We start from the raw sequence: 55,621 nt of genomic DNA on the forward strand, positions 1-55,621 counted from the left end.
TAATAATCAGCCGGTGCTAGACTGCCGAACGGGCCGGAGAACCTTAGCGTTCTTCTCCTCAAAAGCAAGTAAATCCACCTACAAGGCGCGGAGTAGGCCTGCGGTGCGTTGCGAGGCTGTGACAGCCGACCTTATCTGTTCTTCAAAGGAATAGCATGAACGCAATCAAAGAAGCCCGCCGGATCATCACGTCCGATCCGAACAGCGAAGAATCTCGAGCGTTGGCTCGCTTGGTCCTGGCTCTGGAGTCCGAGACCGATTTTCCTCTCGCTAGTCTCTATGCGCTGGACCTTGGGACGTTCTCCCTCTCGATGGAAATCCTGAAGGAATGGCGGCTTGACCGCTACTACGCGCAAAAAGGAAAGTTGCTGGACGTGTCGTATCAGGTCAACGTTCTGGCCTCGCACTGAATTTTGCTCACTGCGGAGCGCGCCATGATCCCGTCAAGCCAATTCCGTGTCGTCGTCGAGGAAGTCAGCCCCGGTGCATTTGCCTGGGCCGTGGTCGAGCATAAAGGCGCGGGCTCTGCCAACAGCCCGATCGCTCAATCCCAGAAGTCCTTTTCAGAATTTGAACTTGCCTTGGAAGAAGGGTTTGCGGCCCTGGAGGCGCTTCCGTCAAGTCCACGCGCCCCCTAAATCCATTGTCGGACAAGCACGGTGCGTGCTGGTGAGCAGCTACTCAACGGCTATCCCATTTGTTCGGCGCAGCCCTCAGGCCCGAGCGCAATCGCATGTGCTAAATCTCGGACGTCCGACGCACAGCAGCCCGATCTGGTCATGAAGCGGTAAGTTGACGAACCAGATCAGGGACCGAAGGACAAGAACGTCGTCAAGATGGCCAAGCACAGGAATGAAGTCGGGGATCAAGTCGATCGGGCTGAGTGCGTAGCCCAGGACAAACATGCCGAGCGCCTTGGCATACCAAGGTGTTGCCGGGTGTTTGCTGGCGAACCACAGCGTCACGCCGTCGCACTTGATTCGTGCAGCCCATTTTCTTAGTTGTGTTGCAAAGGCATGCATGCTTCGCTGTGATCTTCAGCGCCTATGAATAGCCTGAGATCGAAAGTTTGGCCTCGAGCCGAGAAGAAAGACTTCTTAGTCAAGATGGGATGGCTGACCGCCTACGTAACATGCGTCCGTGTGGAGCCCGACAAGCCCACCGTAAGCGGCGGCATCGCGCGGTCGGCTCAGGAAGCCAGTGGCATGAGTTCCCCGGGCTGGTGAGCGGCGAGGGTGATCGCGAATGGTACGTAGGCCTTCGACGACTCGGCTTGCGGAGCAGTCTCTCGGACGTCGGGCGGCTTCGTTCAACCAGCAGGGGGGTGCATTGCTGAGCAGACGCGATCACGGCCTTCCGTCTTGGCTTGGTAGAGAGCCTTGTCGGCCGCTTCGATAAGCTCTTTCGGCTGTCCGCTCATAGGCGACGGCCCCAGTGCCTCGACGCCGGCACTGAGGGTCACGAATCCGGCTGCAGTCCCCGCATGTGCGATCTTCAGATCGCGAACCGCATTGCGAATTCGTTCAGCCAGGGCGACCGCTCCCTGCACGTCGGTGTTTGGCAGCAGCACCGCCAACTCCTCGCCTCCATAGCGAGCCGCGAGATCCCCCGGACGTCTGGAAGCGACGGCCGCAATCGTTCGCCCAATGGCTTGCAGGCACTCATCGCCAGCTGCATGACCATAGATGTCGTTGTACTGCTTGAAGCAATCCACGTCGATCATGATGAGAGCCAGAGTGCTCGCCTCCCGGATTGCGCGGCTGAATTCGGTGTCCAACGTCACGTCGAACTTCCGGCGATTTGCGAGCCCGGTCAGTCCGTCCTCCATCGCAAGCGTACTTAGGGTTTTGTTCAACGTCTCTAGCGCATCTCGCGTCCGCCGCAACTCGGCCTCTGTCTGAATCTGCAGCTTGAATTGCTTGACCAGACGCCAACCGATGGCGCTGACAATCAGAACCAGAAAAACAACGCCCGCCGAGTGCCACAGCGTCTCGCGCCACCAGTCGGCGAGGATTTCCTCCTTGGACAAGGACGCAGCGACGAACAGCGGGTAGTTCGGCAAGCGTTGGAAGCTGTTCAGCCGCAAGACGCCGTCCTGGGCAGACCTGATATAGGCTGTTCCGACCGGTCCTTGCGCAAGGTAGGCGCGAAAGAGGTCGCTGCCGCGCATATCCCGTCCGACCACGCTTGGGCTGTAAGGCCGGCGGGTGATCATGGTCCCGTCTTCCAATATCAACCCCAAGGCGCCGGCCTGTCCAATGTCGAGGCTGTCGTAGAACTTGACGAAGAAATCGACCTTGATCGTTGCAAGCGCGACGCCCGCAAAGCTGCCGTCAGGATGATTGATGCGCCGCGAAATGGGAACGAGCAATCTGCCACTGGTTCGACTCTTCACCGGGACGCCGACATGGGGGCGGCGGTCTGTATTGTTGCGATGGAAGAGAAAGTACTCTCTGTCTGCGTTGCTCAGGTTCTGGGGCCAGGTCTGGCGTGAGTTCGCAACCCAGTTCCCGTCCTCGTCGTAGATGTGCAGCCCGTCCAGTTGCGGCAGCTCTGCGACGCGCATCGCGAGGAATTCACGAAGTCGAGCAACCTGGGCGGGGCCCGCTCCCTCGGATTCGATCCGTTCGACGATGTCGACCAGAGTGGTGTCGGCCAGCTTGATCTGATCGTCCGCCTGCTGCGACATGGCGCGCGCAAGATTGGCAGTCGCTACGCTCATTTGCCGAAGGTGGAGCGCACGAGACTGCCAACTGTTCCAAGCATCAATTGCGACCAAGCCGAAGCACACGACGGCCACGAAAGCCATGGTCCGGAATGTGATGGACGGTTGACGAAACGCTGCGCGATTTCGGAGTGAGGATGTCAAGCGGCGACTTTGACACATCTAGACCAGGCCAGAACGATCACGTGTCGCAGAATCTCTCACACTCGCGACCTGGGCATCGTCAGGGTTTCCCGGACACATTTCTCGATCGATCGCGCAAACATTTGGGTTTCAGGCCTCTGGCGGGAATGCCGTCGAAAGGAAAGCTGCCGTGAAGTTGATGACCGTTGAGATGACACACGAAAGCGGGACGGACTTCGCGAGCTGGTCGACCAGCGGCGAGATTCCACCGGCCGAGGCTTTCGACCGTCTGATCCGCGTCTTGGCAAAAACCAGGAAGACGATGGAGCCGGCGTTTCCGGAGACGCTACCCGTGCTGATTAAGGACCCGCCGCAGGTCAATGGGGCCGGTTGGCAATGGTCGATACAGGCTGACGGCAGCTTGGTTCTGAACATCCGCCATCCCGGACTTGGCTGGCTCAGCTTCCGAATGCCTGACGTGGATCTCTTTCACGAGAACCTGGCGAACGTGATCGACCAACGGAACGCACTGCGCGAAGAGCTTGGTCCGCCAGCCGGCTGAGTCGTAAATTACCAGGAAACTACGTCATCGACATGCTCTGTGCAGTCTGTTTAATTCCGTCCGAGGGCGACCTACTTCTCCGTAGAGTCTTGACCCGCGTGCTCTTTGGCGCGCGCTTGTCAGTGCAAAGAGATGACTGCAACTAAGCTAGGACGGTCGCAATGGAGATGTGGATCAAACGAGCATGGAAATCCGCACCGGCTCGGGCCGGTCGTTATGCTGCCCTCCGAAGACTGCCATCGGCCGTCTTGGGCTCCACGCCGTTGAACGTGCTTCACCTAAAGTGGGCTCTGCACGGTCGCTCGCCGATAGCTGTCAGCTTGCGACGCAGACCTTGTCAACGCCGGTCGCGGTTCTAAGTGCTACTGGTTCGGACCGTCTCACACCTGCCCGCTCAGCAGCCTGACCAGAGTCGCCATGTCAACTGGCTTGCTCAGCAGATGGTTGAATGGTCCGTCCTGCCTCAGCGCTTCCAGCTTCAAAACGTTGCCGGACAGAGCAATGAGAAGGGGGGGCACTTCCGGCCACATCAGACGCAACTCTCTCGCAGCGCCCGCGCCACCCAGCCCGACCATCTCCAAATCGAAGATCGCGACGTTTGGCCGCCTTTCGTTTCCCAACTTGACTGCGTCCTCACCGTTATAGGCCACTCTGATCGCCGCTTCCGGAAAGTACATACCGAGCAACTCCGATAACATTTCAGCAGCGTAGGGTTCATCGTCAAGAATCAAAACTTCGAAAATTTGTGTCATTTCTTGTTGTGATCCAACCAAAATAGTGCCAAAAGAGCGTCCTCCAACCACATCGAGTCCAGAACGTAGCATGCAAATCGCCCAATTCTTGGAGACCGCGAAAGACGCCATCTTGGCGGAATCCATTGCTTACGCCAAAACCATCCTGAGACTCAAGGATGAGGACGAAGCGACCATTCGAGATCATTTGCCCTCGGTATTGGAGGCGATCTCGCAAGATTTGCGCACTGCTCAAAGTAGGACGGAATCGATCAACAAGTCTCACGGTCTTTCGGCGGTGGACGGTGGGCCAGACACAGCTGCCGAAACTCACGGCGTCCTGCGCGCCCGCAGCGGCCTGACCATCGAGCAGGTTTTCGCTGAGTACAGGTCGCTCCGGTCTTGCGTGCTGCGTCTTTGGGCGGACAACGCGCCTCACGGTCCAGACGCGGTACGCGACGTGGGCCGCTTCAATGAAGCCATCGATCAGGCGCTGGCTGAGTCAGTACGCACGTACGCGGGGGAAGTCGAACACTGGCAGCAAATCTTCCTTGGAGTCCTTGGACATGACTTACGCGGCCCTCTGAATGCCATTGCGTTGTCCGCCGAGCTGATCGCGGCGAAAGCGCCTGCCGAGCTTGGCCTCCCCACTGCGACGCTGTCAAAGAGCACCAGGCGAATGGCATCGTTGATGGACTCGCTCCTGCAATACAACATGGCGGGCTTGAAGGGTGGGATGCCAATTGAGCGGACGCCGACCGACCTCAAAATGTCTTGCGACGAAGAGTTGGAGATCCTTCGCGCCGCGCTGCCTGGCGCACAGATCAAACTAGTAACGCAGGGAAATACACGAGGGGAGTTCGACGCCTCTCGAGTGCGGGAAGCGGTGGGCAACTTGGTCACGAATGCGGTGACACACGGGGTTCCCGGTGAGCCAGTGATTGTCACGATCGAAGGCGACGATGCGACTGCCCGGCTGAGCGTGGAAAATGCGACGGCGCAAGACCTCACGTCTAACGAAATTGAGCAGCTGTTCGAACCCCTGCGGCGGGGCGCCGCAAAGAGTCCGGGATCGGACCGCTCGAATCTTGGCCTTGGCCTGTTCATCGTCAGGCAGATTGCCAAGGTTCACGGGGGGGATGTGCATGGCGAGTGCGTGTCCAAACGCGTGAAGTTCACCATGACGCTGCCCAAGGTGGCGCCTGCAACTTCGCACGAATAAGCAACGAGTTCGCTGCGAAAGAGACTCTCGCGATGGCCGGTGCATTACGGCTAAGGGCCGAGGCTGTGTAAAAACTCTGCTGGCCGCTGCACATGCTAAAGTATTCACCGGAGAGTGAGGAATATGCCCTGCGCAAACATCGGCTTGTCCTCTGCAAGACGAGGTCAAGGCAGAATGCCTGCTTCCGGCGCCCCACGCCGCTCTCACTTGGTTCGGGTCGCGCCCGAACATTCTTCATGAAAATCCAGCAGCGCAACAACATCCAGGTTCAAGGCTCAGGACCCGGGACGATGATCTTTGCGCATGGCTTCGGCTGCGACCAGAACATGTGGCGCTTCATGGCGCCGCGTTTCGCCGAACGCTACCGTGTCGTCACCTTCGACCTCGTCGGATCGGGCAAGTCCGACCTGAACGCTTACGACGTCGCAAAGTACGCCAGCCTTCAGGGTTACGCCGACGACCTGCTGGAGATTGCACAGGACACGGCCACCGGCCCGACGCTATTCGTGGGTCACTCGGTGAGCGCCATGATCGGCATGTTGGCCGACCTGAAGGCGCCAGGCACCTTCGCGGCCCACATGATGATCGGCCCGTCGCCGTGCTATATCAACGATGGTGATTACGTCGGCGGCTTCACGCGCGAGGACATCGATTCGCTGCTGGACACGCTGGAGAGCAACTACCTCGGCTGGGCCAGCAGCATGGCGCCCGCCATCATGGGCGTGCCGAAGCGGCCCGAGCTCGGCCAGGAACTCACCGCCAGCTTCTGCCGCACCGATCCGGAGATCGCCAAGCAGTTTGCTAAGGCCACCTTCCTGTCAGACAACCGCCAGGACGTCAAAAAACTCCAGACCCCCACGCTAGTGATCCAGTCTTCGGAAGACCTGATCGCGCCTGTGGCCGTCGGACAGTATATGCACCGAACCTTGCCGCGCAGCACGCTGCGTATCGTCGACAACGTCGGCCACTGCCCCCACCTGAGCGCGCCGAGCTCAAGCTGCGAAGCCATCGAAGAGTTTCTCGGCTCGCTCGGCCAGCCCTGAGGGTCCGATGACCCCATCCCTGCCGGATGTCAGTGACCTCTTTGACGAGGCACCTTGCGGCTTGCTGGCCACCGCGCTCGACGGAACTATCGTGAAGGTCAACGCCACATTCTGCGGTTGGGTCGGCATGGCGCGCGAGGACCTCGTCGGGAAACAGCGGCTCCAGGACCTCTTCACTATGGGTGGGCGCATTTTCCACCAGACCCACTGGGCGCCGACGCTGCAGATGCAGGGCTCGCTGGCCGAAGTGAAGTTTGACGTGCGTCATCGCGCCGGGCAGTCGATACCGATGATTCTGAATGCCCGACGCCGCAGGCGCGCCGAGGGCGAGTTCGACGAAATAGCCGCCTTCGTGGCGGAAGACCGCCACCGGTACGAGCGCGAGCTCATGGCCGCCCGAAAGAAGGCTGTTGCCTCATTGGAAACAGAGCGTGAAGCACAACTCCAGCTCAGGGACCGGGCGCTGTTCGCCGAGCAGATGGTCGGCATCGTGAGTCATGACCTGCGCAACCCGTTGGCGGCAATCCGCATGGGGATCCAATTGCTCGAGCGCACCGAGGGCGAGCGCCGTGGCCGCGTGCTGGGCCACGTGCGAAATTCCGTTGAGCGCGCGCAGCGCCTGATCGAAGAGCTGCTCGACTTCACGCAAGCGCGGGTCGGCTCAGGCTTGCACGTGAACTTACAGCCCATGGATCTGCATCAGGTCGCCGAGCGCACGCTGGGCGAACTGTCGCTCGCGTTCCCGGACCAGCAAATCACGCATCTAGCGCAGGGACCGGGAGAGTGTTTCGCCGACGCAGACAGAATGGCGCAGTTAATCGGCAATCTAGTTAGCAACGCAGCGACGTACGGCCGGCGCGGCACGCCCGTCGCTGTGCGCTCAACTATCGACGGGCCGACGGCATCAGTGTCGATACACAACGAAGGCGAGCCAATCGCTCCTGGCATGCTCGCTGATGTGTTCGAGCCCATGGTGCGCGGTGTTACCGGCAGCAACAAGGTGCGCAGCGTCGGGCTGGGCCTGTACATCGTGCGGGAAATTGCGAGGGCCCATGGCGGCGACATGCACGTTGCGTCGTCATCGCCCGAGGGCACCACCTTCACGCTGCGCTTCCCGGCGCACCGAGCTTAAAAAAACGTGAGCGGCTTGGGAGCATAGCCTCCCCTTAGTCCGAGCGCACAAACAACTGCGTCTTGCCGCTACGGAACACTGATGCCCGGCACCGCTCAAGGCCGGCCGCGTTGCAGCTAAGCGCGAGTCTGCGCGAAGACAATCAGCGCACTGAGACGTGCGACAGAGCACGGCTTAAAACGAACGGTCACGCAGTTCCAAGTTAGATGAGAAAAGTTCAGACTTAGCTGGGAACCGACAACGGCTGTAGCTTGCGCTAATTCTCTTCGCACACCGGGCCCAGGTCGCAGTCCGCCAGTTCTAACTGCAGGTTGCCCTGGGCCTATCTCTAGGCTCGGTCGACTGCCGATGGATACGGGGGTACGCAACCGCCTAGCGCAAGAAAGCTTGCCACGCTTAGCATCGGCTCGATGTTTACCTGTTTGAGGTCGCGCGGCACTAGGTCATAGCGGCAAGGCGTGCCCAATATCTTCCGAAATTGTCCGTAACGGGGACGCCGCAGTAGGTTAACACCTGCTCACGGGCGGGGTGGGAAGCAAGGCGTGCATCCACCAAGGCGTTGGGCGTGAGGAACGGCTGACCCGACTCGCGCACGTAGCAGCTGTATGTGGCCGTGCCCGCGCACCTCGGTTGCCGTCAGGACTTCAGAGTTCTCGCGGTCGAAATGAACTACCGCGTTTGCCTTGCCATTCTCGAAACGCAAGATACCGATGAAGCGGTAGTCGGTGCGCCTAAGCAGCGCCAACGCGTCTCGAACGCCCTCGCCTCGGACTGTGACGGCGAAATCGGCAAACCCGCGAATGTGTTCTGAATTCATGGCTTGGCATCTATTTAAGCTACATAGGTGCATGACCAGCACCAGATTTTCACATGCAGCTTGACTGGCTTCGAGCAGCCGATGCGCGAGGCACAATTATGAGGGCCGCCTCACTCCTTCCCGCTACGGCAGGCCACCCACCTCCACCAGGACGACCCAGTCATCCTCAGTGAGGCGATCACGCGCCAGGCCATCCAAACCCCGAGATTGGCAATCGCATCATCCAGCCCTCAGAGGCTGTGCTGGATTTTGAGCAGCTCCGCTCTCTGCTGGAAGATCTGGATCGTGGGGTGAATCATCATCGGGACTGCGTGCTCAGCCGACGACGGACGCAAGACGCCAGCTTTAGGCGATACGTAGGAGAGACGCGGGCAGCCGGAACAGCATTTTGAGGATGGTCAACGGCCCGCCGTCTGCCCAATCTGCGATTGAACTGGCGCGGTGCAGGCCTCCAATTCAAAGCATGCTCAAGACCTCGAAACAAACGATCCACTTTGACAAGCCCGCAGATGCGAGGGCTTGGGCGCGGCACTTGGCATGCTCAGAAGCAGAGCTGCGAATTGCCACGCGAGCGGCCGGCACTTCGGCGATCCGTGTAAACGCCTACCTTGACGCGTTGAACGGTCGGAAGGATGTATCCGACGGAACTGGAGTGGGATTGCTATGAAAGATTCTGAATCCATTCGGACCGGCCTCGAAGGACAGCAGGTCACACTTGACTCTCCCAGCGCTCTTAAACGATGGGGCGATCGATTCGGATGCAGCGAGGCGGAGCTGCTTGCGGCAGTCGCGGCCGTCGGGACCTCAGCAAACGCAGTGCTTGAGTACCTGTCGAACCGAGCGAGCTAAGTTCATGAGGGCCTTATGCGAAGCGGCGCCTGGAACATCACGCCGTGTGGTCCGTCCTGCCTCTGACCGCGATAGCACCAATTGCCACAGGAAATAAGGCGGCGATACTTGAGGCATGAAGAATCTGTCTACAGCTTCGGGGAGGCTGTTTTCCGCCTCGATCGAAGGCGGCCAGCCGACCATGAAAGACACCATGGTTGCCGGGCACGTCTATCTCAGTTCGCTTGAAGAACGATTCGATACCGCGCAGCAGCTTATCGCTTGCTTTCGTGCTTGGGAACAGAGTAAAGCAGCGCGACCTGGAGACATGTCGGAAGACCAGATCGAGCGCGCTAGGCAGTGGCAGAACGCCCACGACCATGCTGACGGAATCGCGCGGAGGTGGCTGAGCAACCCGCGCGGTCAGTCGTTCGCGCTCAAAGTCGCTGCGTAGAAGGCAAGGATTTTGACGCTGGCCCGCCTAGAGAGCGCGGGCCACGAACTCAGTTCTACTTCGGGAAATGCTTCGAGTGCAGACTTACCACCTGTTTTCGCCATGCGACCACTCGCGCTTCAAAATCATCGACTCGTGTTTGAAGTTGCACGCCGGGACGTCGTCTTCGACCATCGCCACAAGCGGGGCATCGAGAAGCGGATAGGGTGGGACGTCTATGCCTGCCGCGCGCAGTTCTTCGATGAGTCCAATGACTTGTTGCATCTCGCGAGCATACGGGAGCGAGGCTAGCTCTACGGCACGCTTAGCGCGTCGGCCTGATGCTCGCAGATGCTGCCGGCGGTGCCGCGTTCATCAGCAATGCGCGCCAGTCTCCCGCTCGGGAGTCAGCCCGTCGAACAGGTCGGCGAAGTGCGAACGCTCACCACGGCTATATGTTTGCCAATGCGCGAGCTACACGCATCGAGATGCTCGTGCATGACGGCTTCGGCGTGTAGTGCGCCGCGCGACGGCTAAATGCTGGGCGCTTCGCCTGGCCACGCGAGATTGACACAGCCAAGCCGATCGGGTTGACTTCCATTGATGCTGCCATTTAAGTTAGATGGACAGCATGGTCTCCAGCTTGTCTCAAGTCCTCAAGGTGGCACGGCCGACCGCTTACATTGTGCCGCCAAGAGGGCATCTTCGCGTGGGCCGGTATGCCGATGGCGCGCTTCACCCTGGCCCAATGGGTGACTGCGGCGTATGAGGTCATTGTGTTGGTTTCCATGCCCGTTTGATCCACATTTCCATCGCGGCCGACCCAACGTAGTTGCCGTCATCCCTTTGCCCAGACAAACGCGCGCCGAAGAGCACGCGGGTCAAGAGTCCATGGAAAAGCGCGTCGCCCTCGGACGGAAATCAACAGAGTGCACAGAGGATGTCAATGACGAGGTTGATGCTGATCTACGACTCAACCGGCTGGTGGACCAAGGCGCTTCGCGCAGTGCGTTCCGTTGGTCGATCACGTTCGCCAAGTTGCTGTGGAAGATCTCCACGTCATACATTCGGAAGCCGAGCCAGCCAAATCCAGGATGGCGGGTATTCAGAACCAAGCTGCCGTCAGCTCTCCACCAGCATCAACCTGCGCGTCGACGGAGCAAAGTTGCCCCGCATGTAGTCGATGCGCCCCGACGGCGCGGCACGGACGCGGGGGAATCTCCCAATCTCCGGTCAGCGACGTCCAGACCGACCGAGCATTCCTCGGCGCAGACGATGCGCGCTACCTTGTGATGGCTTCGCTGCCCCGGCTTCAGATCATGCGACGCTCAGGCCTGTTTTGCCGACCATCCTTCGCGGCACGATCGAAGTGAAGTTGGCTGCTGCGTCGGCGGCCGGCGGAAGACGTAGACGTTGAGAGCCTCGACGGCGCGTCGTCGACACGCCCCCTTCGACCTTCAGACCGCCATGCGCAGGGACGCAGTGGCCGTTGGTTGGATCAAGGTCTTATCATGAGTTTTCATTCATGAGATTCTGTTTGAATCTTTCAAAAGAGCGACACCATGAGAGATCTGCCTCCGACCGCTACTCTGCGAGCCTTTGAGGTTGCGACGCGGCACTCCACATTCACCTCGGCTTCGGAAGAATTGCACGTCACCCAAAGTGCCGTCAGTCACCAGTTAAGAAATCTTGAAGAGATTTGGGGGCTGCAGCTGTTTCAGCGAGGAAAGTCGTTGAGACTGACGCCGGAGGGCGCGGCGCTTGCGCCGATCGTGCGTGAATTCTTCACGAACCTGAACACGACACTCTCTGATCTGAGAGGCGGAAAAGGCAGGGTCCGGCTCCGGATCAGCACGACCTACTCATTCGCGCTGAAATGGCTGCTCCCTCGATTGCCGAGCCTGTCGCGCCAGCACCCGGAAATCCTGTTGACGTTGGAAACCACCGACAAGGCCATCCACTTTTCAAGCGCGGAATCGGACGTTGCAATCCGTCTGGGCAATGGCAACTACGCGGCCCTGTACTCGGAACTCCTGTTCAGGGAACAGGTTTTTCCGGTCGCCAGCCCCGAGTTCCTCCAGCGCTTCGGTTCACCGGGCGCGCCGGCAGAATTGTTGCGCTACCCATTGCTGACACGCGATGGCGCAGATCTGGTGCCGAAGTGGGAACTGTGGTTCCAGCAATTCGACGTAGGTCTTTCCACGCTCAGGGAGAGTGTCAGGTTTGCGGACACCAACATGACCATCGAAGCGGCATTGTTGGGGCAGGGCATCGCGCTGGCCCGAAGCGGGCATGTCGAATCCGAAATCAACGACGGCCGTCTGGTCAGGCTGTTTGACTTGCCGTTCCCGTCCCCGGTGGCGTATTACTTTGTCTGCCCCAAGGGCATCGAGTCGCAGTCTCATGTCATCTGTTTTCGCAACTGGCTGCTTGCGGAGTCGAACCGGGCACAGCTGGCCTATCGGTGAGTCATGAGGATTTGCTCATTGCGCAATGAGGATGTTTCGCCTTGATCGAGGCGCTGCGCCGCTAGCATGAAGCATGCCCGCTTCCATGGTCCTGCTGGTGCTTCTTGCCGCGTTGTTGCATGCAGGCTGGAATGCGCTGCTGCGCAGCGGGGCCGACAGACTGTGGTCGATGACGATCATGTGCCTGGCGGTGGCATTGGCCAGCGCCACAGTGGCCTTGTTCCTGGCGCCTCCGGCCAGATCCAGCTGGGTCTTTGCGGCCCTTTCGGCGGGGCTGCACGTCGGCTACAACCTGTTTCTCGTCCGCAGCTATCGCGTCGGTGATCTCGGGCAAACCTACCCGATTGCACGCGGCACTTCTCCCCTGCTGATCACGATGGCAGCCTCCTTTTTCGCGGGAGAGCGGGTGGGAACAGGCGCGCTGCTCGGGGTTGCCCTGGTATCCGGCGGGATCGTGTGCATGGCTTTCGAGGGACGCAGGCTTGCCGTTCCGAGCCTGCCGTACGCCCTGGGAACCGGCTGTTTCATTGCCGCCTACAGCGTGGTAGACGGGATTGGTGTTCGCCTGTCCGGGGCACCGATGGCCTACACGGCGTGGATGTGTGCCTTGTGGGGCATCCTGATGCCCTTGATGTTCTGCGTATTGCGCGGCGCAGGCAGCCTGTTCACGATGCGCCCCGGATTCATCGCGGCGCTCATTGGCGGGCTGGTTTCGCTGGTGGCCTACGGGCTCGTCGTCTATGCCATGTCCAGGGCGCCCATGGGAGCGGTATCTGCATGGCGTGAGACCAGCGTGGTGTTTGCGACCCTGATCGGCTATTACTTCCTCGGCGAGCGACTGACGGCCCGCAAGCTGCTGGCCTGTTCGGTCATCGCCATCGGCACGATCGCCATTGGCTGACGATGGCACGAGCATCGGTAGCCAGTGACAACCATCGAGGCTCTTTATGACGACAATTGCTGAAAACCACCGTCCGTCCATCGCCCTTTTAGGTCCTGGAGCGATTGGCACCACTGTGGCAGCGGCCCTTCATGAGGTCGGGCGCACGCCCGTCATTTGCGGTCGTTCGGCGCTTGAGCGCCTGGAACTGCGTTTCGATGGCGGCCACATCGTTGTTCCCGGACCCGTGCGGACCGATCCGGCCGAGGTCCGGGGCCCGTTCGACCTGGTGTTTGTCGCGGTGAAGGCAACGCAGATCGAGGCCGCGGCGCCGTGGCTTTCAGTGTTGTGCGGCGCGGAGACCGTGGTCTGCGTATTGCAAAACGGCGTCGAGCAGAAAGCGCTTTTCGCACCGTACCTGGCCGGCGGGTCCGTCCTGCCGTCGGTGGTGTGGTTCCCGGCTCAACGCGAACCGGATGCCTCGGTGTGGCTGCGCCGCAAGGCGCGCCTCACCTTGCCCGACGTGCCCGCGTCCAGGGTCGTGCTGGCCGCTTTGAGCGATACGCGCTGTTCTGTTGACGTGTCGGCCGACTTCAAGTCCGTGGCGTGGCGAAAGCTGATGCAGAACGCGGTTGCCGGGCTGCAGGTTCTTTCAAGCCGTCGTGCTGGCATGTTCTCGCGGAACGACGTCGCCGGTCTCTCGTTGGCCTATCTGCGCGAATGCCTCGAAGTGGCCCGTGCGGAAGGCGCGGCCCTGGGCGACCAGGTGCCGCAAGAGATCGTCGACCAACTTCAGGCTTCCCCGAGCGACATGGGGACTTCCATTCTTGCGGACCGCCAAGCGGGCCGAACCCTTGAATGGGACATTCGCAACGGGGTGGTGCAGCGACGGGGACGAGTTCACGGCATCCCAACGCCGATCAGCGATCTGGTGGTGCCACTTCTGGCGGCAGCCAGCGATGGGCCGGGCTGATATGTGCGAAGCAAGGCCGTAGCGTCTGAAGATGTGAAACGCAGTCAGGTCCTAAGCCCCTGCCCGTCCTTTCGGGCATGACCGCGCAGGGGCCGGCGCCCGGCCTTTCGGTCAACCACAGCATCGACAACCCCCGTCACGCTAGCCTTTTCGGTGATCCGGCCAAAGGCACCGAAGGCCAGACCGTTCGCTACTTGCTGCCCTACGGCTACTGGCTCCTGGGCTTCACCGCCTCCAACAGCCAGTACCACCAGAGCGTGGCCGGCCTGAACCAGGACTACGTGTACGCGGGCAAGTCCAACAGCGCCGAAGTCAAGCTCTCGCGCATGGTCTTCGTCTGGTCGCGCCGGCTGCCATGCAGGAACGCGACGAGCTCGGCTCCCCGGATTGGGGCAATCAAGCTCTCGCCCGTGGCACAGAAAGTACTGTCTCTCATAGGTCGACCACTAACCCAGGATTGAAGTCTCTGTTCTCGAACTCCGCGTGCCAATTCAGGTAGCCGCGCGGATTGCACACCACCCGGCAAGCGCCGACCCGATAGTCGAAGCTGTCGTGCGTGTGCCCATGCACCCAAAGAGAGGGGACCTCGAAGAACTCGGGCGTCATCTCGTTGACGAATCCGCCCGAGGTCAGTCCTCGGCGAACCGTGGTGCCAATGACTTGCGGTGCGGCGCATGATGGGTGACAACCACCGTGGGTCCATAGAACGGCTCGGCAAGTTTTCTGCGAAGCCAGGAGCGGTGCCGCCGGTGAATCTGCAAGGTGTCCATCGGCACCAGACGCCGCGTGCCTTGGGAATTGGAGGTCGACGGATCGTCGATGCGGATGGCCGAGTAGTCGGCCAGGAAGCGCGAACACTCTGTCATCGAGCGATAGCGATCTGACAGAAGGCGCACCGGCTGCCCCGCAAACCCCGGGTTGTCGATTCGCAAGCGGAAGTCCGTCCATAGAGTGCAGCCTAGAAAACGCACGCCAGCGATCACGATTTCATCGCAGTCGAGGAAGTGAATGCCGTGCTCACTGGCCTGGCGTCGCATCTCGACCTGCTCCTGGTCCAGCACGGACTCGTAGAATTCATGGTTGCCTACGATCAGGACCATCGGCTTGTCACTGAAGCGAGCGGGATCGCGTAGCCAGCTTGCTGCAGCGCGGCCGGGCGCCATGATGTCGCCCGCAAGCACGGCCACGTCGTAGTCTAGATTTTTCGCGACCTCGAAGGTCTCGAACTCCGCGTGAAGGTCGGAGAGGATGAGCAGCTTCACGAATCACTACCTCCGGTCAGAGGTTGCACATCGATAACCAGACTAGGATCGAACGTCTTGTTCTCGATCCTGCCGCTCCAGTTCACGTAGCCGCGCGGATTGCTCACGACCCGGCAAGAGCGGACTCGATAGTCGAACTGCTGATGTGTGTGGCCATGCACCCAGAGTACGGGCACATCAAAGAAAGTATCCGGAAGCTCGTTGACGAAGGCGCCTGAGGCCCAATCATCGGCGTAGCGCTGTGCCAGTGAGCCACGATGAGGCGCATGGTGCGTCACAACCACCGTGGGACCGGCGAACGGTTCCAAAAGCCTCGCCTGCAGCCACGCGCGCTGCGCTTGATGAATCCGAAGCGTGTCGGCCGCTTGAAGCTTTCTTCCCTGCTTGTCGCGCCAGGTATCGGGTTCGGCCGACTCGTCGACCGTGCGGATCAGCGCGTAGTCGTTCAGCAGGTTGGTCGCCATCTTCATGGCACGCTGGACATCGCTGACCGGACCTTCAGGGGTCTCGATGGCGAGCTCGAAGTCGGTCCACAACGTTGCACCGAGGAAGCGTACGCCGTCGATCACCAACTCGTCACCGTCGAGTAGATGGACATCGGTTCTTTCGGCTTCGCGGCGCGCTTCGGCCAGTGTCTTGTCCAAGCGGCCATCGTAGTACTCGTGATTCCCCAACAGGTACACCACAGGCTTGCCACGAAAGCGATCCGCGGCCCACTGAACGGCGCGCTTGGCTGGCGAATGGATATCGCCGGCGAGGATGACGACATCGAAGTCGAGATCAGGCACCGGCTCGAAGGGGGCGAACTCGAGGTGGAGGTCGGAAAGAACCAGCACTTTCATTGGGACACCCCTTCGAAGCGCGCGCGCAGCTCGGCGCTGGCTTTGTCGTCGAAGCCGGTGAACGAGCCGCACACCATTAGGTGGTCCTTGCAGTAATCGAATTGCCAATAAGCATCGTCGAGCGCCACCCAGGGCTCGTCAACCGCATCATGGATTTGGAGCCAGGCGAGGATCTCCCCTTCGCGCTTCCCGTACGGCGGCGGAAGGCCAAAGCCCGAATGAGGCGTGGCTCCGAGGATGCGGGCCCGAATGTCGCTGGAGAACGGCTTCAGCAAGGTCTTGTAGAGAAGCTGCTCGCGCCAGGACGAACTGATCACGATCTTCACGTACGGGAATTCGCGCAGCAACGCCTCCAAGCGCGGCAGGAAGCAGAAGTCGGTACCGCCGTTGAGAACGTGATCTTTCCCCTCCGGATGGAGCACGCCGTCGAAATCGAGGAACAGGATCACTCCAGGCCTCCAAATCCTGTCCCATCCAGCGGCCGCGCGAGGTGCGAGCCCATGTCGACGCCGAAGGCGCAGAACGGCGCCGGGACGGTCCTCATACGACACCGCCGTGTTGAATTTCGTTGAGCATCGATCGCACCTTGTCCGACCCGCCCCCGGCTGCGAACGCTGCGGGCGTCTGACTATCAAGCCATTCGTGTGGCTTGTCCAACCAGGCTTGGGCTTCTGCGCCGAACACCTGGGCAGCAAGATCAAGCAAGTTTTGCGGGGGACTTCCCAACCCAGTCTCACCCTGCGGATACAGCGGCCACGCCAGGTGCGAGCCCTTGTCGACTCCGAAGGCGCGGAACGATGCCGCGGCGGTCGTTAGTCCATCGGCGAAATAATCGATGTTCTGATGGTGGTGGCCATGGACAACCAGCTGAACGCTGAGCGCCTCGGCGAGCTCGTCAATCACCTGCCAGCCGTGCGGGTGAGACGCCGGCGCCTCGTGCGTCACCAGGATGTCGGCGGGCCCACTCCGCAGCAACTGCTGGAAGTCGTCCGGGAAGATGGTGGAGCGGTGCCGGCGGGCAATGCCGTCTCTCCACCGTTCCTCGCGCTTCATGGTGCGGCGCATGGCGTCGCTCGACTGGAACGCCGCCTGTTCAATCGGTCGCCGCGGATCCCAGATCTTGCTGCGGAAGATACCGCCCAGGCCCGCGACTCTGTACCCGGCGATCCCGACGATGCGCCCGTGCAGGTTGCGGTCGGCGAGCTCCGATCCCCACAGGTTGTCGTAGTCGGCATCCGAATCCGTGTCGTGGTTCCCGTGGATGAACCAGACCTCGGTGAGAGCCAGGATCGGCTGCAGCTCGATGTGCAGAGGCTGGCGCGCCTGGATGTCCCCCAGCAGCACGATCGCCTCAGGTCGGAAGCGCTCGACCGCGGCGATCACGGGGGCGAAGTCGCCGTGCGGATCGCCGAAGATCAGGATCTGGGGGCTAGCACTTGCAGGCGGGAAAGGAAAGAGTTGCTTTGGGCTGACCATTCTGGGCTCCTGGATGGAGCCGAATTTGTCAGCTCCTGGACTGGGGAACGAGGATGAGGCGAAGCGATATCGCCGCTGCTATCCGGTTCGAGGTTCGGGTCTGGGGCCGGGAACAGATGGTCACGTGCACGGCCGCGCCCGCGTCGAGTGCGACGCGATGAGTGATTGCGGCTGAGAAGTTCAACATGGCGTTTGAAGTGGGTCTTGACGGAACGTTTTCGTCAGACTCATCTTAGCGGTGACCGCTGCATCCAGGCAACCAACGTCGTCAGAACGCAGCGGCTGAACGAAGGCAGACCCGGTGCGGGAGTAATGCCGCCTGGACTGGGTGCATCCAAGGCAAAAGGATCGCCGGCGTTCCGTTCCATTGGCCACTTCGGCCTTGGAAATCACATTGGCCGGGATGGTCGGGCGATCGAAGTCACTCGTCTCAAAGAGGAGTTGCACGTGCAGGTGCGGGCTCGGCAGCCCTTGAAACTGCTCGATCTCACTTGAGATGCCACATCCAGAAGTCGTCGAAATCGATGGCAACCGAAACGATGCCTGCTTCTTCGGCAGCTCTTCGGTTGCCTGCAATTTGCAGAATTGCGCTGCAATTTGTCGCTCAGGTCCACATTGAGAGGGGGGATCGACATCCGTGACAAATTCTGGCCTAATCGAAACATGCATACGACAGCGGCGAAAATGCATCGCTAAACTGCAAAATGAATCCAGAGCCCGTGATCATCCGCGGACAAACCGGTTACTCCGGTGGTCAGCGCGTCTTTCTTGGCTTCGCGCCTGCTAGCGTCCTGTGCGGCATCAGCTACGCGGACGTCTTGGACGAACAGACCGGCGCCGGTTACCAGAGACGCATTGCGCGAGAGCACAGCCTAGCTTTCAAGCGCTACATCCAGACCGAAGGCGCGACCACCATCCCGTTGACATTCAACCTGCGCCAGACGCGTGCATCCGCATGGGAGCTGGTCGAGGCGCCGGACGGGTCTGCGACATTGACTGTCGACGCGTCCGCGGGCCGCGTTCTCACACAGGTTGACGGCCAGCACCGGCTCGGCTTTCTTCAGGACAGCCCTGTCGTTTTCTCGTTCATGTCCTTCATCGGTCTGTCCGAGGGGCAGGAGATGGAAGTCTTTCGCACGATCAATGGCAAGGCCAAGGGGTTGAGCAGTAGCCTACTAGATTACACGGGCGCAAAAGCGCTTGGCTCTGACCTCGCCGAAGTCGACCCCGCGCTCTTCGTGGCTCTGGGGCTGAACCGGGAGGGCGAGTCCCCCTGGTGCGGTCGCCTTGATCTGGGCGGTGGCAATACGGTTGGCCCTAAGCGGATTGCCTCACTGCGCACCATGCACCAAGCCGCCCAGCGAATGCTCAAGGCAGCGCAGGTTGGAGACAAGGTGGATGCCTCTGCGTGGCTGGAGCGCAGCATTGCCTTCTGGCAGGCAGTCGTCCTTGTTCTTTCGGAGCAATGGGCCGCGCCACGACAGCACATGCTTTGCAAGGGCATCGGGGTGTACGCGCTCATGAGCCTTGCAGGGCACCTTGTGCGCGAGGCGGGCAACCGTCCTCTGACCGTCGACTATTTCCTGGCCAAGTTGTCTGATTTCCTTGACCAGATCGATTGGACGAATCACGGCCCGCTGGAAGGGTTCGGTGGATCAAAGGGCGCCGACATGGCGCTCAGGATGATCCTTGAAGTACGCAAAGATATTCATACGCGATTGAGTCAACATGCCTAATAGAAACATCCTGCTCGTCGAGCCGGGATACCGCAACAAGTACCCGCCGCTAGGGCTGATGAAGATCGCCGCATATCACGGGCCCTACGGTAAGAAGGACAACGTCGTTTTCGTTAAGGGCGACCGGGCGGAGGTCCTTGGACGCCCATGGGATCGCATTTATGTGACCACTCTGTTCTCTTTCGAATGGAAAGAAATCTCCAAGTCCATCGAGTACGCCATCCAGGTTGCCGGCAGTCCGCGCAAGGTATTTGTTGGAGGCATCGCCGCCTCACTCATGCACGAACAGTTCGTCAAGGAGTTCAAGTGGCGGGGAGTGCGCTTCATCAAGGGATTGCTGTCTGAACCACCCGCGGTCGCGCTGGAGCTGGACGAGTTCGAAGAGGAGCTGTACGCGGACGACCGCAACGGGACGCCCATTGAAGACTTGATTCCGGACTACTCGATCATTGAGCAGATTAGCGAGTACTACCAATATCCGGTCCACGACGCGTACTTCGCGTATGCCTCACGCGGGTGTGTCCGCAAATGTCATTTCTGTGGCGTGCCGAAACTTGAGGGTGCACAGCGCGACGGCCAATCGATCACGGCACTCGTAAAAGCCGTGGACGAGCGCTACGGGCCGCGCCGCGATCTGATGTTGATGGACAACAATGTCGCTGCATCGGCGAACTACCGCAACATCATCGCGGAGATCAGGGATCTTGGGTTTACACCGGGAGCAAAGCTCGCGCGGCCGGGCAAGGTTCCTGTTCAGCGCCGCGTGGACTTCAATCAGGGCGTAGACGCGCGCATTCTCTGCAAGGACAAGATGTACCTGGAGGAGATGGCGACGATTGCACTGAAGCCCCTACGAATTGCCTTCGACCACATCGGTGTGCGCAAGCCCTACGAAACGGCTATCCGCATGGCCCACAACGTGGGCTTGAATGATTTGTCCAACTACATGCTTTACAACTTTCATGACACGCCGGAGGACCTGTATGCGCGCATGAAGCTGAATATCAACTTGAACGTTGAGCTGGGTTGCAGGATTTTCTCTTTTCCGATGCGGTACCAGCCCACTGACATGAAGGATCGCTCTCATATCGGCGACCATTGGAGCCGCTTTGCCCTCCGGTCTATGCAGACAATTTTGCAGGCCACGCACGGTATTGTGAGCGGCTCGCCCGACTACTTCCACACTGCTTTTGGTTCAGATGAAGGCGCCTTCCGTGACTTGCTGTTGCGCCCGGAGCGTTTTCTCTTTAATCGTTTCTACTACGAGAAGTTTGAGGGCCGAGCAGAATTTGAAGAGTACCAGTCGCAGTTCGTTCGGCTAGGTGACACTGACCGCAAGGAACTTGCAGCTCTCCTTTCGGGCGTCAAGCCTCGTGACTACGCTGGATTGCCAGACAAGACCACAAATGCGGCTGTCCAGAGGATTCTTCCCTTCTACATTCCGCTGGACAAGCAGTTGGAGGCCGACATTTGGGAAAAGATGCGCGCAAAGGGCAAGGCAGCGGTACTGGCGGCCCCCGAAGTGCCTGACGACGAACGTGTAGAAGACGCAGGGTTGACGGAAGAGGTAGTGTGATGCAAGAAACAATGATTCGGCTGGCGGTACCAGCCAAGATCTCCACCATTGATGACGACATCGTTGTGGGCAAGGATGTTCTCGAGCTGGTTGCCGGTGCGATGTATGCCGATCCCCTTACGGTCTACCGTGAGTACATCCAGAATGCGGCAGATGCGATTGACGAGGCTCGTGGTGCAGGTCTCCTTACCTCCAGCGAGACGCCCCAGGTTCAGATCACGTTTGATCACGCTAACCGCTCTGTTCGCATCAGAGACATCGGCATTGGCGTCTCCAATGGCGACTTCGTTCGACGCCTTACCGCGATAGGTGCCAGTGGGAAGCGCGGCGCGAAGCAACGTGGTTTCCGTGGCGTTGGGAGGTTGTCTGGTCTGGGCTACTGCCAAGAGCTTGTCTTTCGCAGCCGCGCCAAGGGCGACACAAAGATCAAGGAGCTCAGTTGGGACGGCCGCGCGCTGCGCGAGAAGTTGCGCGATCCTGCGTTCACAGGGGGGCTGGGAGACTTGATCCGTACGATCGCGCGCGTGACCACGCACTCCGATGACGGCACATTTCCCGCGCATTTTTTTGAGATCGAGATGAAGAAGGTCGTGCGTATCAAGAACGACCTGCTCATGAACGAGGAAGAAATCCGCAACTACCTGTCGCATGTTTCCCCTGTTCCGTTCCGTCCCGACTTCAAGTTTGGCAATCAAATCCGCGCCTGGTTGACTGAGCAAGGGGTCAGCGAGCCCATCCATATCGAACTCAATGACGATCGGGGCGTGGTGTATCACCGCATTGCAGATCGTGTCGAGTCGGGCCGGCAGGCGAGTGTCGATTTCTCCGGTGCAGAATTCAGGACGCTCACGAACTCCGCTGGCGAAGTGCTTGCCTTTGGCTGGCTACTCGAACATGGCTATCTGGGCGCTATGCCCCGGGGCTCACGCCAGGGTGGTATCCGGCTGCGAACGGGCGATGTACAGGTTGGGGATGCGAGCGTACTCGCACCGCTTTTCGTGGAGCAGCGCTTCGGATCGTGGGCTGTTGGCGAACTTCATGTAGCCCACCCGAAGATTGTGCCCAACGGTAGGCGCGATGAGTTTGAACACTCTGCAGCCTACACGGAGCTGCAGGATGAGCTGAAACGGCTGACGACGGAGATCGCGCAGACGATTCGCGGTCGTTCCGAGGCGCGACAGCGGGAAAGACGTCTGTCAGCTTCCATGGCTGCAGCGGAAAACTGGCTGGACATCGCACAGCGCCGTGCCCTGCATGACACGATCCGCCGCGCAGCGCTCCAGCAGGCGGTCGAACATGTCAAGGGTGTAGAGAGACAGCTTGCCAAGAAGGAACCTGATGAGCTCACACAGGCCAACCTGCATCGCCTGCGCGCGCAGGTTAAGCGCCTAGACAGCAGCTTGGAGAAAAAACGCGAGGGCACGCGTACGCAAGGTATGACGAAAGGGGCGCTGGCGGCTGTCAACGCAATCCTGTCGTCGTCCCTCCAGGCCCAGAAGGCGCTTCCCATGGCCGAACGCGTTCTCGCTGCGATGGAAGGACGGCTGAACGACTAGAGCCGTCGAGTAGGAGCGCTTCGGCGCCCGAAGGGTGCGGCCGGGTACTTGACAGTACGTTTCGGTATCAAATATGATTTTGATACTGAAACGTACTGGATTGTCATGGCCAAACCAATCAAAACTAGCCGACTTGTCATCGCCGGGACCCCCGTAGAGGTCAGCCACGAAGTTGTGGCGCTGGACACTCTTCGATTGGATCCACGAAATCCGCGTATCCGCTTGCAACTCAAAGTCAAGGGCCGCAGGAACGTACCGACCCAGGAGGAACTGTTGGCGCTCATCCGGGAACAGCCGGGCTACGACCGCTTGCAGCAGCAAATTCGCATGGAGGGTGGCATTTATGACCCACTGATCGTGCGCAATGACGGCCAGGTTGTTGAAGGTAATACGCGTCTTGCGGCGCTTACCGTGTTGTCGAAGACGCCTGGAGGCCCGAAAAAATGGAGCAGCGTCCCGATTACCCGGTTGCCTGCAGGTGTATCAGAGAAGGTCATCCAGCTGCAGATGGCCGGCTACCACGTTGGCGGAAAGACCAAATGGCGCGCAGCCGCCAAAGCCGACCAGATTTATCGCCTCATACACGAGGAACGCGCGAGTCCCGAGGAGGTGCAGGCCGCAACTGGTATGGCGCCCAATGAGGTCCAAAAGCATATGGATGCATACGAATACCTAGTGAACGAGGTTATTCCCGAGGTCACGAACGCAAGCGCAGAGAGGACGCAAGAAATTCTGGAAAGCAAATTTAGTCATGCGCTCGTGTTAATGTCCACAAAAAAGCTGGATGGCGTGCGGCAGGACAAGGGAAAGCGGAAAACGCTGGCCAAGCTCATTGCCAATGACCAGATCAAAGGCTTGCAGGTGCGCCAAGTCCATCTTGTCCTGGATGAGCCCCGTGCCCGCGTGGAACTTCAGCGCAACGGTTTTGTCGCTGCCAAGGAGGTGCTGCGCAAAGCCGACCCTTGTGCGGACTCCAAGGTGCTGAAGGACATCTCCAAGCTTACCGAGACGCTTGGAAATTTAGGGCGTAGCGACCTTGAGCTGTTTGCCGGTCATTCAAAAGCTCGAGATGCACTGCAGTCGCTGTTGCAAGCGGCCGAAGACGTCCTAGTGATGGCGAAGCGGGAGAAAAAACGTGGCGGCTAAGAAGAGTAGTGCCCAACCGCCACTGGAGCAGTACGCGCACGACGGCGTCGAACTGGTTGACGAGATCACGCTGGATCAGCGCCGCGTCATTGTGCGATGCATCGACTTGCCGCTGGACGTGGTGAAGCTTGATCCGCGCAATCCGCGAATCGCCAACACCGCCCGCGTCAACAACTTCGGAAACAGTGATCAGCAGCAACAGGAGCTTGCTGAATTGCTCTGGAGCGACCCGGACGTGCACGCGCTTTACCAGTCCGTGCGGCAGAACAAAGGACTCGTCGAGCGCATCATCGTTCGCTCAAACGGCACCGTGGCCGAAGGCAATTGCCGCACCGTTGTCTACAACAAGCTGGCTCAGGCTGCGCCCAAGGATCCGACCTGGCAGCGAATTCCTGCACGGGTTCTTCCCAACGACATTTCAGAACGTCAGCTTGCAGTGCTACTCGGAGAGTTGCACGTCGGAGGGAAGAACAAATGGTCGGCGTTCGAGAAGGCTGGGCATATCTATGAGCTCTTTGAGACCCATGGCCTTACGCAGGACGAAATTGCCAAGCTGCTGAAAACCTCTAAGACAGCCGTCAATCACAGCACGCGTGCGTTTTCGGCCATGAAGGACCAGTACCTGCCTAAATTTGGTGGCGTCGGCGCAGTCCACCGGTTTACCCACTTCCTGGAGCTGTACAAGCAACCCGATCTGCGCGAATGGGTCATGACAGAGGACGCGGCGCTTTCAGAATTCGTTGACTGGGTGGGCTCAGGCAGATTGCCCAAGGCAGCGGATGTTCGGGATCTTGTAGACATCGTCAAGAGCCCGCCGGCTCTGGCCGCATTCCGTCAGTCCGGGTTTGAAGGCGCGCGCAGTGTGCTTGAGCTGGATCAGCCGGAGCTTGCGTCGGAGCTGTTCAAGCAGATGGTGGAGATGACCAACGCGCTTGAGGCGGCGCGGCTTCCGGACATCCAACGCGTGCGAAAGGACAACGTCGGAAGCGCCAAGCGGATCGTGCGCAACCTTCGCGATTCGCTGGACAGGTTCATTGACATGTGTGATGGCGTATAGGAGAAGAACATGGTGACTTACACACGCAACATTCAAGGCGTCGGCGTTGGCCTGACATTGGTTGAGGTCGATCCCAACGAAGTCCAACTGGATACCACGAACCCGCGGGTGGGATTTTCGATGCGCCAGCTCGATGCCGAGATGCGCAACGATCCTGCTTGCACGCTGTTGCTGACAAGCCAAGAGGATACGGAAGGCCTCAAGCGTTCCATCGTTCTGTCCGGCGGCGTTCAGGAACCCATCTATATCCGCGACGACCTGACGGTCGCCGAGGGCAACCGGCGCGTAGTCGCCATGCGCGCCGCGCAGGAAGACAACCCAGGCGACCCGAGGTTCGGCCGCATGCCCGCTTGGCGCATCGCCCCCGACACGCCAGAGAACGTAATACAGGATCTGCTGAACGAGATCCATTTGGGCTCGGTGCGCGGATGGGCGCCATACGAGAAGGCCCTTCAGATGCGCGTGCTGCTGAACAGCGGCCTTGTCCACGAGGAAGTCGCCGAGCGCTACCGCATGACAGCCAATGAAGTGCGCCAACATGTCCAGGCGGCTCAGATGATGGACCGGATGTACTTTCCGATCACTGACGACCCGACCGATGCGGAGCACCGGTCCAAGTATTCGTACTTTCTGGAATACCTGAAGAACACCAAGTTGAACAAGCAGGTCGCCGCAGTTCCGGATCTGGAGGAGCGCTTCTCGCGTTGGGTGCGCGATGGCAAGGTTGACACTGGTATGAAGGTGCGGCGTTTGACCAAGGTGGTCGAGAACAAGGATGCGTTGCAGTTGCTTGAAACGAAGGGCTTCGACGCTGCGGAAGCGCTGCTGGGCAAGGTCGACCCGCGGGAGCAGGAGTTCTACGTCACGCTTGAGAAAACTAACGCGAGGCTCCAACAGCTCACCGTTAAGGAACTGATTGAACTGTCCGCGAGCCCCGAAAGGTTGAGTATTCTCAAGGAGCTGCAACATCAACTAGAGGCTGTGGTCGACACGGCGGAACAATTCCAGCGCAATGCGCAGAGCGCATCATCCGGGCGCGACCAGCGCTTGCCCGTCCATGCCTAGCCCTCAACATCAGGCGCTGGTTCTCTGGGGCGTGCGCCGCATGCTGTCCGACGGATTTAGCATGACCGGCGTCGACGGCTGCGTCGACCGGCTCGGGCTCCCAGCCGGCTTTCCCCGTCCGCCGGTGATCCAAGGCGTGCGCCCCGACGCTAGCGGCTGGCATGCCTCAGACGGTATTGAGGCTTTCGTGGAGGCCAAGAGCGAGCGTGATGTCGACAATGCCCATACGAGAAAGCAGTTGCGCGAACTCTCAAGCCTGCAATCGTCCAGTGGCAAGCCATGCACGCTCTATCTGGTCATTCCGCGCAGCGCTGTTTATGCGTTGGACAGGGTACTGATCGACTTGGGCCTCTTGCGTGCTACGAATGTCAGGCGCATCCATGTCCCTGCCATATTGCTGAAGCACTGAACATGTCGAGCATCAAGCCACCTCTTGACCTTCCACATCAGACAGAGGGGACGCAGTTCCTGCGTGAAAATAAGGCTGCGGCGCTGTTTGACGAGCAGGGCCTGGGCAAGAGCAAACAGGTGATCGACGCGTTGAGCGCGCAGATGACTGAGCGCAGCATCGACGCGGCGCTCATCATCTGTCCTAACGGCCTCAAGATCAACTGGGGCCAGGAAATTGAGAAGTTTTCAGCATGCACCTATGCAGTGTTTGGTGCCGGGCGCTCGGCACGACGCATGGCGTTCAGAAATCTGAAGTCCTCGTTCTACGTAATCAACTATGAAGCTGTGGACTCTGAGCTTGCGTCGCTCAAGGCATTGCTTCGCTTCAAGCGAATAGCGCTCGTGCTCGACGAGAGCCACCGCATCAAGACACCTGAAGCCAAGACAACACAGGCGGTGCTTGCCCTGCGAAGTCTTGCGGCGCGACGGTACATTCTGAGCGGAACGCCTGTTGCGAACAAGCCTGAAGATCTGTGGTCCCAGATGCTCTTCCTTGACGATGGGGAAGCGCTTGGAAATTCGGCCGAGCAATTCGAACAGACCTATGGATCAGCCAGTAGTGGGTACCGCAATCTCGAGCAGTTGCGTTCGCGCGTGGCCACCAAGAGCCTGAGGCGCCTAAAAGCCACCGCGGTGTCCTTGCCCTCCAAGAAATTTCGGCGTGTGCCGGTGGCCCTGACAGGACGTCAGGCCCAGATGTACTCCGCCATGAAGGTCGATCTGGCCCTGTGGGTGAGCGGCATGGATGGTCAGGACACTGAGGAGCGCGCCGATGCGATCCTCGCGCGCCTCGTGCGCTTGGCGCAACTCGCAAGCAATCCGGCCATGCTCGACGCGGCGTACATTGAAACGCCGGCGAAGTTTCTGCAACTGGACCGTGAACTGGCAGATCGGATGGACGACTCGGCGCAGAAGGTCTTGATCTGGACGTCGTTCGTGGAAAACATCAATGCCTTGCGTCTGCGGTATGCACGCTGGAACCCAGTATGCATTCATGGGGCCATTCGTAACGAAGAGCGCGACAGGGCGGTTAAAGCCTTCAAAACAGACCCCGGTACGCGGATTCTGATCGCCAATCCTGCGGCCGCCCGGGAAGGTCTCACGCTCACTGAGGCCAACCTGGCGATCTATCTTGATCGCACATTCAATCTCGTGGACTATCTGCAGTCTCAAGATCGCATTCACCGAATATCGCAGACTCGCGACTGCGAAATCGTGCTACTCATTGCACAGAATACCGTCGACGAATTCATCGATTTCTCGCTGGAGCAAAAGCACCGCGTTGCGCAGTTTGCCCAATTCGACAGTGAAGAACTCGCCGTAGAGGACGCCATGATGATCAAGCCAGAGGACCTCCGCAGGTTGATCCAAGACTTCGATTGAAAATTCTTTCGAGCGAAGGAACGGGGGCTGGCTAGCTCGGATATTCTTGCGATCCCGGAGGCCCGCCGGTGCGATTGCGAGACGATCCCAAACTTCGGCTGGTGGCTGCAGCCGCTGCGCATTGCGCTACGCGACCTCGCCCGGACGGCGCGGCTGCCTCGACGGTCCGGTCGGGTGGGAGTGCTCTTTGCGAGCGGCCTCTTGTCTTCGCAACTGTCGCCAAAAAACACTGCGGCCTTGAGCCAGTCAGTCTTCGCTGCGCAGCACGTGCTTCTTGATGCGCTGGAACGTCGGTGCATCGACGTACACCTGAACCACGTCGAGCACCTCCCGAATGGCTTGCTCGCGCACCCGTGCCTTCAGCGCGTCCAGTCGCCCGTTGTCGTCCAGTTGCTGCCCAAGCAGCATACGCGCCGAAGTTTCGACGTCTTCAACGGCCTTTGCTGCATCCTCTAACGCTGCCAGGGATGGGACGCTTCCAGCACCGGCCACTACTGCCACGGCGGCCGATGCGTCTGGGTATCGTTTTTTTGCTGCCAGTGCGCGGCGCCGCAATCGCTTTGCCTTGGTCATCAAGTCGACCACGCGGTCATATGTTGCGCGATTACCTTCGGCCAGGGTGCTAGCGACCACGACAAGGTCGTTGATATCGGTGATCGTCTTAGCGGCGTCTTCGGTGCCCTTCTTGGATTCGCTGTAGGCGTCCTGCCGCAACGGGTCGAGGAGGATGTTTCGAATCACCGCCTTGGTATCGAGCCATTCTTCCGTTTCCTCAAAATTGTCTCGGCGCGCGTTAGGAATTACGCGGGCCGGATCGACGTGGATCTCTCCGATGTAGTAGTAGGTAAACCGCCGGTACGAGGGCTTGATCTCAGCGAAGAGCTCCTCGATCAGGTCGGTTCCGTCTACCTGGATGTTGCGCAACCGCACCCGCAGCCCTCCGCCGTTTCCAACGACTGCTCCCGACACCGAAAGGCGGCCCACCCAACTCCAGAAGCCCGCCTTGGCATCGGAGGTGTACGTGACCTCGGTCAACGTAGCTACCTCCTTGTCGATCTCGTACTCGTCACCGTATAGCTTGTAGATCCTTTCCTCGGAATCTGCGGTCTTCAAGGTCAGATCGATCGTCTCCATCGCCTCGCCGAAGTGGTCCGAATAAGCTTTGGTGATGGCCGCTGCATACTTCCAATTGGGATCGAAGGGCACTGGGGATGTCTCCCGCAAGTAGTCCTTCACTTTGGAGACATCACGCAACGCGGGATGTGTCTTTTCGACGCCGCTGAGCACCACCTCGAAGAAGTGGGGCTCGTCTGCTGCGGTCGCTGGTTCGCTGACCATCGTGATCGCTCGCTGGAGTAGACCGCCGAGTGCCAAGTCACTGCCATCCTCAGGGCTCATGGCGGCCATCAGAGCTTCGCAGTCGAATCGGACGGAGGTGACGGTGTCTTCGCCAGGAAATCGGGTTCTGAACGTCAACGTCTTGCAGTAGGCCATGCCGGCCAACCGGCCGATCCCACGAAACCCCGCATCGCGCTTTCGTTCCTTCTTCGAGGCCCCGATGGACGTAAGCGTGGACCATGCCTGCGCCGCCGGAACTCCCGGGCCATTGTCGAACACCCTGATGGCATCTTCATCGAAACTGATGACGACCCGGCCAGTGTCGCTGACCAGTTTGGTTCGCTTAGCGGTACGAAGAGAGTCGAACGCGTTTTGCACGTACTCTCGCAACGTGTGACGGGGGTCGCCGTACATGCCGAGCGTCAGAGTCTCCAGTACGAATGAGCCGATGTGGGGCATAGGAGCCTTCGGCGGCTCGGTCGGGGCTTCTGTTCCCACCTTGGATTGCTCTGCTGCGGAAGTCATGCAAGATCCTCGTCATTCAGTTCGCCAATACCTTCGGGCGCATTTGTGTCTATGGGTAGCAGTCCCGCGTCCGGTCGCCAAGAAATGGCCTTGCCATCGCTGAGGCCGGACGGTTCGAGGCGTGCCACCGGGACTAGGTACTCTCGTGATAGCAGACCGAGGAGAAGAGCCCCTTTGCATTGATGCGACTGCGGTGTGCCGAGGAGAACCGACAGGCGACGCGGATGATCAATCGTCAATCCGTCGACCAGAACCACCTGTCCCCCGAGTCGCAGTTCCTGCAGTATGGCCGGCTGACTCGACGTGGCCGGGCTGACGGTGCAGGCAACCTTGATCTTCTGCTTTGATCCCGGCGGGTAGGGCAGCGATACACCCAAATCGTCCAACATCCGCCGGAGCGCAACGAACGCGGCGTCTGAGGACGCCATGTCTTCCAAGGGGAGCAGTACCCTGGCCAGCGTGATGCGGGGTTGCTGAAGCGACCGGCCAGTTTCGTCGAAGAAGGCAGCACACAACGAGCCCAAAAGCAACTGGTCTGCAAACCTTGGCAGGAGCCGCTGGAGGGCTTCGAGTGCCGCAGGGACCTGGGCTAGCTCCAGCCCATTCGCTTCAGAAGCAACGCCGCAGAGGATCCGGCCCAGTCGGGTGGCAGGCAACGTGCCCTCGGTCACCGAATGCTGCCAGCGTCCAAGTAGCTCGTCGCGGCCATCAGAGCCCGCATCAACAAAATCCTTGATACTTTGGGCAATCGATCCTCGCATGACGTCGCGCGCGGAGAGCGCGCCCAGATCCAATTTTTGCGGCACCGCAGGCTGCGAGCTAGGAGCGGGGGCGCTTGTAGGCTGAGCAGCGGTGGGCTGCGCGGCGAAGGGGGTGGTCGCTTTGGCCTTCATGGCCTGCGCCTTCTTCTCATCTTGGGCGGCCTGCGCCAGAAGCTTCTCGAGCACGTCAGGGCGCAGGGAGGCCGCGCGCCACGCAACGACGGTTGGAGGCAGTCCTGCATTCTTCTGCATTCCCTCCACGATGCCGGAAAGTGCCGCGGGGTGGACGAGAAAAAAGGCAGATCCTCCTCGACGCTCGAACTCGTGGCTCAGCAGTGGATGAGGCAACGCGACGTCAAGCTCGAGCTCGCGATCCGATTTCACGACGTTGCCGTCCGACTTACGCACAAATGAGGTCGAAACCCAATCTGTTTTTTCATCCCGCGAGATGAGCACGCCCGCCACGGTGTTCGTTTGCCGAGCCCGTTTGGTCCGGCTTGGCGGTTGGGCGCCTCTCTGTGTGACGCGCTCAACGTCTTGAAGAACCTCCCGCCAGATCACTGCATCACCGAGGAAGTTCTCATCCTTGTGGGTGTCTTTGTAACCGGGCGGCACCCGGTGACCGAGACGAAAGTCGCCCGTGGTGCTGAGCTCCGCGATGATGGAGTCCAAATCGCTGCCGAGGGTTCGGTGATTGACGAACTCAACAACCTCGTCGGCCGCGGACCGAAGACGCTCGTCGTCGACTTCCAGCACCCGGCCAAGTTGGTAGAAACCGGCCATCAATCGCTGAATCTCAGAGATGTAACCACTGCGATGACCGTAGCCCTTGGCCAGACACAACGCATCGTCAGCCTGCTCGGCGGCAATCTGTGCGAACTCCCGTTGCTTCGAGGCGGTTTCCGCAACCACCTTGGCCATGTTGGCACGCACAGTCCCCAACAAAAGATGCCGTTGGAACTCGTGCGCAGCCCAGACAGGGACGAACGTGTCCCGTGCTGCGCACCAGGCCATGAAATCGGAACGCGCTGCCTGTGAAAGCCGTACGAGCCACATCAGGGTTGAGGTGTCGAGGTACAGCCGCGTGCCGCGGGAATCGAGGGCACGGGCCAAGTCGCCTTGGAATTTAGGCAAATCTCGGACAAAAGGATCGATACGCATGCTGTTTGTGGGCGCGAGGGATACTAGACGGACCGTCCACGCGCCGCTTCATCGGCGGGTGGGGGCCATGAAAAATCCAGGCATCCGCGACAACCGGGTGCCAGCTTATCCAGAAGTGCTGCCGGAAGCTGCACAGTTTCGAGAAGCACGCGGACCTCGCTCGCCATCGCGCTGCCGCTAGTCATTCGTCGAAGGTGATTTCTTTGCCGTCAATCAGGCCGTGAGAGGACAGTGAGATGCTGAAGCGCTTGAAGAAACCGAAGAACACATTGGGAGCCATCTCCAGTTTGACACGACGTACCGGCAACGGCTTGCCGGTGTCGACCGCGGCTTTGACACTGTCATAGTCGCGTGTTTCGGCCAGAAACGCCGTGACTTGGAGAAGCTTGTCACTGGGCTGTGCGGTGACCTCCCCCGACCAAGCTTCGATGCCGACGAGAAACTCGTTCTCCTTGATCAATCCCTTTTGCTCAAGATGCGCTCGGAAATCAACTCGATCGTGGCCGTCGGCCTGCACCGTGCCTTTGAAATCGCCGTACTGAACACTTGCGTGGAAGTTTTCCGTTGTCATGTCCGCTCCTCATTGTTGGAGCGGCTAGCATAAGACAGAAGGGCAATGGAATCAGGTAGATCAGGCCATCGGCGATGCCGGCGGCAACGTGGATCAACAAAGCGGGAACGTGGGCTTTGGTATGGAGAGCCTGACCATCGGCTACACGGTGGGCGGTGGTGCCAACCGGGCCGAGCGCCAAGAGCTGATCATCTACAGTTGGGATAGGGGGCGGGTCGGCCGGCCTCTTCGGAGGCGTTGTGCCGGCGCGGTGCTCTCATGAACCTCACTCTGGAGGAGTGTCTGTGGCGAAACTTCCTTTCGACTTCTACCTGACTGAAACGCATGAGCCAGCCGGTGTGTTTACCTGGGGCAAGGCTCCAGAGTCGACAGAGAAAGATCTCGCCGCCGTTGTCGCAAGACTCGGTGGGTTTCGCACCCCAAACTACGGCCAGGCCTACTTGGTGGCGGCCAATACGTTGCTGCGCACTGCTATTGCCGACCGAACGCTGGACCACCACGGGCTCCCCATCTTCTTCCTCCAACGCCACGCCGCTGAGCTCATCATCAAGGCTCCGCTCCAGCTGGGCTTGGCGGTCCAGAAGTATCGGGAAGACCTTGGGAGACCCAGACCCAACTTCCCAGTGGATGCTGACCAGCGCAAGCGCGCTGACAGCTCCCACGACCTTGTGGCGCTCCTCGCCGATCTTGAGGAAATGGCTCGGGTACTAGGGGTGGGCGTGGTTCCTGACGCTCTGCGGTCGGCTGCCGCAGCGATCGAGGCTGTCGAGGGGCAGCACACATGGTCGCGATATTCATTTCGTCGGGACAGAACGAGCAACGGTCCGCAATTGGTCAACCACATGGATCAAGAGGTCGTCGTCCCTCTGGGCGACATACAGAACTCGCTTCAGGCCGCGAATGATGCGGTGGGCAGCATCTATCCCTTCGGCGGATCGATTATGGGCAACCTGGGGGCACTTTGGGAGAGCCTGGCACGTCAGGCAGGCGAGTTCGACTGATTGCGTCTACGGGCTATGCTGGAAGCATGTTCGCTGCCGTCACCACATCCTGCATGCTCCTGACGGACGCGTTCTTCGTCGGAGCGAATGGCCTCCTAGTCGCGCTTGACCAGGGCAGTGGCGTATGAATCAATGATTTGTTGCAGCCGCGTATGAGGCTCGGCGCGATGATGATGAAAGAACAGTGCTGCCGTCTGAACCAGCGAACTGAAGGCCGTGCCACACGCTTTAGCCGCCAGGCTCTCATCCATGAAGGCTAGAGTCGACCTCTCCGTCGAATGATCAATGTTGATAGCGACCCCCCGGGGCGTCCAGTGCCCAACTTGCGAGAGCTCGTCGTAAAGTTGTTTCATGTTGGGATCTCCGATTTCTTCTGCCATCGTCCGCAGTTCCACTCTTGATCCGTCCCCGTTCACGCACCAGGTGTTCTGATAGGGGTCGAAAAGCGCCTGAGCTCCTGCCCGTCGCGCACCAGACGTCAAGAACTCAGGGTGTGCTTCCAAACGCTGCTTCAACTCAACTTTCTTGTCCTCCGGGGTGCCGAAAGGTGGTGCGACTCCCCGCTGCAAGAGCTTCCAGTCGCTCACCAGGCTGAAAGCTCTCCATCTAAGCGGACGCTCTGTAGGCTTGACGGCCGCCCAGGCGACGAGGATTAGACCTTCCAGCATGGTCCGGGAAATGGTCGCTGCGTCCACGTCCTGCTCAGCGTCCAGAAGCATCTCGATCGATCTCGCATGAGCTGCCTGTTTATAGAGGAAACACATGGCCATGAAGCCGAGATGATCGCTTTCGTGGAGGACAACGTCCGACACTAGTTCTTTCTCTATCAACGCCCTCGCTTCAGCAAATAAAGAGCGCATGACGTCGAGCGCTCGAGTCGGAGTAAGGTGGGGCGAATTGACTTGAGGCATTGATCGTCTTGAAAGAAGAACGGCCTGAATCATCTCATCGCAAGGCCTCGCGAGACAGGGGCAGTTTCCGGCCATGGCGAAGCGAATGCATCCCGTGATGCAGTGGCCTTTGCGCTGATGATTTTTACGCGCGTGGAACGTCAGCCTCCACGGCACCCTCTGCTTTGGGCAGCAGGCTCACCGACCAATGGCCGCCTTCTTCCTGCAGGGGCGCCAGCAGGTCGTAGGTCTTGACCATGTTCAGCAGTCCCGAGTGGCCGTAGGTCTGGGGCGAGAAGGCGGGGTCGGTGCGCTTGAGGTACTGGCCGAGGACGCCCAGGCCGACCTTGCCTTCGGACGTGTCGCTGGCCAGCAGTGCCACGGCCTCGACGAGGAAGCGCGGCCGGCGTTTCGGCGCCGGCTTGGGCGGTTCCTGCTTCGGCGGCTCGGCCTTGGTCGGCTCTGTCTTTGCGGGGGCCTTCGGCGCAGCCTCGACGACCGCTTCTGCCGGAGGCTCGGGTCGTGTCCATTCGAAGAACTGGTCGCTGGCGTTGCGCAGGGCGTCGGGCGTCTTGGGCTCGCCGACGATGCACACGGTGGCGCCGCGCTCGCGCAGCTTGCGGCACAGGTAGGCGAAATCGGAATCGCTGGTGACGAGGCAGAAGGTGTCAGCCCGGCGATCGAAGAGCGCCTCCAGCGCGTCCAGTGCCAGGGCGATGTCGGCGGTGTTCTTGCCGGCGGCGTATTGATACTGTAAGCAGGGGGTGAAGGCTAGGCGCACCAGCGCGTCCTGCCACTTGTTCGCCAGCGTGCCCTGGTTGCCGTAGCCGCGGCGAAGCACGACCCGGCCGAACTGCGCCACCATGCGTAGCGCGTGCTCGAGGATGTCGGGCGGCACGTTGTCGCAGTCGACCAAGACGGCCACGCGTGTCTCTGTTGTCGTTGGGGTGGTGCTCATCCGAGGTTCCGTGCTGCTGGATTTAACGGGTCACAACGGTAGCCGATTCCGAGCGTCTCCGGTCAAGGGAGGCAACGGCCGGGTGCGCTGTCGCGCGTGCGTATCGAGCCCCCATGGCCATCTAGCCCCTTTGGGTTTTCATCGTTCCCTTGCTCCGCTTGGCCGACGCCTTCGGCCCGGTTCGCTCGTCCGGACCTGCGCGCTGCGTTTCTGTGGTGTCGGTGACGAAGGTGTGCTTGAGAAATATCGCTGCGTGCTGAGTCATGACGACTTACCCCATGCGGAAGAGACAGCAGAAGCTCGGGCAGCTGCCCGCACAAGATTGGCAAGCGCCTGAGCATGGCGCTCGGTGCCATCCCATGCGTCCAGTACCGCCTGGTGCAGCGCCTGCGCCCCCGCGCCGTTCACGTCCTCGGTTATCGATATTTCAAGATATTTGCATATTTTTCGATGTGTCGGGGTGACCGTGACCGCCTGGGAAAACGATCGACTGAGGGTCGGCTGAGGGATCCCTAACTCTCTAGAGATATCAATCTGTCTGAGATCTTTCTCCGCCATGGCCTGGCGAATTCGTTGCAGCACAACATTGACGTTCATGCATAAATTATTGCATATTTGCATGTATGAACTGCATCTCCCACCCGTTCCTGAAATTTCCTCTGGACGAGGGCGCCGTGGCGCACGATGCGCAGCTTCGTGCGTTACTCAAGGGGGCTGATGCGTGGCAGGCTGATGAACTCGTGCTCGAGGAGTTCTGCCTTCCTCCGGGCCTCGAGTTGGCCGTGCGGGCCGACTTGGTCGTGACGGGCGCCTCGCTGACGGGCTTCGAAATCAAGGCCGGCAAGGACCGGGTGACGCGATTGCCTGCCCAAGCTGAGGCCTACGGCGCTGTCTGCGGCTTCGCCAATGTGGCCACTGTCCCGTCGCACGTGAACGATGTCGTGACCGCAGTGCCCGAATGGTGGGGTGTGTGGGTAGCCTGCGGACTGTGGGGCGACCTGGCCATGCGTTGCGTGCGGTCAGCACGACCCAATCCGGCGCGTGACCCCGTGCGTCTGGCCAGAATGCTCTGGCGGGAGGAGGCGATTGGCAAGCTGACCACGCTGGGCCTGCAAAAGGGCACGGCCAGCAAGAACCGGGAAGGCCTGGCAAAGAAACTGGCGCAGGTCCTGAGCATCGATGAGATCGACGCGTTGGTGCAGACCTGCCTGCGACAGCGGCCGAAGAGGCAGCTTGCCGTTGTCGCAAAGCCTCGCGTTGTCGAGACGCCGAAGCACGAGCTGCTTCCTCGCAGCTATTTCCTTCCTCCGGCCTGGCAACCGCCGGTCACGTTTCAGCGGAAGCCACTGGGGTCATCGCCAATTCTTCGCTTCTAGTCTGGCCGATTGAAAAGGCTGGTGATCCAGGTTGCGAGGCGCTGAGTCGCTTCGGCAGCGGTGACCGCGACTTTGAAGCCTGGCTCGGGCAAGCCGGTCGTGACGTTGGCTTGCGCGTGCATGAAGTCCGCTGCGCAGTAGCTGAACGCGATTTCGAATGCTGCATTCACATCAATGGCGGTCTCTTCCGTGGATTGAATCGGGTACATCAGCGGGAAGATGGTTTCGGCCTCGATGACGATGCACATCAGGGCCTTGCCGCCTTCCGGAGCTCGAAGAGCGAAAGCGATCGCGCGCCTGGGCCGGTGCCTGAATCCGTCCCTGACGATGAGTTCATCTGCGATGACGCCGTCCTCATCGGACAAGAGCTCCAGCGGGACGACGTTTGAGCCGTCGCGCGTGGTGGTCAGCAACTCGACGCTGACAGCCTGCTGAAGCTCCATGGCCTGCAGCATCACCCTTGCGAACGGCGGCGGGGGTATCTGAAGGACGCGACTTTCCGGCGCCTCGGTCAATTCGGCGGGCCGAATTCGCTCATCGGAACCTGGCTCCCCCACCGCGTGTGCCTCCACGGACGGATGTGTTCGTCCGGCCTCCTGTTCGACGGGCAACTCCTTGGCGATCGATGATCCCCATACACGCTTGTTTTCTAGATCCGTGAACTTGCGTGTCGCAGGCCTGCGAAATGCCTGAGGGCTCAGCGACTTCGATGCGTCCGTTTCGACCAAGCTGGGGTCTTTGGCAGGTCTCGTGCTTGCGCTAGCGCCGTTGGCGGCGGCCTGGGCTGCCCGATGCTCGGGGCCCGGCTTGTACCTTGGCTTCTGCAAGGTGCTGAGCTGGTACTTGAGCGCCTTGAACGGGAACTGGTGGCTGCAGGACTCGATCCGATAGACCAGGAACGTGCCCGAACCCTGTGGATCGAGCCATCTTCCGGCGACTTTCAGGTCGGTCTTTCCCTCGAAGGGAAACCTCGCCATGGGGTAGATCTCCTGGCCAATGGCCGAGGCTTGTTGACACGAGCTGCCAACCAACTGCGCGGCATGGAAGGCGATCTTGCTGGTGGCGATTCTGGCGATGTCTTCCGCGCTGGCAGCAGGCAGGAAATCCGCCAGAGTGATCACGAGCTTGCCGTACTCGTCGTAGCCGCAGGCGCTGTACAGCATCTCCGGCGAGAGAGGAGGAGAAAACAGCTTGGACAGGAGCGTACTGGAGGAGCCAAAGTAGAAGCGGATGAGCTCCATGCACGGAATCAGCAGCGATTTCCCCGAAGGCATCTCCACCTGTGCGCAGTAGGAGTGTGTGTTGTTCATGTGCCAGGGGTGCTCGTCCATCGGCAGCAGGAAGCTGCCATCCGCTCTCCCTGAGCCGGCCTTCACCAGGGAATGCGTCGACGAGTTAATGGCCAGCTCGCGAAATGTCTCGCTCGTGTGCGGCGGCTCGAAGTGCGGTCGTTGGTCTTTCCAGACGTCGCCGATGCGCAGCATCATCGTGGTGCCGACGGAGACCCACACCTTTTTCTGCTGGCTGTGGTGTCCCTGGCCTTCGTAGGTGCGCGACTGAGGATCTACGTGGGAGAGAAAGACCAGAACGGACGGCTGGCGATTGCGTCCGTAGCGGTCTGGATAGGCGATAGGGCCGAACCAGTCGATGCGCCACAACTGGGGACCTTCGGGAAACGCCGAAACCTTGATCTTCGAATCGATCGGTTCCAGTGGCTTGGGAAAAGTGAACCCTGCTCCCAACGCGTTTCCCTCTGGAGATTCTCAAATACTTCTGAAAATTCTCATCGACTTCTGGTATTTCTCACTCACTTCTGGTTGCTGTCAGCCAGCTGGGCCGCATGGGCCTGCTGGTCGGCGTGGTAGCTGGAGCGCACCATCGCGCCGACGGCGGCATGGCTGAAGCCCATCTTGTAGGCCTCTTCCTCGAACATCTTGAAGGTGTCGGGGTGCACGTAGCGGCGCACCGGCAGGTGCGAGCCCGACGGCGACAGGTACTGGCCGATGGTCAGCATGTCGATGTCGTGGGCGCGCATGTCGCGCATCACCTGCAGGATCTCTTCGTCGGTCTCGCCCAGGCCGACCATGATGCCGCTCTTGGTGGGCACCTTCGGGTGCAGCGCCTTGAACTTCTTCAGCAGGTTCAGGCTGAACTGGTAGTCGCTGCCGGGGCGCGCTTCCTTGTAGAGGCGGGGCGCGGTTTCGAGGTTGTGGTTCATCACGTCCGGCGGCGCGGCCTTCAGGATCTCGAGCGCGCGGTCGTCGCGGCCGCGGAAGTCGGGCACCAGGATTTCGATCTGCGTCATCGGCGAGAGCTCGCGGATGTGGGTGATGCAATCGACAAAGTGCTGGCTGCCGCCGTCGCGCAGGTCGTCGCGGTCCACGCTGGTGATCACCACGTACTTCAGGCGCAGCTTGGCGATGGTCTTGGCCAGGTTGAGCGGCTCGTCCTTGTCCAGCGGGTCGGGGCGGCCGTGGCCCACGTCGCAGAACGGGCAGCGGCGCGTGCACTTGTCGCCCATGATCATGAAGGTGGCGGTGCCGTTGCCGAAGCATTCGCCGATGTTCGGGCAGGAGGCCTCTTCGCACACGGTGTGCAGGTTGCTCTCGCGCAGGATCTGCTTGATCTCGTAGAAGCGCGTGGTCGGGCTGCCGGCCTTCACGCGGATCCACTCCGGCTTCTTGAGCACTTCGCCGCTCTGCACCACCTTGACGGGGATGCGCGAGAGCTTGGCGGCGGCTTTCTGCTTGGCCAGGGGGTTGTAGTTTTCGGCGCTCTGGGCCTCTCTCACTACGGGGGACGGGACGACTTCGATGGTGCTCATTGGATTGCTAGGGCGCCAGGTAGGTGGTGAGTTTTTGGCTCAGGACCCGGGCAGCTTCTTCCCATGTGGTTTGGATGCCGATTGTAGAAAGGTCGACCGTTTGCAGCCCCGCATAGCCGCAAGGGTTGATGCGCGAGAAGGGTTCGAGGTCCATGGCGACGTTCAGCGCCACGCCGTGGTAGGTCGCGTGGCGGCTCACCTTGATGCCCAGCGCGGCGATCTTGCCCAGGCCGCGGAAGGGGTCGCCGGCGGGCAGCGGGCCGGTCAGCGCCGCATGGGAGAACGGGTCGTCCAGGCGCACGTAGATGCCCGGCGCACTGGGCACGCGGTGGCCGGTCACGCCGAAATGGGCCAGCGTGCGCAGCACCGATTCCTCGATGCGGTAGACGTACTCCTTCACGAAATACCCCGCCCGGCGCAGGTCGATCAACGGGTACACCACCACCTGGCCGGGGCCGTGGAAGGTGACTTGGCCGCCGCGGTCGGTCTGCACGACCGGGATGTCGCCGGGGTTCAGGATGTGGTCCTGCCTGCCCGCCACGCCTTGGGTGAAGACCGGGGCATGCTCGCAAATCCATAGCGCATCGGGCGTGTCCGGCGTGCGCTCCAGCGTGAATTGCTTCATGGCCGCGAAGGTGTCTGCGTAGCCGACGCGGCCCAGCGGATGCCGTTCGATGGCGGGGGGGACAGCGGTGGTGTCGGTCATGGCAGGGCCTTCGCCTTGCGGGCGGCCAGGAGGCCGCTGGCACACAGTGCCGCCGCAGCGAACCGCCGGCGCAGGCTCAAAGCACGACCTTGACCAGCGGGTGCGCGGACAGTGCGCGGTACAGGTCGTCGAGCTGTTCGCGGCTGGTGGCCGTGACGGTGATGGTCACGCCCAGGTAGTTGCCGCCCTTGCTGTCGCGCAGCTCGACGGTGGTGGCGTCGAAGGTCGGGTCGAACTGCTCGGCGATCTGCGTGATCGCGTGCACGTAGCCGTCGGCCTTCACGCCCATCACCTTGATGGGGAACTGCGAGGGATACTCGATCAGCGATTCCTTGCGCGGATCGGGGATCGCGGGGGTCTCGATGGGGGTCGTGTCGTTGTCGGTCATGCCGGGGCTCCGTGCTTCTGTGCGTTGCGTACCTTGGCCTCCTGGTAGGCCTTGTACAAGCTGTCGTAAATGGGGCCGGGTCGGCCGTTGCCAATAGCCTGGCCGTCGAGCGTGACCACGGGCAGCAGTTCCTTGCTGGCCGAGGAAATGATCAGCTCGTCGGCGCCGAACACCTCGTCGCGCGAGATGCGGCGCAGCGCGAACGGAATGCCGCGCTCCTGGCACAGGCGCTCGAACAGGCCGTAGCGGATGCCGGTGAGCACCAGGTTGTCCTTGGGTGGGCCCATCAGCTGGCCGTCCTTCACGATCCACACGTTGCTCGACGAGGCTTCGCTGAGCCATTCGTCGCGGAACATGATGGTTTCGGTGGCGCCGGCTTCGACGCTGATCTGCCGCGCGAGCACGGCGCCCAGCAGGCTGGTGCTCTTGATGTGGGCCTTCTGCCAGCGGAAGTCGGCCGCGGTGACGCAGGCCACGCCCTTGGCGCGCACGGCCTCGGAGATGGGCGGCAGCGGGTTCACCATGACGAACACCGTGGGGCGCAGGCCGCGCACCATCGCATGGTCGCGCGGCGCCACGCCGCGCGTCACCTGAAAGTACACGGACTGCGGTGCGTCGCCACCCGGCGCGACCAGGCGCATGACGATGTCGCGCCACTGGTCGAGCGAGTGCGGGTTGTCGATCTGCAGCTCGGTGAGCGAACGGGCCAGGCGTGCCATGTGCTCCTCGAAGCAGAAGGGCTGGCCGAAGTAGACGGGCACGTATTCGTAGATGCCGTCGCCGAAGATGAAGCCGCGGTCGAGTACGCTGATCTTCGCGTCGCGCAGGGCGGTGTATTCGCCATCGAGGTAACAAAGCGTGGCGGGCAGGGCGTCGGTGATAGGGTGCATGCCGGAATTATGGTTGGCCGTGCCGCGTCGGGTTCGCGTCAGGGAATCCGACACCGATTTGCATGCGAGACACGCCGGATGGCGGGAGCGCTTGGGTTTTTACTTATAATCAATGGCTTTGTAGATTCTGGGTCGTCATCCGGGCTTCATTCGAAATGAAAACAATCGCCCGACAAGACTCGGAGGTCGCTGAAGACCTCGACGCAGAATTCAAGCCGCTGACCGCCGATGAGGCGCGTGAGCTGCGTGCAAAGAACCCTTCGATCTCCCCATGGCGGGTGGTCGCGGGTCAGTTGGTTGTCGGTCTGGTGGTGGCTTTGGCCATCTGGGGACTGACGGGGAGGCAAAATCTGGGTTGGTCCGCCGCTTACGGTGCGATCGCGGTGGTTGTTCCATCGGCGGTTTTCGCACGCGGGCTGACCGGTCGGTTTTCTTCCTTGAATCCGGGCACGGCTGTGTTCGGATTCTTCCTGTGGGAAATGGTCAAGATGGCCTTGTCGGTGGCGATGCTGATCGCTGCGCCAAGGCTGATTACGGCGCTGAGCTGGCCAGCAATGCTGGTCGGCCTGGTGGTGACAATGAAGGCGGCCTGGTTGGCGGTGATGTTCTCGCCCCGGCGCCGGAAACAGAGAGACGAGTAACGGAATGGCTGCTGAAAACGCTGCGGAACATGGTCAGACCGCGGGTGAATACATCGTTCACCACTTGACGCACCTGCAAAGCTCCAAGCCTGGAGGTGTTGCGGACCTGACTGTTTTCAATTTCGACTCTCTTTTCTTCTCGATCGTGCTCGGCGTGCTGGGTTGCTGGCTGCTCTGGCTGGCTGCCCGCAAGGCCACTTCGGGTGTTCCTGGTCGTTTTCAAGCGGCTGTCGAACTGCTCGTCGAAATGGTCGACCAGCAGGCCAAGGGCATCGTTCACAACGCCACGAGCCGCAAGTTCGTCGCTCCGCTGGCGCTCACGATCTTCGTTTGGATCTTCCTGCTGAATGCAATGGACCTGTTCCCGGTCGATTTGTTCCCGGCGATCTGGGCCAAGATCTTCCACATTGCCGGCGAAGACCCGCACCACGCCTACCTGCGCGTCGTGCCCACCGCCGACCTCTCGGTGACCATGGGCATGTCCGTGGCCGTGCTGCTGATCTGCATCTACTACAACATCAAGATCAAGGGCGCCGGCGGCTGGATCCACGAGCTGTTCACCGCACCCTTCGGCAACCACTGGGCGCTGTACCCCTTCAACTTCGCCATGCAGATGATCGAGTTCGTCGCCAAGACGGTCTCGCACGGCATGCGGTTGTTCGGCAACATGTACGCCGGTGAACTGATCTTCCTGCTGATTGCCCTGATGGGCGGTGCCTGGTCCATGTCGGCGACCGGCATCGGCCTGGCCATCGGCCACATCGTTGCGGGTACGGCCTGGGCCATCTTCCACATCCTGATCATCACGCTGCAAGCCTTCGTGTTCATGATGTTGACGCTGGTCTACATCGGCCAGGCCCACGATCACCACTGATCATCCGTTTTCGTTTCTGTTTTTTGTTTTCTCTTCAACCAAAGTCCTCTAGGAGTCATCATGGAAGTTATTAGCTTTGTTGCACTGGCCGCCGGCCTGATCATCGGTCTGGGCGCTGTGGGCGCATGTATCGGCATCGGCATCATGGGCAGCAAGTACCTCGAGTCGGCCGCACGTCAGCCTGAACTCATGGGCGAACTTCAAACCAAGATGTTCCTGCTGGCTGGTCTGATCGACGCCGCTTTCATTATCGGCACCGGTATCGCTCTGTGGTTCGCAACGGCCAACCCGTTCCTGGCTCAGATCGCCAACCTGCCGAAGTAAGTCTTTCTCCTCGGACCCGTGTCGTCGTTCCCCACTGCGGAATGGCTTCGCATTCAATCCCAAAGAGAGGGTAAAAAGTGAGCATTACCGGTACCCTGATCGTTCAGATGATCGTGTTCCTGATCTTGGTCGGGTTCACGATGAAGTTTGTGTGGCCGCCGATCGCGAAAGCGCTGGACGACCGCGCTGCGAAGATCGCCGAAGGCCTCGCTGCCGCCGACAAGGCCAAGTCCGAGTTGTCCGCCGCCAACAAGCGCGTGGAAGCCGAACTGGGCCAGGCACGCAACGAGTCCGCACAACGTCTTGCCGACGCCGAACGTCGCGCCCAGGCCATCGTTGAAGAGGCCAAGGCCCGCGCGACCGAGGAAGGCAACAAGATCGTTGCAGCCGCCCGCGTCGAAGCCGACCAGCAGGCACTGAAGGCCCGTGAAGCACTGCGCGAGCAGGTTGCCGCACTGGCCGTCAAGGGCGCAGAGCAGATTCTGCGCAAGGAAGTGAATGCAGGCGTCCACGCCGATTTGCTCGCTCGTCTGCAGACCGAACTCTGATAGAAGCCATGGCAGAACTCGCCACCATTGCACGCCCCTACGCCGATGCGCTCTTCAAGGCGTCGTCGTCCGACGTCGCCGGAACCAGCGCCTGGCTTGAAAAGATTGCCGCCATCGCGGCCAATCCGGAGCTCCAGCAGTTCGCCGACAACCCCAAGGCCACGGCCGAACAGGTGATCGGCGTGGTCACTGGTGCATTCGGTGCACCTCTGGCCGCTCCTGCCCAGAACTTCCTGTCCGCACTCCTCGAGAACGGGCGTTTTTCGGTGCTGCCGGAAATTGCGAAGCAGTTCCGGGCACTGGCCAACGCGAAGAGCGGTTCGTCCGACGCCGTGGTCTACAGCGCCTTCCCGATCGACGCGGCGGCCTTGGCCACCGTGTCGGCCGCGCTCGAAAAGCGTTTCGGCCGCAAGTTGCAGGTCACGGTCCAGCAAGAGCCGGAACTGATCGGCGGCATTCGTGTGGTGGTCGGCGACGAGGTGCTCGACACCTCCGTCAAAGCGCGCCTTGAACAAATGAAAGTTGCGCTGGCGGCCTGACGGTCTCCATCGCCTTACAAAGAAAGAAGGAAAGAGTCATGCAACTCAATCCCGCAGAAATTTCCGAACTGATCAAGAGCCGCATCGAGGGCCTCGGGGTCAGCGCCAACATCCGCAATGAAGGCACCGTGGTGTCGGTGACCGACGGCATCGTGCGCGTGCACGGCCTGTCGGACGCCATGCAGGGCGAAATGCTCGAGTTCCCGCCGAGCGCCGACGGCACGCCGTCGTTCGGCCTGGCCCTGAACCTCGAGCGCGACTCGGTCGGCGCCGTGATTCTGGGTGAATACGAACACATCTCCGAAGGCGACACCGTGAAGTGCACGGGCCGCATTCTGGAAGTGCCGGTGGGCCCCGAGCTCATCGGCCGCGTGGTGAACGCACTGGGCCAGCCGATCGACGGCAAGGGTCCCATCAACGCCAAGCTCACCGACGTGATCGAAAAGGTCGCTCCGGGCGTGATCGCACGGAAGTCCGTCGACCAGCCGCTGCAGACCGGCCTGAAGTCCATCGACTCGATGGTGCCGATCGGCCGTGGCCAGCGCGAGCTGATCATCGGCGACCGCCAGACCGGCAAGACGGCCGTCGCCATCGACGCGATCATTGCCCAGAAGGGCCAGGGCGTGACGTGCATCTATGTCGCCATTGGCCAGAAGGCTTCGTCGATCAAGAACGTGGTGCGCTCGCTGGAACAAGCCGGTGCCATGGACTACACGATCGTGGTCGCCGCTTCCGCTTCGGAATCGGCCGCCATGCAGTACGTGTCGGCCTACTCGGGCTGCACGATGGGCGAGTACTTCCGCGACCGCGGCGAAGACGCGCTGATCGTCTATGACGACCTGTCCAAGCAAGCCGTGGCCTACCGCCAGGTGTCGCTGCTGCTGCGCCGCCCGCCAGGCCGCGAAGCCTACCCCGGCGACGTGTTCTATCTCCACAGCCGCCTGCTCGAACGCGCAGCCCGCGTGAACGCCGACTACGTCGAAGCCTTCACCAAGGGTGAAGTCAAGGGCAAGACCGGTTCGCTGACCGCACTGCCGATCATCGAAACGCAAGCCGGCGACGTGTCCGCTTTCGTTCCGACCAACGTGATCTCGATCACCGACGGCCAGATCTTCCTGGAAACGAGCCTGTTCAACGCAGGTATCCGCCCCGCCATCAACGCCGGTATCTCGGTGTCGCGCGTGGGTTCGTCGGCTCAGACGAAGATCATCAAGGGCCTGTCCGGCGGTATCCGTACCGACCTGGCGCAGTACCGTGAACTGGCTGCGTTCGCGCAGTTCGCTTCCGACCTGGACGAAGCCACCCGCAAGCAGCTCGACCGCGGTGCCCGCGTGACCGAACTGCTCAAGCAGTCCCAGTACAGCCCGCTGCCGATCTCGCTGATGGGCGCGACGCTGTTCGCCGTGAACAAGGGTTTCATGGACGACCTCGACATCAAGAAGGTGCTGCCGTTCGAACACGGCCTGCATCAATTCCTGAAGTCCAGCTACGCCCCGCTGCTCGACAAGATCGAGAAGTCCAAGGCGCTCGACAAGGAAGCGGAAGCCGAATTGACGGCCGCCGTCACCGCGTTCAAGAAGTCGTTCGCCTGATCGACGCCTTGATCGACGCAAGAAGGAGCTCTCATGGCAGCTGGTAAGGAAATCCGCGGCAAGATCAAATCGGTGGAAAACACCAAGAAGATCACCAAGGCCATGGAAATGGTCTCGGTTTCCAAGATGCGCAAGGCGCAGGAACGCATGCGCGCCGCTCGCCCCTACAGCGAAAAGATCCGCAACATCGCGGCCAACCTTGGCAAGGCGAATCCGGAGTACACCCACGCGTTCATGAAGACGACCGAGGCCAAGGGCGTCGGTTTCATCATCGTGACCAGCGACAAGGGCCTGTGCGGCGGCTTGAACACCAACCTGCTTCGTGCTGTCACGACCAAGCTGCGCGAAGCGCAGTCTGCAGGCAACGTGGTCGAGTCGGTTGCCATCGGCAGCAAGGGCCTGGGCTTCCTGAATCGCATCGGCGCCCGCGTGGTGGCCCATGTGACGCAGCTGGGCGACACGCCGCATCTCGACAAGCTCATCGGACCTGTCAAGACGCTGCTCGACGCCTACGCCGAAGGCAAGCTGTCGGCTGTGTACCTGTGCTACACGAAGTTCATCAACACCATCAAGCAAGAGCCGATGGTGGAGCAACTGCTGCCGCTGAAGGCCGAGACGCTGCAGACCGACCCGGGACATCATTCGTGGGACTACATCTACGAACCCGACGCGCAAAGCGTGATCGACGAGCTGCTGGTGCGCTACGTGGAATCGCTGGTGTACCAGGCCGTGGCCGAGAACATGGCGTCCGAGCATTCGGCGCGCATGGTGGCCATGAAGGCTGCGACCGACAACGCGGGTAATGTGATCAGCGAGCTGAAGCTGGTCTACAACAAGACCCGTCAGGCCGGCATCACGAAGGAACTCTCCGAAATCGTGTCCGGCGCGGCCGCTGCCGCGGGCGTGTGATCGAGGCGATGCATCTGCACGGCTGACCGGGTGCGCTCTGCGCGCCCTGTCGCCGATCTGAACCATTCAAGGGTGCCGGCCCGTCCGGCATTCTTGCAAAAGCGGCCCGCGATGGCACAAGGACGCTTCTGCAAGAACCTGTCGCAACATTATTGAGATCCAGAAGGAAACGCCATGGCTGAAGGAAAAATTGTCCAATGTATCGGCGCCGTGGTCGACGTGGAGTTCCCGCGCGACCAGATGCCGAAGATTTACGACGCTCTGAAGTTCGAAGGCAGCGCGCTGACCCTCGAAGTGCAGCAGCAGCTCGGCGACGGCGTCGTGCGCACGATTGCACTGGGCTCGTCCGACGGCCTGCGCCGCGGTCTGATCGTGACCAACACCGGTGCCTCCATCACGGTGCCGGTCGGCAAGGCCACGCTGGGCCGCATCATGGACGTGCTGGGCTCGCCCATCGACGAGCGCGGCCCGGTCAGCCAGGAACTCACCGCCTCGATCCACCGCAAGGCCCCCGCGTACGACGAACTGTCGCCGTCGCAAGACCTGCTGGAAACCGGCATCAAGGTGATCGACCTGGTGTGCCCGTTCGCCAAGGGCGGCAAGGTGGGTCTGTTCGGCGGCGCCGGCGTGGGCAAGACCGTGAACATGATGGAACTCATCAACAACATCGCCAAGGCTCACTCGGGTCTGTCGGTGTTCGCCGGTGTGGGTGAACGTACCCGCGAAGGCAACGACTTCTATCACGAGATGGCCGACTCCGGCGTGGTGAACCTCGAGAAGCTCGAAGACTCGAAGGTCGCCATGGTCTACGGCCAGATGAACGAACCCCCGGGCAACCGTCTGCGCGTGGCGCTGACCGGCCTGACCATCGCCGAGTCGTTCCGCGACGAAGGCCGTGACGTTCTGTTCTTCGTGGACAACATCTACCGCTACACGCTGGCCGGTACCGAAGTGTCCGCACTGCTGGGCCGCATGCCTTCTGCCGTGGGCTACCAGCCGACGCTGGCCGAGGAAATGGGCCGCCTGCAAGAGCGGATCACGTCGACCAAGGTCGGCTCGATCACCTCGATCCAGGCCGTGTACGTCCCTGCGGATGACTTGACCGACCCGTCGCCCGCCACCACCTTCGCCCACTTGGACTCCACCGTGGTGCTGTCGCGTGACATCGCCTCGCTGGGCATCTACCCCGCCGTGGACCCGCTGGACTCGACCTCGCGCCAGCTCGACCCGAACGTGGTCGGCGAAGAGCACTACAACGTGGCCCGCGCCGTGCAAGGCACGCTGCAGCGCTACAAGGAACTGCGCGACATCATCGCGATTCTGGGCATGGACGAACTGGCGCCTGACGACAAGCTGGCCGTGGCCCGCGCTCGCAAGATCCAGCGTTTCCTGTCGCAGCCGTTCCACGTGGCCGAAGTGTTCACGGGCTCGCCTGGCAAGTACGTGCCGCTGGCCGAAACCATCCGTGGTTTCAAGATGATCGTGAACGGCGAAGCCGACCACCTGCCGGAACAAGCGTTCTACATGGTCGGCGGCATCGACGAAGCGTTCGAAAAAGCCAAGAAAATCGCCTAAGGCGACATAGGAACTCAGATGGCAAACACCATTCACGTCGACGTGGTCAGCGCGGAAGAGTCGATCTTCTCGGGCGAAGCCAGGTTCGTCGCGCTGCCCGGTGAAGCCGGTGAGCTCGGCATCTATCCGCGTCACACCCCGCTGATCACGCGCATCCGCCCCGGCGCGGTGCGCATCGAAACGGCTGACGGCAAGGAAGAGTTCGTTTTCGTGGCGGGTGGCATTCTCGAAGTGCAGCCCAATTCCGTCACCGTGCTGTCCGACACCGCGATCCGCGGCAAGGACCTCGACGACGAGAAGGCCAACCAGGCCAAGGCCGCGGCGGAAGAAGCCCTGAAGAACGCGAAGAGCGACATCGACATCGCGATGGCGCAATCGGAACTGGCCGTGATGGCCGCCCAGATCGCGGCGCTGCGCAAGTACCGCCAGAAGAAGTAAGCAGGAGCCCCTCTCTCTGCTCGGAAGAAGCCGCCCTCGGGCGGCTTTTTTGCGTCTGGGCCTTTCCGCGGCCGATTGCAGCCATCTTCGATCTGAATATGGTCGAAGTTCAGCCTTGTCTGGCTGAAGCCCTGCCCCTAGTATTCGACGCGAAGATAAGAAAAGAACACGGAGACAAGACGTGGCACGTTGGAGTGGCATCACCACCGATGAAATGCGCTTGCTGGAAACGACCTTCTGGTCGGCCGGCGGCTCGCGCCATGCCATGGCCGAACAGCTGGGCTTCTCCAAGAGCAAGGCCAACGGCCTGATTGCCGGTCTCGTCGACCAGGGCCTGCTCGCCGAAGCCGGCCTGCAACGTTCCTCGGGCGGGCGCCGCGCGGAAAACCTCCAGCTCCACTCGGGGCTCGGCGTGCTCGTGGGCATCGACATCGGTGCCACCAGCCTCGACGTGGCCGTGCTGCGCCCCGACCTCACGGTGCTGGCCCAGCACGAAGAATCCGCCGACGTGCGCCAAGGCCCGACCGTCGTGCTGGCGCGCGTGCGCATCCTGATGCGTGAGCTGCTGGCACGCTGCGGCTGCAGCGCCAAGGACGTGCTCGGCATCGGCATCGGCGTGCCCGGCCCCGTGAACTTCGAGATCGGCCAGCTTGTGAACCCGCCGCTGATGCCGGCCTGGGACGGCTTCTCGATCCGCGACTACCTGCGCGAAGACTACGCCGCGCCGGTCTTCGTCGACAACGACGTGAACCTCATGGCGCTGGGCGAACTGTGGCGGCTCAAGCGCTCGCTGAACAACTTCCTCGTCATCAAGATCGGCACCGGCATCGGCTGCGGCATCGTCTGCCACGGCGAGGTGTACCGCGGTGCAGCCGGTTCCGCCGGCGACGTCGGCCACATCTGCGTCGACCAGGAAGGCCCGCGTTGCCATTGTGGCAACCTCGGCTGCGTCGAAGCAATGGCCGCAGGCCCCGCCATCACGCGCATGGCCGTACAGGCAGCGGAGGCCGGCGAAAGCGCGGCGCTCGCCGAGTGCCTGCGCGTGCATGGCCGCATCGACGCCATCGACGTGGGCCAGGCCAGCCGCGGCGGCGACACGGCGGCCAACGGCATCATCCAGCGCGCCGGCAGCCTGATCGGGCAGATGCTCGCGTCGGTCGTCAACTTCTTCAACCCGTCGCACGTGTTCATCGGCGGCGGCATCACGCGCATCGGCCCGCTGTTCCTCGCGGCCGTGCGCCAGAGCGTGTACCAGCGCTCGCTGGCGCTTTCCACGCGGCATCTCGAGATCCAGTACACGCCGCTGGGCATGCAGGGCGGACTGGTGGGCGCGGGCGTGCTCGCGATGCATGAAACCCTCAAGGTCCGCGGAGTGGCGCCATGAACGCTGAAATCAAGGGCAGCGTCGCTGTCGAGTTCGACGGCGTGGTGAAGGCCTTCGGCCCCGTGCAGGTGCTGCACGGCGTGAGCTTCGCGCTGGCGCCCGGTCGCGTGTACGGCCTGCTCGGCGAGAACGGCGCGGGCAAGTCCACGTTGATGAAGATCCTGGCCGGCTACGAGCAACTCACCGGCGGCGCGCTGCGCATCAACGGCCAGCCGCAGCAGTTCACGAACTCGCGCGACGCCGAGGCACTCGGCATCGTGCTGATCCACCAGGAGTTCAACCTCGCCGAAGACCTGAGCGTGGCGCAGAACATCTTCCTCGGCCACGAGAAGAAGAAAGGCTGGTTGCTCGACGACGCATCGATGGAGCGCGATGCCGCCGCAGCGCTTGCCGCCGTCGGCCTGCAGGTCGATCCGCGCACCAAGGTCCGCAAGCTCATCGTTGCCGAGAAGCAGCTCGTGGAGATCGCCAAGGCCATCGCCCGCCGCGCGCGCCTCTTGATCATGGACGAGCCCACCGCCACGCTCACGCCCGGCGAAACCGAGCGCCTGTTCAAGCTCATCGCGCAGCTGCGCGCCGACGGCGTGACCATCGTCTACATCTCGCACAAGCTCGACGAGGTGGAGCAGGTGACCGACGAGGTCATCGTGATGCGCGACGGCCGCTTCGTCGCGCGCGCACCCACCGCCGACGTCACGCGCCATCAGATGGCCAACCTGATGGTGGGCCGCGAGCTGGCCGACCTCTACCCGCCGCGCGACGTGGTCGTGGCGGCCGACGCGCCCGCCATGCGCGTGCGCAACTTCAACGTGCCCGGCTGGGCGCTGGACGCGAGCTTCGAGGTGCGCCCCGGCGAGATCCTCGGCTTCGCGGGCCTGGTCGGCGCGGGCCGCACCGAGCTCTTCGAAGGCCTGCTCGGCCTGCGCCCCGCGAGCGGCAGCGTCGAGATGCTCGGCAAGCCCGTGCCCGGCGGCAAGGGCTGGCGCAACCCGCGCGACGCCGCGAAGAACGGCCTCACGTACCTGAGCGAAGACCGCAAGGGCAAGGGCCTGCACGTGGACTTCGGCCTGCGCCAGAACCTCACGCTGATGGCGCTCGAACGCTACGCGCAGCCCTGGCTCCAGCCCGAGGCCGAACGCGGCGCGCTGGCCGAGGCGGTGAAGGACTACGGCATTCGCACCGGCTCGCTCGAGGTCAAGGCCTCGTCGCTGTCGGGCGGCAACCAGCAGAAGCTCGCGCTCGCCAAGGTGCTGCAGCCGCAGCCGAAGGTGGTGGTGCTCGACGAGCCCACGCGGGGCGTGGACGTGGGCGCCAAGCGCGACATCTATTTCCTGATCCAGCGACTCGCCCGCGAAGGGCTCGCGGTGATCGTCGTCTCGTCGGAGCTGATGGAGCTGATCGGCCTGTGCCACCGCGTCGCGGTGATGCGGGCGGGCAAGCTCGTCGCCACGCTGGACGCGGACCATCTCACAGAAGAGGAGCTCATCGCTCATGCCACCGGAACAGCAGACACCCCCGCCGCAGCACAAGCCTGAGGCCGCAGCTCACCGCAGCGACGCCAAGCCGCGCTGGACCGAGCGCCTGCACGGCCTCGGCCCGGTCATCGGCCTGGTGCTGCTGTGCATCGCCGGCACGCTGCTCAACAGCGACTTCGCCACCGTCGACAACGCGATGAACGTGCTCACGCGCACGGCCTTCATCGGCATCATCGCGGTGGGCATGTGCTTCGTGATCATCTCGGGCGGCATCGACCTGTCGGTGGGCTCGATGGCCGCGCTCATCGCGGGCAGCGTGATCATGTTCATCAACTGGGCCGGGCCCGCATCGGGCTCGCCGTTGCTGGCGGTGGTGATGGGCGCGGTGCTGGCCATCGTGCTCGGCGCGGTGTTCGGGCTGGCCCACGGCCTGCTCATCACCAAGGGCCGCATCGAGCCCTTCATCGTGACGCTGGGCACGCTGGGCATCTTTCGCGCCTACCTCACCTACTTCGCCGACGGCGGCGCGCTCACGCTCGACAACGACCTGTCGGACCTGTACGCGCCCGTCTACTACGCGAGCCTGGCGGGCATTCCGGTGCCGGTGTGGGTGTTCGTGATCGTCGCGATCATCGGCGGCGTGATCCTGAACCGCACGGCCTACGGGCGCTACGTGCAGGCCATCGGCTCGAACGAGCAGGTGGCGCGCTATGCGGCCGTGGACGTGGACCGCGTGAAGATCATGACCTACGTGCTGCTGGGCGTGTGCGTGGGCATTGCCACGCTGCTGTACGTGCCGCGCCTGGGCTCGGCCTCGCCGACCACCGGCCTGCTGTGGGAGCTCGAAGCGATCGCCGCGGTGATCGTCGGCGGCACCGCGTTGAAGGGCGGCGCGGGCAGCATCACCGGCACGGTGGTGGGCGCGATCCTGCTCTCGGTCATCAGCAACATCCTGAACCTCACCAGCATCATCAGCGTGTACCTCAACGCTGCCGTGCAGGGCTTCGTGATCATCATCGTCGCGTTCCTGCAGCGTGGAAGAAGATGAGCTCGCCCCCGGTCTTTGCGCACTTCGTGTCGCTTCGCCAACCCCCTGCCGGGGGCAACACCAGCGGCCCGGCGAAGCCGGTTCCGCGGTGTTCCACGAACAAGCTGTTCACCCAGTTTTCCATTCCCGTTCCATCAACCACAAGGAGACATCCAGCATGACAAGCTTCACACGTCGTATCGCGCTCACGGCCGTTGCCGCCGCAGCGTTCGCCAGCCTGCCCGCGCTCGCCGCGGAAAAGGTCAACCTCGGCGTTTCGATTCCCGCGGCCACGCACAGCTTCATGGGCGGCATCAACTACTGGGCCAACCAGGCGAAGAAGGACCTGGAGAAGGAACACAAGGACCTGAAGATCACGATCAAGACCGCAGCCAACGCGCCCGAGCAGGCCAACCAGCTGCAAGACCTGTCGACGGTCACCAAGATCAACGCGCTGGTCGTGTTCCCGTTCGAATCGGCCGCGCTCACCAAGCCTGTCGCGCAGGTCAAGGCCAAGGGCGCCTACGTCACCGTGGTCGACCGCGGCCTGACGGACACCAGTGCGCAGGATGCGTACGTGGCCGGCGACAACACCGCCTTCGGCAAGATCCCCGCCGAATACATCGTGAAGACGCTGGGCGGCAAGGGCAACGTGGTGGCGCTGCGCGGCATTGCGACCACGCTGGACAACGAACGCATGGACGCCTTCAACGCGGTGCTCAAGGGCAGCCCCGACATCAAGCTGCTCGATGCCAAGTACGCCAACTGGAACCGCGACGACGCCTTCAAGGTCACGCAGGACTACCTCACGCGCTTCAAGCAGATCGACGCCATCTGGGCCGCCGACGACGACATGGCCGTGGGCGTGCTCAAGGCGATTGCGCAGGCCAAGCGCGACGACATCAAGATCGTGTTTGGCGGCGCGGGCGCCAAGGACATGGTCAAGACCATCATGGACGGCAAGGACAAGCGCATCGGCGCCGACGTGAGCTACTCGCCCAAGTTCATCTACGACGCGATCAAGCTCACGGCCGAAGCGCGCCTGAAGGGCGAGAAGCTGCCGGCGACGACGATCATTCCTTCGGTGTTGATCACGAAGGAAAACGCCAAGGATTTCTACCACCCCAACTCGCCGTTCTGAGGCGTCTTGCTCCCTCTCCCCCTGGGGAGAGGGTTGGGGTGAGGGTCGCGGCGATGGCACAGGCCGTGCGCTTGCAAAAGCCGCAGCCCTCACCCTAGCCCTCTCCCCGAGGGGAGAGGGAACAGTTTCAGTAAACACGAGGAGATCGATGAGCGATACACCGCTTCGCCAACTGCGCTACGCCATGGTCGGCGGCGGGCGCGACGCCTTCATCGGCGCCGTGCACCGCAAGGCCATGGCGCTGGACGGCCAGATCGAACTGGTCGCCGGGGCGCTGTCGTCCAGCCCGGACAAGGCGCGCGCCTCGGGCCGCGACCTGGGCCTGGCCGACGCGCGCAACCACGGCGACTGGCAGGCGCTGCTGGCCGACGAGCTGAAGCGCCCGGCGCACGAGCGCATCGACTTCGTGTCGATCGTCACGCCCAACCACGTGCACTTTCCGGTGGCGCAAGCCTTTGCCGAGGCGGGCTTCCACGTGGTGTGCGACAAGCCGCTGGTACATACGCGCGAACAGGCCGATGCGCTGGTCGCCACCGTGGCCAGGCAGGGCACGGTGTTCGGCGTCACCTACAACTACACCGGCTACCCGATGGTGCGGCAGGCGCGCGAGATGGTGCGCTCGGGCCAGATCGGCGACGTGCGCAAGGTGGTCGTCGAATACAACCAGGGCTGGCTCGCAAGCCATGTCGAGAGCGGCACCAACAAGCAGGCCGATTGGCGCACCGACCCCGCACGCAGCGGTGCGGCCGGCGCCATCGGCGACATCGGCTCGCATGCCGAGAACCTCGTGGCCACCGTCACCGGCCTGCAGATCGAAAGCCTGTGCGCCGACCTGAGCGCACTGGTGCCGGGCCGCACGCTGGACGACGACGGCAGCCTGCTGCTGCGCTTCCAGGGCGGCGCGCGCGGCGTGCTCATCGCCTCGCAGATCAGCACCGGCCTGGAGAACGACCTGCGCCTGCGCGTGTCGGGCACGCTGGGCACGCTCGAATGGCACCAGGAGCAGCCGAGCCGGCTGGTGCACCTGCCGCACGACGTGCCCCAGCGCGTGCTGACGCGCGGCGCGCCGTGGCTGTGCGAATCCGCGCAGCGCGCGAGCCGGCTGCCGGCGGGGCATCCGGAGGGTTTCATCGAGGCCTTCGCGAATGTGTATGCGGGCGTGGCGGCGGACATTCGCGCCCGGCTCGCGGGGCAGGTGGCCGACCCGCTGGCGGCGGATTACCCGCGCGTGGAGGACGGCGCGCGCGGCGTGCGCTTCATCGAACGCACGGTGGCCTCGGCGAAAAGCGAATTAAAGTGGACGCCCTGGTAGCGCGCCGTGCGCTGCACCGGCTTCCATGACACCCTCCGCACCCGACACGTCCAGCAGCGCGTCCCAGACGACACCCACCTGGCTCACCGCCCTGTGGCGGCGCTGCGCCACGCTGTTCCCGCTGAAGCTGGCCGGCAACCTGGTCGCCACCATCGGTTTCTTTCCGCTGTACTTCTGGATCATGAAGAACGCGGGCCAGGCGTGGGTGCTGCCGCTCACCGCCTTCGACCGGTTGATCGCGTTCTCGCCGGTGCTGCTGCCCGTCTACCTCTCGCTGTGGGGCTACATCGCATTGCCGGTGCTGCTGGCCAAGGACAAGCGAGAGCTGTGGGGCTTCTCGTTCGGCTGCGCGTCGATGACGGCGCTGGCGCTGCTCGTGTTCTGGTTCATGCCCACGGCCATTCCGAACTTCGCGGTCGACACCGTGCCGGGCACCTCGCTGCAGTTCCTGAAGATGGTGGATTCGGCCGGCAACGCCTTTCCCTCGCTGCACGTCTCGTTCTCCGTGTTCGCCTGCGTGGTGCTGGCGCGGCAGCTGCGGGAGGTGGGCGCGCCGGCGTGGCTTCGCGTCGTGAACGTGGCGTGGGCCGCGGGCATCGTCTATTCGACGATGGCGGTGCGCCAGCATGTGCTGATCGACGTGCTCGGCGGCTTCGTGCTGGGGGTGGCGCTCGGTGTCGCGACGCGGCAGCGTGCCGCGGCCGCCGCACCTGTGCGCGCACGTCCGGCGTAGGCCGATTGCGCTATTCCGCCGCGGCGGCGCGCGCGGTACAACCCCTGCATCGTCGTTCACCGCTGCGGGAGCCGTCATGAAGATCCGTTTGTCTGCCGTGGCCGCCTGCATGGCGATCAGCGCCGTTGCATGCCCCGCCTTCGCGCTCGACTTTCCGGCGCGCAAGCCCGGCCTGTGGGAGATCCAGACCGGCGACGGCACCGGCAATGCCCAGGGCCCCGGTGCGGCCGGCCA

58 protein-coding genes and 2 pseudogenes (1 of these 60 only partly in view) are annotated in these 55,621 nt (G+C 61.7%); 40 read left to right on the forward strand and 20 right to left on the reverse strand.

What is annotated here, in order from left to right:
* The first annotated feature begins 155 nt into the window (after positions 1-155).
* Complete coding sequence (locus ACSFBM_RS28245; protein WP_435487355.1) at positions 156-410, forward strand: hypothetical protein; 255 nt, start codon at positions 156-158, stop codon at positions 408-410.
* Positions 411-434: 24 nt separating this feature from the next.
* Positions 435-638, forward strand: coding sequence for a hypothetical protein (locus ACSFBM_RS28250; RefSeq protein WP_435487356.1), 204 nt, complete (start codon positions 435-437; stop codon positions 636-638).
* A 177-nt stretch (positions 639-815) separates the two neighbouring features.
* Here ACSFBM_RS28250 and ACSFBM_RS28255 read toward each other — a convergent pair.
* Both ACSFBM_RS28255 and ACSFBM_RS28260 read right to left on the reverse strand, forming a co-directional pair.
* A pseudogene (locus tag ACSFBM_RS28255) lies at positions 816-941 on the reverse strand (YkvA family protein); the annotation flags it as partial.
* A 368-nt stretch (positions 942-1,309) separates the two neighbouring features.
* Positions 1,310-2,809, reverse strand: coding sequence for a sensor domain-containing diguanylate cyclase (locus ACSFBM_RS28260; protein WP_435487357.1), 1,500 nt, complete (start codon positions 2,807-2,809; stop codon positions 1,310-1,312).
* 229 nt (positions 2,810-3,038) lie between these two features.
* Here ACSFBM_RS28260 and ACSFBM_RS28265 point away from each other — a divergent pair, with 229 nt between their 5' ends.
* Complete coding sequence (locus tag ACSFBM_RS28265) at positions 3,039-3,410, forward strand: hypothetical protein (RefSeq protein ID WP_435487358.1); 372 nt, start codon at positions 3,039-3,041, stop codon at positions 3,408-3,410.
* 380 nt (positions 3,411-3,790) lie between these two features.
* Here ACSFBM_RS28265 and ACSFBM_RS28270 read toward each other — a convergent pair whose 3' ends face one another.
* On the reverse strand, positions 3,791-4,162 hold the full coding sequence (locus tag ACSFBM_RS28270) for a response regulator (RefSeq protein WP_435487359.1): 372 nt from the start codon (positions 4,160-4,162) through the stop codon (positions 3,791-3,793).
* A gap of 70 nt (positions 4,163-4,232) precedes the next feature.
* On the opposite strand from ACSFBM_RS28270, the gene ACSFBM_RS28275 reads away from it, so the two are divergent.
* From ACSFBM_RS28275 to ACSFBM_RS28305, 7 genes are all read left to right on the forward strand, one after another.
* A complete protein-coding gene (locus tag ACSFBM_RS28275) occupies positions 4,233-5,363 on the forward strand; it encodes a sensor histidine kinase (RefSeq protein ID WP_435487360.1) in 1,131 nt (376 codons plus the stop codon).
* Positions 5,364-5,599: 236 nt separating this feature from the next.
* Positions 5,600-6,406: an alpha/beta fold hydrolase gene (locus ACSFBM_RS28280; RefSeq protein ID WP_435487361.1), complete on the forward strand. Its 807-nt coding sequence runs from the start codon at positions 5,600-5,602 to the stop codon at positions 6,404-6,406.
* A 7-nt stretch (positions 6,407-6,413) separates the two neighbouring features.
* Positions 6,414-7,538 (forward strand): PAS domain-containing sensor histidine kinase, encoded by a 1,125-nt coding sequence (locus ACSFBM_RS28285; RefSeq protein WP_435487362.1) that lies wholly within the window; start codon positions 6,414-6,416, stop codon positions 7,536-7,538.
* A 664-nt stretch (positions 7,539-8,202) separates the two neighbouring features.
* The gene (locus ACSFBM_RS28290) at positions 8,203-8,349 is read left to right on the forward strand and encodes a hypothetical protein (protein WP_435487363.1); all 147 of its coding nucleotides are present in this window, start codon (positions 8,203-8,205) and stop codon (positions 8,347-8,349) included.
* Positions 8,350-8,818: 469 nt separating this feature from the next.
* Positions 8,819-9,022 carry a DUF3606 domain-containing protein gene (locus ACSFBM_RS28295; protein WP_435487364.1) on the forward strand — a complete coding sequence of 68 codons (204 nt, stop codon included), beginning with the start codon at positions 8,819-8,821 and terminating at the stop codon, positions 9,020-9,022.
* Positions 9,019-9,204 carry a DUF3606 domain-containing protein gene (locus ACSFBM_RS28300; protein WP_435487365.1) on the forward strand — a complete coding sequence of 62 codons (186 nt, stop codon included), beginning with the start codon at positions 9,019-9,021 and terminating at the stop codon, positions 9,202-9,204. Before ACSFBM_RS28295 ends, ACSFBM_RS28300 begins: the two co-directional genes overlap by 4 nt.
* A 115-nt stretch (positions 9,205-9,319) precedes the next feature.
* A complete protein-coding gene (locus tag ACSFBM_RS28305) occupies positions 9,320-9,637 on the forward strand; it encodes a hypothetical protein (protein ID WP_435487366.1) in 318 nt (105 codons plus the stop codon).
* Between the two features lie 84 nt (positions 9,638-9,721).
* Here the strand turns inward: ACSFBM_RS28305 and ACSFBM_RS28310 are convergent, their stop codons facing one another.
* A complete protein-coding gene (locus ACSFBM_RS28310; RefSeq protein WP_435487367.1) occupies positions 9,722-9,901 on the reverse strand; it encodes a hypothetical protein in 180 nt (59 codons plus the stop codon).
* A 1,277-nt stretch (positions 9,902-11,178) separates the two neighbouring features.
* Between ACSFBM_RS28310 and gcvA the strand changes: the two genes are divergently transcribed.
* The 4 genes and pseudogenes from gcvA to ACSFBM_RS28330 form a co-directional block, all read left to right on the forward strand.
* Complete coding sequence (gene gcvA / locus ACSFBM_RS28315; protein ID WP_435487368.1) at positions 11,179-12,084, forward strand: transcriptional regulator GcvA; 906 nt, start codon at positions 11,179-11,181, stop codon at positions 12,082-12,084.
* A gap of 73 nt (positions 12,085-12,157) precedes the next feature.
* Positions 12,158-12,985, forward strand: coding sequence for an EamA family transporter (locus tag ACSFBM_RS28320; protein WP_435487369.1), 828 nt, complete (start codon positions 12,158-12,160; stop codon positions 12,983-12,985).
* 46 nt (positions 12,986-13,031) lie between these two features.
* Positions 13,032-13,937, forward strand: coding sequence for an oxidoreductase (locus ACSFBM_RS28325; RefSeq protein WP_435487370.1), 906 nt, complete (start codon positions 13,032-13,034; stop codon positions 13,935-13,937).
* Between the two features lie 104 nt (positions 13,938-14,041).
* Positions 14,042-14,272, forward strand: a pseudogene (locus tag ACSFBM_RS28330) (ShlB/FhaC/HecB family hemolysin secretion/activation protein); the annotation flags it as partial.
* Positions 14,273-14,566: 294 nt separating this feature from the next.
* On the opposite strand, the gene ACSFBM_RS28335 reads toward ACSFBM_RS28330, so the two are convergent.
* From ACSFBM_RS28335 to ACSFBM_RS28355, 5 genes are all read right to left on the reverse strand, one after another.
* Positions 14,567-15,199, reverse strand: coding sequence for a metallophosphoesterase (locus ACSFBM_RS28335; protein ID WP_435487371.1), 633 nt, complete (start codon positions 15,197-15,199; stop codon positions 14,567-14,569).
* Positions 15,196-16,041, reverse strand: a complete 846-nt coding sequence (locus ACSFBM_RS28340; protein ID WP_435487372.1) for a metallophosphoesterase — start codon at positions 16,039-16,041, stop codon at positions 15,196-15,198. The genes ACSFBM_RS28335 and ACSFBM_RS28340 overlap by 4 nt, the downstream gene beginning before the upstream one ends.
* The gene (locus ACSFBM_RS28345; RefSeq protein WP_435487373.1) at positions 16,038-16,490 is read right to left on the reverse strand and encodes an HAD domain-containing protein; all 453 of its coding nucleotides are present in this window, start codon (positions 16,488-16,490) and stop codon (positions 16,038-16,040) included. The genes ACSFBM_RS28340 and ACSFBM_RS28345 overlap by 4 nt, the downstream gene beginning before the upstream one ends.
* Positions 16,491-16,581: 91 nt before the next feature.
* Positions 16,582-17,517: a metallophosphoesterase gene (locus ACSFBM_RS28350; protein ID WP_435487374.1), complete on the reverse strand. Its 936-nt coding sequence runs from the start codon at positions 17,515-17,517 to the stop codon at positions 16,582-16,584.
* A 180-nt stretch (positions 17,518-17,697) separates the two neighbouring features.
* Entirely contained in the window at positions 17,698-18,207 is a 510-nt protein-coding gene (locus tag ACSFBM_RS28355) for a hypothetical protein (RefSeq protein ID WP_435487375.1), read from the reverse strand.
* A 29-nt stretch (positions 18,208-18,236) separates the two neighbouring features.
* Between ACSFBM_RS28355 and ACSFBM_RS28360 the strand changes: the two genes are divergently transcribed.
* The 8 genes from ACSFBM_RS28360 to ACSFBM_RS28395 all read left to right on the forward strand — a co-directional run bounded on the left by ACSFBM_RS28360 (position 18,237) and on the right by ACSFBM_RS28395 (position 27,486).
* The gene (locus ACSFBM_RS28360) at positions 18,237-19,253 is read left to right on the forward strand and encodes a DGQHR domain-containing protein (RefSeq protein WP_435487376.1); all 1,017 of its coding nucleotides are present in this window, start codon (positions 18,237-18,239) and stop codon (positions 19,251-19,253) included.
* Entirely contained in the window at positions 19,246-20,829 is a 1,584-nt protein-coding gene (locus ACSFBM_RS28365; protein ID WP_435487377.1) for a radical SAM protein, read from the forward strand. Before ACSFBM_RS28360 ends, ACSFBM_RS28365 begins: the two co-directional genes overlap by 8 nt.
* Positions 20,829-22,385 (forward strand): ATP-binding protein, encoded by a 1,557-nt coding sequence (locus ACSFBM_RS28370; RefSeq protein WP_435487378.1) that lies wholly within the window; start codon positions 20,829-20,831, stop codon positions 22,383-22,385. Before ACSFBM_RS28365 ends, ACSFBM_RS28370 begins: the two co-directional genes overlap by 1 nt.
* 48 nt (positions 22,386-22,433) lie before the next feature.
* The gene (locus ACSFBM_RS28375) at positions 22,434-23,531 is read left to right on the forward strand and encodes a ParB N-terminal domain-containing protein (protein ID WP_435487379.1); all 1,098 of its coding nucleotides are present in this window, start codon (positions 22,434-22,436) and stop codon (positions 23,529-23,531) included.
* A complete protein-coding gene (locus tag ACSFBM_RS28380) occupies positions 23,521-24,588 on the forward strand; it encodes a hypothetical protein (protein WP_435487380.1) in 1,068 nt (355 codons plus the stop codon). Before ACSFBM_RS28375 ends, ACSFBM_RS28380 begins: the two co-directional genes overlap by 11 nt.
* Before the next feature lie 9 nt (positions 24,589-24,597).
* A complete protein-coding gene (locus ACSFBM_RS28385; protein WP_435487381.1) occupies positions 24,598-25,653 on the forward strand; it encodes a hypothetical protein in 1,056 nt (351 codons plus the stop codon).
* A 61-nt stretch (positions 25,654-25,714) separates the two neighbouring features.
* A complete protein-coding gene (locus ACSFBM_RS28390) occupies positions 25,715-26,062 on the forward strand; it encodes a hypothetical protein (protein ID WP_435487382.1) in 348 nt (115 codons plus the stop codon).
* Between the two features lie 2 nt (positions 26,063-26,064).
* Complete coding sequence (locus ACSFBM_RS28395; protein WP_435487383.1) at positions 26,065-27,486, forward strand: DEAD/DEAH box helicase; 1,422 nt, start codon at positions 26,065-26,067, stop codon at positions 27,484-27,486.
* 246 nt (positions 27,487-27,732) lie between these two features.
* On the opposite strand, the gene ACSFBM_RS28400 is transcribed toward ACSFBM_RS28395, so the two are convergent.
* The 3 genes from ACSFBM_RS28400 to ACSFBM_RS28410 all read right to left on the reverse strand — a co-directional run bounded on the left by ACSFBM_RS28400 (position 27,733) and on the right by ACSFBM_RS28410 (position 31,842).
* Positions 27,733-29,349 (reverse strand): ATP-binding protein, encoded by a 1,617-nt coding sequence (locus ACSFBM_RS28400; RefSeq protein WP_435487384.1) that lies wholly within the window; start codon positions 29,347-29,349, stop codon positions 27,733-27,735.
* On the reverse strand, positions 29,346-31,271 hold the full coding sequence (locus ACSFBM_RS28405) for a PIN-like domain-containing protein (protein ID WP_435487385.1): 1,926 nt from the start codon (positions 31,269-31,271) through the stop codon (positions 29,346-29,348). The genes ACSFBM_RS28400 and ACSFBM_RS28405 overlap by 4 nt, the downstream gene beginning before the upstream one ends.
* 181 nt (positions 31,272-31,452) lie before the next feature.
* On the reverse strand, positions 31,453-31,842 hold the full coding sequence (locus ACSFBM_RS28410; RefSeq protein WP_435487386.1) for a hypothetical protein: 390 nt from the start codon (positions 31,840-31,842) through the stop codon (positions 31,453-31,455).
* A gap of 284 nt (positions 31,843-32,126) precedes the next feature.
* Here ACSFBM_RS28410 and ACSFBM_RS28415 point away from each other — a divergent pair, with 284 nt between their 5' ends.
* A complete protein-coding gene (locus ACSFBM_RS28415; RefSeq protein ID WP_435487387.1) occupies positions 32,127-32,843 on the forward strand; it encodes a hypothetical protein in 717 nt (238 codons plus the stop codon).
* A gap of 95 nt (positions 32,844-32,938) precedes the next feature.
* Here ACSFBM_RS28415 and ACSFBM_RS28420 read toward each other — a convergent pair whose 3' ends face one another.
* From ACSFBM_RS28420 to ACSFBM_RS28430, 3 genes are all read right to left on the reverse strand, one after another.
* The gene (locus tag ACSFBM_RS28420; protein WP_435487388.1) at positions 32,939-33,703 is read right to left on the reverse strand and encodes a DUF5677 domain-containing protein; all 765 of its coding nucleotides are present in this window, start codon (positions 33,701-33,703) and stop codon (positions 32,939-32,941) included.
* Positions 33,704-33,878: 175 nt separating this feature from the next.
* Positions 33,879-34,691 (reverse strand): NYN domain-containing protein, encoded by an 813-nt coding sequence (locus tag ACSFBM_RS28425; protein WP_435487389.1) that lies wholly within the window; start codon positions 34,689-34,691, stop codon positions 33,879-33,881.
* Between the two features lie 261 nt (positions 34,692-34,952).
* Positions 34,953-35,288, reverse strand: coding sequence for a helix-turn-helix domain-containing protein (locus ACSFBM_RS28430; RefSeq protein ID WP_435487390.1), 336 nt, complete (start codon positions 35,286-35,288; stop codon positions 34,953-34,955).
* A 26-nt stretch (positions 35,289-35,314) separates the two neighbouring features.
* On the opposite strand from ACSFBM_RS28430, the gene ACSFBM_RS28435 reads away from it, so the two are divergent.
* On the forward strand, positions 35,315-36,067 hold the full coding sequence (locus tag ACSFBM_RS28435) for a sce7726 family protein (RefSeq protein WP_435487391.1): 753 nt from the start codon (positions 35,315-35,317) through the stop codon (positions 36,065-36,067).
* On the opposite strand, the gene ACSFBM_RS28440 is transcribed toward ACSFBM_RS28435, so the two are convergent.
* The 5 genes from ACSFBM_RS28440 to ACSFBM_RS28460 all read right to left on the reverse strand — a co-directional run bounded on the left by ACSFBM_RS28440 (position 36,064) and on the right by ACSFBM_RS28460 (position 40,875).
* Positions 36,064-37,809, reverse strand: a complete 1,746-nt coding sequence (locus ACSFBM_RS28440; protein ID WP_435487392.1) for a hypothetical protein — start codon at positions 37,807-37,809, stop codon at positions 36,064-36,066. The genes ACSFBM_RS28435 and ACSFBM_RS28440 overlap by 4 nt on opposite strands.
* A gap of 65 nt (positions 37,810-37,874) precedes the next feature.
* Positions 37,875-38,891 carry a lipoyl synthase gene (gene lipA, locus ACSFBM_RS28445; RefSeq protein ID WP_435487393.1) on the reverse strand — a complete coding sequence of 339 codons (1,017 nt, stop codon included), beginning with the start codon at positions 38,889-38,891 and terminating at the stop codon, positions 37,875-37,877.
* Positions 38,892-38,898: 7 nt separating this feature from the next.
* Positions 38,899-39,597, reverse strand: coding sequence for a lipoyl(octanoyl) transferase LipB (gene lipB / locus ACSFBM_RS28450; protein WP_435487394.1), 699 nt, complete (start codon positions 39,595-39,597; stop codon positions 38,899-38,901).
* Between the two features lie 76 nt (positions 39,598-39,673).
* Positions 39,674-39,985, reverse strand: coding sequence for a YbeD family protein (locus tag ACSFBM_RS28455; protein WP_435441141.1), 312 nt, complete (start codon positions 39,983-39,985; stop codon positions 39,674-39,676).
* Positions 39,982-40,875 (reverse strand): D-amino acid aminotransferase, encoded by an 894-nt coding sequence (locus ACSFBM_RS28460; RefSeq protein ID WP_435487395.1) that lies wholly within the window; start codon positions 40,873-40,875, stop codon positions 39,982-39,984. Before ACSFBM_RS28460 ends, ACSFBM_RS28455 begins: the two co-directional genes overlap by 4 nt.
* A gap of 155 nt (positions 40,876-41,030) precedes the next feature.
* On the opposite strand from ACSFBM_RS28460, the gene ACSFBM_RS28465 reads away from it, so the two are divergent.
* The 16 genes from ACSFBM_RS28465 to ACSFBM_RS28540 all read left to right on the forward strand — a co-directional run.
* Positions 41,031-41,516: an ATP synthase subunit I gene (locus ACSFBM_RS28465; RefSeq protein WP_435441139.1), complete on the forward strand. Its 486-nt coding sequence runs from the start codon at positions 41,031-41,033 to the stop codon at positions 41,514-41,516.
* A gap of 4 nt (positions 41,517-41,520) precedes the next feature.
* Positions 41,521-42,390 (forward strand): F0F1 ATP synthase subunit A, encoded by an 870-nt coding sequence (gene atpB, locus ACSFBM_RS28470; RefSeq protein ID WP_435441138.1) that lies wholly within the window; start codon positions 41,521-41,523, stop codon positions 42,388-42,390.
* Between the two features lie 60 nt (positions 42,391-42,450).
* Positions 42,451-42,714, forward strand: coding sequence for a F0F1 ATP synthase subunit C (gene atpE, locus ACSFBM_RS28475; RefSeq protein ID WP_007830191.1), 264 nt, complete (start codon positions 42,451-42,453; stop codon positions 42,712-42,714).
* Between the two features lie 77 nt (positions 42,715-42,791).
* Positions 42,792-43,262: a F0F1 ATP synthase subunit B gene (locus ACSFBM_RS28480; RefSeq protein ID WP_007830193.1), complete on the forward strand. Its 471-nt coding sequence runs from the start codon at positions 42,792-42,794 to the stop codon at positions 43,260-43,262.
* Between the two features lie 8 nt (positions 43,263-43,270).
* The gene (locus ACSFBM_RS28485) at positions 43,271-43,801 is read left to right on the forward strand and encodes a F0F1 ATP synthase subunit delta (protein WP_435487396.1); all 531 of its coding nucleotides are present in this window, start codon (positions 43,271-43,273) and stop codon (positions 43,799-43,801) included.
* A gap of 38 nt (positions 43,802-43,839) precedes the next feature.
* Entirely contained in the window at positions 43,840-45,393 is a 1,554-nt protein-coding gene (gene atpA, locus ACSFBM_RS28490) for a F0F1 ATP synthase subunit alpha (RefSeq protein ID WP_435441136.1), read from the forward strand.
* A gap of 33 nt (positions 45,394-45,426) precedes the next feature.
* Positions 45,427-46,302, forward strand: coding sequence for a F0F1 ATP synthase subunit gamma (gene atpG, locus ACSFBM_RS28495; RefSeq protein ID WP_435441135.1), 876 nt, complete (start codon positions 45,427-45,429; stop codon positions 46,300-46,302).
* Positions 46,303-46,476: 174 nt separating this feature from the next.
* Complete coding sequence (atpD, locus tag ACSFBM_RS28500; protein WP_435441134.1) at positions 46,477-47,877, forward strand: F0F1 ATP synthase subunit beta; 1,401 nt, start codon at positions 46,477-46,479, stop codon at positions 47,875-47,877.
* 18 nt (positions 47,878-47,895) lie between these two features.
* Positions 47,896-48,315, forward strand: a complete 420-nt coding sequence (locus tag ACSFBM_RS28505) for a F0F1 ATP synthase subunit epsilon (protein WP_409171974.1) — start codon at positions 47,896-47,898, stop codon at positions 48,313-48,315.
* A gap of 214 nt (positions 48,316-48,529) precedes the next feature.
* A complete protein-coding gene (locus ACSFBM_RS28510) occupies positions 48,530-49,699 on the forward strand; it encodes an ROK family protein (RefSeq protein ID WP_435487489.1) in 1,170 nt (389 codons plus the stop codon).
* Positions 49,696-51,234: a sugar ABC transporter ATP-binding protein gene (locus tag ACSFBM_RS28515; protein WP_435487397.1), complete on the forward strand. Its 1,539-nt coding sequence runs from the start codon at positions 49,696-49,698 to the stop codon at positions 51,232-51,234. Before ACSFBM_RS28510 ends, ACSFBM_RS28515 begins: the two co-directional genes overlap by 4 nt.
* Positions 51,191-52,222, forward strand: a complete 1,032-nt coding sequence (locus tag ACSFBM_RS28520; RefSeq protein WP_435487398.1) for an ABC transporter permease — start codon at positions 51,191-51,193, stop codon at positions 52,220-52,222. The genes ACSFBM_RS28515 and ACSFBM_RS28520 overlap by 44 nt, the downstream gene beginning before the upstream one ends.
* 157 nt (positions 52,223-52,379) lie before the next feature.
* Positions 52,380-53,342 (forward strand): substrate-binding domain-containing protein, encoded by a 963-nt coding sequence (locus tag ACSFBM_RS28525; protein ID WP_435441131.1) that lies wholly within the window; start codon positions 52,380-52,382, stop codon positions 53,340-53,342.
* A gap of 148 nt (positions 53,343-53,490) precedes the next feature.
* A complete protein-coding gene (locus tag ACSFBM_RS28530; RefSeq protein ID WP_435487399.1) occupies positions 53,491-54,654 on the forward strand; it encodes a Gfo/Idh/MocA family protein in 1,164 nt (387 codons plus the stop codon).
* A gap of 25 nt (positions 54,655-54,679) precedes the next feature.
* The gene (locus ACSFBM_RS28535; RefSeq protein WP_435487400.1) at positions 54,680-55,387 is read left to right on the forward strand and encodes a phosphatase PAP2 family protein; all 708 of its coding nucleotides are present in this window, start codon (positions 54,680-54,682) and stop codon (positions 55,385-55,387) included.
* Between the two features lie 76 nt (positions 55,388-55,463).
* Positions 55,464-55,621: the 5' end (the start) of a DUF3617 domain-containing protein gene (locus ACSFBM_RS28540; protein WP_435487401.1), read on the forward strand. 379 nt of this gene lie beyond the right edge of the window; 158 of the gene's 537 nt are visible here — the first part of the coding sequence; the start codon lies at positions 55,464-55,466; its stop codon lies off the right edge, out of view.

This window comes from Variovorax pasteuri, assembly GCF_051216435.1.
Taxonomy (GTDB): Bacteria; Pseudomonadota; Gammaproteobacteria; order Burkholderiales; family Burkholderiaceae_C; genus Variovorax.

Coding starts and splice junctions, on each gene's coding strand:
- ACSFBM_RS28245 (WP_435487355.1), top strand. CDS start 156: ATGAACGCAATCAAAGAAGCCCGCCGGATCATCACGTCCGATCCGAAC.
- ACSFBM_RS28250 (WP_435487356.1), top strand. CDS start 435: ATGATCCCGTCAAGCCAATTCCGTGTCGTCGTCGAGGAAGTCAGCCCC.
- ACSFBM_RS28260 (WP_435487357.1), bottom strand. CDS start 2,809: ATGGCTTTCGTGGCCGTCGTGTGCTTCGGCTTGGTCGCAATTGATGCT.
- ACSFBM_RS28270 (WP_435487359.1), bottom strand. CDS start 4,162: ATGACACAAATTTTCGAAGTTTTGATTCTTGACGATGAACCCTACGCT.
- ACSFBM_RS28275 (WP_435487360.1), top strand. CDS start 4,233: ATGCAAATCGCCCAATTCTTGGAGACCGCGAAAGACGCCATCTTGGCG.
- ACSFBM_RS28280 (WP_435487361.1), top strand. CDS start 5,600: ATGAAAATCCAGCAGCGCAACAACATCCAGGTTCAAGGCTCAGGACCC.
- ACSFBM_RS28285 (WP_435487362.1), top strand. CDS start 6,414: ATGACCCCATCCCTGCCGGATGTCAGTGACCTCTTTGACGAGGCACCT.
- ACSFBM_RS28290 (WP_435487363.1), top strand. CDS start 8,203: ATGAACTACCGCGTTTGCCTTGCCATTCTCGAAACGCAAGATACCGAT.
- ACSFBM_RS28295 (WP_435487364.1), top strand. CDS start 8,819: ATGCTCAAGACCTCGAAACAAACGATCCACTTTGACAAGCCCGCAGAT.
- ACSFBM_RS28300 (WP_435487365.1), top strand. CDS start 9,019: ATGAAAGATTCTGAATCCATTCGGACCGGCCTCGAAGGACAGCAGGTC.
- ACSFBM_RS28305 (WP_435487366.1), top strand. CDS start 9,320: ATGAAGAATCTGTCTACAGCTTCGGGGAGGCTGTTTTCCGCCTCGATC.
- ACSFBM_RS28310 (WP_435487367.1), bottom strand. CDS start 9,901: ATGCAACAAGTCATTGGACTCATCGAAGAACTGCGCGCGGCAGGCATA.
- gcvA (WP_435487368.1), top strand. CDS start 11,179: ATGAGAGATCTGCCTCCGACCGCTACTCTGCGAGCCTTTGAGGTTGCG.
- ACSFBM_RS28320 (WP_435487369.1), top strand. CDS start 12,158: ATGCCCGCTTCCATGGTCCTGCTGGTGCTTCTTGCCGCGTTGTTGCAT.
- ACSFBM_RS28325 (WP_435487370.1), top strand. CDS start 13,032: ATGACGACAATTGCTGAAAACCACCGTCCGTCCATCGCCCTTTTAGGT.
- ACSFBM_RS28340 (WP_435487372.1), bottom strand. CDS start 16,041: ATGAAAGTGCTGGTTCTTTCCGACCTCCACCTCGAGTTCGCCCCCTTC.
- ACSFBM_RS28350 (WP_435487374.1), bottom strand. CDS start 17,517: ATGGTCAGCCCAAAGCAACTCTTTCCTTTCCCGCCTGCAAGTGCTAGC.
- ACSFBM_RS28355 (WP_435487375.1), bottom strand. CDS start 18,207: ATGCATTTTCGCCGCTGTCGTATGCATGTTTCGATTAGGCCAGAATTT.
- ACSFBM_RS28365 (WP_435487377.1), top strand. CDS start 19,246: ATGCCTAATAGAAACATCCTGCTCGTCGAGCCGGGATACCGCAACAAG.
- ACSFBM_RS28370 (WP_435487378.1), top strand. CDS start 20,829: ATGCAAGAAACAATGATTCGGCTGGCGGTACCAGCCAAGATCTCCACC.
- ACSFBM_RS28385 (WP_435487381.1), top strand. CDS start 24,598: ATGGTGACTTACACACGCAACATTCAAGGCGTCGGCGTTGGCCTGACA.
- ACSFBM_RS28390 (WP_435487382.1), top strand. CDS start 25,715: ATGACCGGCGTCGACGGCTGCGTCGACCGGCTCGGGCTCCCAGCCGGC.
- ACSFBM_RS28395 (WP_435487383.1), top strand. CDS start 26,065: ATGTCGAGCATCAAGCCACCTCTTGACCTTCCACATCAGACAGAGGGG.
- ACSFBM_RS28400 (WP_435487384.1), bottom strand. CDS start 29,349: ATGACTTCCGCAGCAGAGCAATCCAAGGTGGGAACAGAAGCCCCGACC.
- ACSFBM_RS28405 (WP_435487385.1), bottom strand. CDS start 31,271: ATGCGTATCGATCCTTTTGTCCGAGATTTGCCTAAATTCCAAGGCGAC.
- ACSFBM_RS28410 (WP_435487386.1), bottom strand. CDS start 31,842: ATGACAACGGAAAACTTCCACGCAAGTGTTCAGTACGGCGATTTCAAA.
- ACSFBM_RS28420 (WP_435487388.1), bottom strand. CDS start 33,703: ATGCGCTCTTTATTTGCTGAAGCGAGGGCGTTGATAGAGAAAGAACTA.
- ACSFBM_RS28425 (WP_435487389.1), bottom strand. CDS start 34,691: ATGAGCACCACCCCAACGACAACAGAGACACGCGTGGCCGTCTTGGTC.
- ACSFBM_RS28430 (WP_435487390.1), bottom strand. CDS start 35,288: ATGAACGTCAATGTTGTGCTGCAACGAATTCGCCAGGCCATGGCGGAG.
- ACSFBM_RS28435 (WP_435487391.1), top strand. CDS start 35,315: ATGAACTGCATCTCCCACCCGTTCCTGAAATTTCCTCTGGACGAGGGC.
- lipA (WP_435487393.1), bottom strand. CDS start 38,891: ATGAGCACCATCGAAGTCGTCCCGTCCCCCGTAGTGAGAGAGGCCCAG.
- lipB (WP_435487394.1), bottom strand. CDS start 39,597: ATGACCGACACCACCGCTGTCCCCCCCGCCATCGAACGGCATCCGCTG.
- ACSFBM_RS28455 (WP_435441141.1), bottom strand. CDS start 39,985: ATGACCGACAACGACACGACCCCCATCGAGACCCCCGCGATCCCCGAT.
- ACSFBM_RS28460 (WP_435487395.1), bottom strand. CDS start 40,875: ATGCACCCTATCACCGACGCCCTGCCCGCCACGCTTTGTTACCTCGAT.
- ACSFBM_RS28465 (WP_435441139.1), top strand. CDS start 41,031: ATGAAAACAATCGCCCGACAAGACTCGGAGGTCGCTGAAGACCTCGAC.
- atpB (WP_435441138.1), top strand. CDS start 41,521: ATGGCTGCTGAAAACGCTGCGGAACATGGTCAGACCGCGGGTGAATAC.
- atpE (WP_007830191.1), top strand. CDS start 42,451: ATGGAAGTTATTAGCTTTGTTGCACTGGCCGCCGGCCTGATCATCGGT.
- ACSFBM_RS28485 (WP_435487396.1), top strand. CDS start 43,271: ATGGCAGAACTCGCCACCATTGCACGCCCCTACGCCGATGCGCTCTTC.
- atpA (WP_435441136.1), top strand. CDS start 43,840: ATGCAACTCAATCCCGCAGAAATTTCCGAACTGATCAAGAGCCGCATC.
- atpG (WP_435441135.1), top strand. CDS start 45,427: ATGGCAGCTGGTAAGGAAATCCGCGGCAAGATCAAATCGGTGGAAAAC.
- atpD (WP_435441134.1), top strand. CDS start 46,477: ATGGCTGAAGGAAAAATTGTCCAATGTATCGGCGCCGTGGTCGACGTG.
- ACSFBM_RS28505 (WP_409171974.1), top strand. CDS start 47,896: ATGGCAAACACCATTCACGTCGACGTGGTCAGCGCGGAAGAGTCGATC.
- ACSFBM_RS28510 (WP_435487489.1), top strand. CDS start 48,530: ATGCGCTTGCTGGAAACGACCTTCTGGTCGGCCGGCGGCTCGCGCCAT.
- ACSFBM_RS28515 (WP_435487397.1), top strand. CDS start 49,696: ATGAACGCTGAAATCAAGGGCAGCGTCGCTGTCGAGTTCGACGGCGTG.
- ACSFBM_RS28520 (WP_435487398.1), top strand. CDS start 51,191: ATGCCACCGGAACAGCAGACACCCCCGCCGCAGCACAAGCCTGAGGCC.
- ACSFBM_RS28525 (WP_435441131.1), top strand. CDS start 52,380: ATGACAAGCTTCACACGTCGTATCGCGCTCACGGCCGTTGCCGCCGCA.
- ACSFBM_RS28530 (WP_435487399.1), top strand. CDS start 53,491: ATGAGCGATACACCGCTTCGCCAACTGCGCTACGCCATGGTCGGCGGC.
- ACSFBM_RS28535 (WP_435487400.1), top strand. CDS start 54,680: ATGACACCCTCCGCACCCGACACGTCCAGCAGCGCGTCCCAGACGACA.